The organism is Sphingobacterium sp. LZ11T8, assembly GCF_024261425.1.
Taxonomy (GTDB): domain Bacteria; phylum Bacteroidota; class Bacteroidia; order Sphingobacteriales; family Sphingobacteriaceae; genus Sphingobacterium.
The window spans coordinates 1-55,802 of record NZ_JANBZY010000012.1; the positions used below are offsets into that span (position 1 = coordinate 1).

At 38.6% G+C, this 55,802-nt stretch carries 44 protein-coding genes; 27 read left to right on the forward strand and 17 right to left on the reverse strand.

Annotated elements, in window-relative coordinates:
• Positions 1-457: 457 nt before the first annotated feature.
• Positions 458-3,136, forward strand: coding sequence for a c-type cytochrome (locus NLF99_RS19305; RefSeq protein ID WP_254530238.1), 2,679 nt, complete (start codon positions 458-460; stop codon positions 3,134-3,136).
• 65 nt (positions 3,137-3,201) lie between these two features.
• Here the strand turns inward: NLF99_RS19305 and NLF99_RS19310 are convergent, their stop codons facing one another.
• Positions 3,202-3,591, reverse strand: coding sequence for an SRPBCC domain-containing protein (locus NLF99_RS19310; RefSeq protein ID WP_185213257.1), 390 nt, complete (start codon positions 3,589-3,591; stop codon positions 3,202-3,204).
• 59 nt (positions 3,592-3,650) lie between these two features.
• On the opposite strand from NLF99_RS19310, the gene NLF99_RS19315 reads away from it, so the two are divergent.
• Positions 3,651-5,018, forward strand: coding sequence for an RNA methyltransferase (locus NLF99_RS19315; RefSeq protein WP_254530241.1), 1,368 nt, complete (start codon positions 3,651-3,653; stop codon positions 5,016-5,018).
• 1 nt (position 5,019) lies between these two features.
• Here the strand turns inward: NLF99_RS19315 and coaBC are convergent, their stop codons facing one another.
• The 3 genes from coaBC to NLF99_RS19330 are packed head-to-tail and all read right to left on the reverse strand — an operon-like array spanning position 5,020 to position 7,514.
• Entirely contained in the window at positions 5,020-6,222 is a 1,203-nt protein-coding gene (coaBC, locus tag NLF99_RS19320; RefSeq protein ID WP_254530243.1) for a bifunctional phosphopantothenoylcysteine decarboxylase/phosphopantothenate--cysteine ligase CoaBC, read from the reverse strand.
• 10 nt (positions 6,223-6,232) lie between these two features.
• A complete protein-coding gene (locus NLF99_RS19325) occupies positions 6,233-6,559 on the reverse strand; it encodes a DNA-directed RNA polymerase subunit omega (RefSeq protein ID WP_094257467.1) in 327 nt (108 codons plus the stop codon).
• Between the two features lie 28 nt (positions 6,560-6,587).
• Positions 6,588-7,514: an outer membrane protein assembly factor BamD gene (locus NLF99_RS19330; RefSeq protein WP_185213253.1), complete on the reverse strand. Its 927-nt coding sequence runs from the start codon at positions 7,512-7,514 to the stop codon at positions 6,588-6,590.
• A 264-nt stretch (positions 7,515-7,778) separates the two neighbouring features.
• On the opposite strand from NLF99_RS19330, the gene NLF99_RS19335 reads away from it, so the two are divergent.
• Both NLF99_RS19335 and NLF99_RS19340 read left to right on the forward strand, forming a co-directional pair.
• A complete protein-coding gene (locus NLF99_RS19335) occupies positions 7,779-8,054 on the forward strand; it encodes a NifU family protein (protein ID WP_093099647.1) in 276 nt (91 codons plus the stop codon).
• Between the two features lie 71 nt (positions 8,055-8,125).
• Complete coding sequence (locus NLF99_RS19340) at positions 8,126-8,782, forward strand: carboxypeptidase-like regulatory domain-containing protein (protein WP_254530245.1); 657 nt, start codon at positions 8,126-8,128, stop codon at positions 8,780-8,782.
• On the opposite strand, the gene NLF99_RS19345 is transcribed toward NLF99_RS19340, so the two are convergent.
• From NLF99_RS19345 to polA, 11 genes are all read right to left on the reverse strand, one after another.
• On the reverse strand, positions 8,779-10,008 hold the full coding sequence (locus tag NLF99_RS19345) for an ABC transporter permease (protein WP_185213251.1): 1,230 nt from the start codon (positions 10,006-10,008) through the stop codon (positions 8,779-8,781). The two genes, NLF99_RS19340 and NLF99_RS19345, sit on opposite strands and share 4 nt — an antisense overlap.
• Positions 10,009-10,012: 4 nt before the next feature.
• Positions 10,013-10,654, reverse strand: coding sequence for an MBL fold metallo-hydrolase (locus NLF99_RS19350; protein WP_185218436.1), 642 nt, complete (start codon positions 10,652-10,654; stop codon positions 10,013-10,015).
• Positions 10,655-10,694: 40 nt separating this feature from the next.
• Positions 10,695-11,438, reverse strand: a complete 744-nt coding sequence (locus NLF99_RS19355; RefSeq protein WP_254530247.1) for a shikimate dehydrogenase — start codon at positions 11,436-11,438, stop codon at positions 10,695-10,697.
• Complete coding sequence (locus tag NLF99_RS19360; protein WP_185218438.1) at positions 11,435-12,844, reverse strand: tetratricopeptide repeat protein; 1,410 nt, start codon at positions 12,842-12,844, stop codon at positions 11,435-11,437. Before NLF99_RS19360 ends, NLF99_RS19355 begins: the two co-directional genes overlap by 4 nt.
• A 226-nt stretch (positions 12,845-13,070) precedes the next feature.
• Positions 13,071-14,450: an OmpA family protein gene (locus NLF99_RS19365; RefSeq protein ID WP_254530249.1), complete on the reverse strand. Its 1,380-nt coding sequence runs from the start codon at positions 14,448-14,450 to the stop codon at positions 13,071-13,073.
• Between the two features lie 243 nt (positions 14,451-14,693).
• The gene (locus NLF99_RS19370; protein WP_094257458.1) at positions 14,694-15,707 is read right to left on the reverse strand and encodes an inorganic phosphate transporter; all 1,014 of its coding nucleotides are present in this window, start codon (positions 15,705-15,707) and stop codon (positions 14,694-14,696) included.
• Between the two features lie 34 nt (positions 15,708-15,741).
• Entirely contained in the window at positions 15,742-16,389 is a 648-nt protein-coding gene (locus tag NLF99_RS19375) for a DUF47 domain-containing protein (RefSeq protein ID WP_094257457.1), read from the reverse strand.
• A 74-nt stretch (positions 16,390-16,463) separates the two neighbouring features.
• Entirely contained in the window at positions 16,464-17,279 is an 816-nt protein-coding gene (locus tag NLF99_RS19380; protein WP_308214550.1) for an ATP-binding protein, read from the reverse strand.
• A gap of 248 nt (positions 17,280-17,527) precedes the next feature.
• Positions 17,528-18,181 carry a phosphatidylserine decarboxylase family protein gene (locus NLF99_RS19385; protein ID WP_185213245.1) on the reverse strand — a complete coding sequence of 218 codons (654 nt, stop codon included), beginning with the start codon at positions 18,179-18,181 and terminating at the stop codon, positions 17,528-17,530.
• A 42-nt stretch (positions 18,182-18,223) separates the two neighbouring features.
• Positions 18,224-19,321: a toxin-antitoxin system YwqK family antitoxin gene (locus NLF99_RS19390; RefSeq protein WP_185213244.1), complete on the reverse strand. Its 1,098-nt coding sequence runs from the start codon at positions 19,319-19,321 to the stop codon at positions 18,224-18,226.
• A gap of 5 nt (positions 19,322-19,326) precedes the next feature.
• Complete coding sequence (gene polA / locus NLF99_RS19395) at positions 19,327-22,134, reverse strand: DNA polymerase I (RefSeq protein ID WP_254530252.1); 2,808 nt, start codon at positions 22,132-22,134, stop codon at positions 19,327-19,329.
• Between the two features lie 119 nt (positions 22,135-22,253).
• Between polA and rsgA the strand changes: the two genes are divergently transcribed.
• From rsgA to NLF99_RS19420, 5 genes are all read left to right on the forward strand, one after another.
• On the forward strand, positions 22,254-23,174 hold the full coding sequence (gene rsgA, locus NLF99_RS19400) for a ribosome small subunit-dependent GTPase A (RefSeq protein WP_254530254.1): 921 nt from the start codon (positions 22,254-22,256) through the stop codon (positions 23,172-23,174).
• 157 nt (positions 23,175-23,331) lie between these two features.
• The gene (locus tag NLF99_RS19405; protein WP_254530256.1) at positions 23,332-25,137 is read left to right on the forward strand and encodes a hypothetical protein; all 1,806 of its coding nucleotides are present in this window, start codon (positions 23,332-23,334) and stop codon (positions 25,135-25,137) included.
• A 64-nt stretch (positions 25,138-25,201) separates the two neighbouring features.
• Positions 25,202-26,986 carry a TrkH family potassium uptake protein gene (locus tag NLF99_RS19410; RefSeq protein WP_254530259.1) on the forward strand — a complete coding sequence of 595 codons (1,785 nt, stop codon included), beginning with the start codon at positions 25,202-25,204 and terminating at the stop codon, positions 26,984-26,986.
• Positions 26,987-26,991: 5 nt separating this feature from the next.
• On the forward strand, positions 26,992-27,678 hold the full coding sequence (locus tag NLF99_RS19415; protein WP_185213240.1) for a TrkA family potassium uptake protein: 687 nt from the start codon (positions 26,992-26,994) through the stop codon (positions 27,676-27,678).
• A 172-nt stretch (positions 27,679-27,850) separates the two neighbouring features.
• Entirely contained in the window at positions 27,851-30,322 is a 2,472-nt protein-coding gene (locus NLF99_RS19420; protein WP_254530261.1) for a YfhO family protein, read from the forward strand.
• Between the two features lie 141 nt (positions 30,323-30,463).
• Here NLF99_RS19420 and NLF99_RS19425 read toward each other — a convergent pair whose 3' ends face one another.
• Positions 30,464-31,072, reverse strand: a complete 609-nt coding sequence (locus tag NLF99_RS19425; protein WP_254530263.1) for a ribonuclease HII — start codon at positions 31,070-31,072, stop codon at positions 30,464-30,466.
• A gap of 292 nt (positions 31,073-31,364) precedes the next feature.
• On the opposite strand from NLF99_RS19425, the gene NLF99_RS19430 reads away from it, so the two are divergent.
• From NLF99_RS19430 to NLF99_RS19470, 9 genes are all read left to right on the forward strand, one after another.
• A complete protein-coding gene (locus NLF99_RS19430; RefSeq protein ID WP_185213237.1) occupies positions 31,365-32,096 on the forward strand; it encodes a hypothetical protein in 732 nt (243 codons plus the stop codon).
• 18 nt (positions 32,097-32,114) lie between these two features.
• Positions 32,115-34,955: an outer membrane beta-barrel protein gene (locus NLF99_RS19435; protein WP_254530265.1), complete on the forward strand. Its 2,841-nt coding sequence runs from the start codon at positions 32,115-32,117 to the stop codon at positions 34,953-34,955.
• 243 nt (positions 34,956-35,198) lie between these two features.
• A complete protein-coding gene (locus tag NLF99_RS19440) occupies positions 35,199-36,428 on the forward strand; it encodes a pitrilysin family protein (protein WP_254530267.1) in 1,230 nt (409 codons plus the stop codon).
• A 30-nt stretch (positions 36,429-36,458) separates the two neighbouring features.
• Positions 36,459-37,349 carry an ACP S-malonyltransferase gene (gene fabD, locus NLF99_RS19445; protein WP_185213234.1) on the forward strand — a complete coding sequence of 297 codons (891 nt, stop codon included), beginning with the start codon at positions 36,459-36,461 and terminating at the stop codon, positions 37,347-37,349.
• 326 nt (positions 37,350-37,675) lie between these two features.
• Positions 37,676-38,263 (forward strand): RNA polymerase sigma factor, encoded by a 588-nt coding sequence (locus tag NLF99_RS19450; RefSeq protein ID WP_254530269.1) that lies wholly within the window; start codon positions 37,676-37,678, stop codon positions 38,261-38,263.
• 58 nt (positions 38,264-38,321) lie between these two features.
• Positions 38,322-39,431 (forward strand): FecR family protein, encoded by a 1,110-nt coding sequence (locus tag NLF99_RS19455; protein WP_254530271.1) that lies wholly within the window; start codon positions 38,322-38,324, stop codon positions 39,429-39,431.
• A gap of 238 nt (positions 39,432-39,669) precedes the next feature.
• Positions 39,670-43,053, forward strand: a complete 3,384-nt coding sequence (locus NLF99_RS19460; protein ID WP_254530273.1) for a TonB-dependent receptor — start codon at positions 39,670-39,672, stop codon at positions 43,051-43,053.
• A 22-nt stretch (positions 43,054-43,075) separates the two neighbouring features.
• Positions 43,076-44,743: a RagB/SusD family nutrient uptake outer membrane protein gene (locus NLF99_RS19465; protein WP_254530275.1), complete on the forward strand. Its 1,668-nt coding sequence runs from the start codon at positions 43,076-43,078 to the stop codon at positions 44,741-44,743.
• A complete protein-coding gene (locus NLF99_RS19470) occupies positions 44,734-46,092 on the forward strand; it encodes an alpha-L-fucosidase (protein ID WP_254530277.1) in 1,359 nt (452 codons plus the stop codon). The genes NLF99_RS19465 and NLF99_RS19470 overlap by 10 nt, the downstream gene beginning before the upstream one ends.
• A 173-nt stretch (positions 46,093-46,265) precedes the next feature.
• On the opposite strand, the gene metK is transcribed toward NLF99_RS19470, so the two are convergent.
• The gene (metK, locus tag NLF99_RS19475) at positions 46,266-47,519 is read right to left on the reverse strand and encodes a methionine adenosyltransferase (RefSeq protein WP_254530279.1); all 1,254 of its coding nucleotides are present in this window, start codon (positions 47,517-47,519) and stop codon (positions 46,266-46,268) included.
• A gap of 224 nt (positions 47,520-47,743) precedes the next feature.
• Between metK and NLF99_RS19480 the strand changes: the two genes are divergently transcribed.
• From NLF99_RS19480 to NLF99_RS19520, 9 genes are all read left to right on the forward strand, one after another.
• Positions 47,744-48,619, forward strand: coding sequence for a diacylglycerol kinase family protein (locus tag NLF99_RS19480; RefSeq protein ID WP_185213228.1), 876 nt, complete (start codon positions 47,744-47,746; stop codon positions 48,617-48,619).
• Positions 48,620-48,621: 2 nt separating this feature from the next.
• Entirely contained in the window at positions 48,622-48,972 is a 351-nt protein-coding gene (locus tag NLF99_RS19485; RefSeq protein WP_185218451.1) for a translation initiation factor, read from the forward strand.
• A gap of 416 nt (positions 48,973-49,388) precedes the next feature.
• Positions 49,389-50,219: a MotA/TolQ/ExbB proton channel family protein gene (locus NLF99_RS19490; protein ID WP_093099604.1), complete on the forward strand. Its 831-nt coding sequence runs from the start codon at positions 49,389-49,391 to the stop codon at positions 50,217-50,219.
• 99 nt (positions 50,220-50,318) lie between these two features.
• Positions 50,319-50,975 carry a biopolymer transporter ExbD gene (locus NLF99_RS19495; protein ID WP_093099602.1) on the forward strand — a complete coding sequence of 219 codons (657 nt, stop codon included), beginning with the start codon at positions 50,319-50,321 and terminating at the stop codon, positions 50,973-50,975.
• A 9-nt stretch (positions 50,976-50,984) separates the two neighbouring features.
• A complete protein-coding gene (locus tag NLF99_RS19500) occupies positions 50,985-51,542 on the forward strand; it encodes a biopolymer transporter ExbD (RefSeq protein WP_185213226.1) in 558 nt (185 codons plus the stop codon).
• A gap of 23 nt (positions 51,543-51,565) precedes the next feature.
• The gene (locus tag NLF99_RS19505) at positions 51,566-52,447 is read left to right on the forward strand and encodes an energy transducer TonB (RefSeq protein ID WP_185213225.1); all 882 of its coding nucleotides are present in this window, start codon (positions 51,566-51,568) and stop codon (positions 52,445-52,447) included.
• Positions 52,448-52,453: 6 nt separating this feature from the next.
• Entirely contained in the window at positions 52,454-52,690 is a 237-nt protein-coding gene (locus NLF99_RS19510; RefSeq protein WP_093099596.1) for a hypothetical protein, read from the forward strand.
• 35 nt (positions 52,691-52,725) lie between these two features.
• Positions 52,726-53,682, forward strand: coding sequence for a PstS family phosphate ABC transporter substrate-binding protein (locus NLF99_RS19515; protein ID WP_254530281.1), 957 nt, complete (start codon positions 52,726-52,728; stop codon positions 53,680-53,682).
• A 27-nt stretch (positions 53,683-53,709) separates the two neighbouring features.
• Positions 53,710-55,458: a tetratricopeptide repeat protein gene (locus NLF99_RS19520; RefSeq protein WP_254530283.1), complete on the forward strand. Its 1,749-nt coding sequence runs from the start codon at positions 53,710-53,712 to the stop codon at positions 55,456-55,458.
• Positions 55,459-55,802 lie beyond the last annotated feature (344 nt).

The window sequence follows — 55,802 nt, forward strand, 5'->3', positions numbered from 1 at the left end:
CAGACAGCGGGCTTTCTGTTTTTAGGGGCAATTGGTAATAAGGTATGCCGGTAGGGACGCGGATCCGTTCCGTCGCCATATTGTCCATCCTGCTCCTGGAATATCCTCCCATCCCATTAATCCTGGTTCTTCCCGATGATCTTGGCCCATCCTCTCATCCATTTAATCCTGGTTCAAACCCAACCCATCCTTTCCATCCCACCCTTTTCCAAACAATATCAAGCAACAGATAGTTAAAATCGAATTAGTTCATTTGAAATATTATTCGCATTTTTATTCTAGTATAATTTTAACCAAATGTGAATTGTGAAATAGAAAAAAGCTTATTTAAGCTCTAGTGCCAGTTAACTTTATTAAAATCTTACTTAAACCAGCGTATTAATGGGATCTTGTTTTCCGGGATTGGGAACCAAACCGGTTATTCGCTATTCCAATCAATCTATATTTATCATCGAGAATGAAAAGAACATTTAATTTATTTTTTCTCCTTCCATTAATGTTGGGGTTCCCCAATTTTAATGAGAACTCAGAACTATCTCAAACTAAAAACAATTTCACTAATCAGTACGGTATCCGAATGGGACAGGATACTTTAAAAACCATGTCTGGTGCTCCATCCGATCTGATCATGACCGAATTTACCGGTCCAGATCTTACACCTTCGCCTGCCTGCCTAGCAGTTGCCCCTACTGGAGAAGTCTATGTAGGTGTGGATATGATCGGATCTCTGGGTAAGGATATGGGCAAAGGCTTTATCCGTCGATTTGTGGATTCGGATAATAACGGCAGCATGGATAAGCATACAGATTTCGCCCGCGTGGATAACCCAAGGGGAATCTTTGTCCTAGGCGATCAAGTATTTGTCCTGCACACGACATTTGATTCCAAATCAGGGATTGCAACAGGTATGGACCTTGTGGTATTTGAAGACAAGGATAAAGATGGTGTTGCAGATGGAGACCCTAAGGTATTGATCAATGGCTTAAGTAATGCCAAGTATATTCAAGAACGTGGTACGGACCATGCAACAAATGGGATTAGAATGGGAATCGATGGCTGGATCTATATCGCAGTTGGAGATTTTGGGTTCCATAATGCTACGGGTGCAGATGGCAAGAAATTGACCAATCTAGGCGGTGGTGTTTTGAGGGTCCGTCCTGATGGTACCGAAATGGAACTATATACACATGGCCTGCGCAATATTTATGATGTTGCAATCGATCCATTTATGAATATCTTCACCAGGGATAATACCAATGATGGTGGGGGCTGGGATATCCGTTTTTCCCATCAGATCCAATCTGGTGAATATGGTTATCCTTTATTGTTCCAAAACTTTACAGAAGAGATCATTCCGGCATTGGCCATGTTGGGTGGTGGTTCAGGAACAGGATCCTTATACATGGATGAGGATACTTGGCCAGAAAAATATAATAAGGTGCCAATGATGGCAGATTGGGGAAGGAACTTCCTTTATATGCATCATGTGACTCCGGATGGCCCTAGCTTCAAACAGAAAGAAGAAGAATTCATCAAGTTGCCACAGATTACGGATGTGGATGTAGATGGTTCAGGTAGATTATACCTATCTGCATGGGATGGTGCGGGCTATTCAGGTAATCCTGATAAAGGTTATATCGTTCGTGTTGTACCTCAAGGTTGGACTTACAAAGCCTTTCCAGAAATCAAGAATGCTTCTGTAGCTGAATTGAAGGAACTGTTGAAGTCTGGAAGTTCTACGATTAGGTTATATGCTTCCCAAGAATTGGTAGCAAGAGCATCTGATGAAGCTGCTACTGCAGCATTGGAGACTGCTCAAGACAAGAATTTGCCATTGAGCAGCCGAGTGGCTGGTATTTATACTTATGCACAGGTAGCTAAAGGAAAAGGCGTTACAGCTTTGCTAGACCTTGCTAAGGAAGCAACCGTTAGGGAATTTGCATACCGTGCCTTGACAGACCGTTTGTCTACAGTGGACCAAGTGCCTACAGATCCTTTTGTTGAAGGGTTGAAAGATCCATCGGTTAGGGTTCAGGCCGTTTCTGCTGTTTCATTAGGTAGATTGGGTCGACCAGAAGTGGCCAATTCATTGCTACAAGTGGCTGTACCAGCATCGTTCATTGCTCCTGCAAAAGGAAAGGAAGGTCCTCATGATGTTCCTAACTCAGCAATTATTCTCCCTCATTTGGCCGTAAAAGCATTGGTTCGCTTGAATGCCGTAAATCCTGCCGTAGGATTTTTGAGCACAGAGAGTCCTGATCTGGCATTATGGGCATTGCGCTATATGCATGATCCAAGAGCCGTAGAAGGATTGATCGCTGCATATGGAAAAACAAAGGATCAAAAATTAAAGGATAAAATCCTGGTTACCCTTGCCAGGTTGTATAAAAAAGAAGCGGATTATGATGCTTCTTGGTGGTGGGGAACCCGTCCGGATTCGCATGGTCCATATTATAAAGCCGTTGATTGGGCATCATCACCGGTTATCGAAAAATTCCTGGTTGCTGAGGGAGCAAAAAGCAGTAGTTCCAAAAAACAGTATTTTGCTGACCTAAATGAAAAATTCAGGATGGAGATTGCTGCATTTGATATTGTAGAACCTAAGGCAATTGCTGAAAAACAGCCTACAGAGAAGAAAGTTGACCTAGAGAAAATCAAGAACCAAAAAGGACAGGTAGGTAAAACTTCTATCGAAGAGGTAATGATAGCACTACGTAAAGTAAAGGGAGATCCTACGAAAGGTAAAGCTTTGTTTAACAAACAAGGTTGCCATGCTTGTCACAGTGTCAATAAAGGCGAGGCTATGAAGGGACCATTTATGGGACAGATCGGTGGTATCATGAACCGTGAGCAGATTGCCGAATCGATCTTGAGACCTAATGCATCAATTTCCCAAGGATTCTCCACTGTCTTGGTAACGACTAAGGACAAGAAGAATTTCATGGGTTTTGTGACCCAGGAGACTGCAAGCAAGCTTGTACTGAGAGATATTGCCGGGAATGTGAATACCATCAACAAAAGCAATGTGGCAAGTAGAAAAGAAATGCCGAATTCTATGATGCCGGCCGGTTTGGCAAATTCATTGACTTTGGAAGAGTTTGCATCGCTGGTATCTTTCTTAGAAAAACAGAAATAAAAGCTTAATAAATAACAAAATAAAAGCCATGTCAAAGGACATGGCTTTTATTTTTTTGAAGGGTCTTAATCTTCTTCTTCGTCATAAAATTCCATCAATGATGAAATATAGGGATCATCCCATCCATCGACGATATCATCATAGGCCTCGTCAGGAATGTTGCTTTGCCTTACTTCTAATGAAGTACCCTTTTTATGTTCATGGAGTTTCAGGGTCACGATGGAAGGTTCTTCCTGCTCTCCGAAATACCATTCCTGGACAATTTTGCTGAACGGTTCCAATTCCAGGAACTTTCCTTGAATGGCTCCATCCCACATGGAGAATTCTCCATTGGGCACTGGGTCGATTTCTACAAGGTCGCCAGTCCATAATCTGATGGTTATTTCAGTCGTCAATGCTCTGTAAAGTTCCTCAGGTGTAGCAGGTATGATATAATATTTTTTAAATTCTTTCATTCTAAATATTAAAGGAAAAAAATAATTCCTGTAAATTTACATAGATTTATTAGCATAATATGAGTAATATTCTCCCGAATTCCTTAATAAAAAGATTAGGTATAAATCCATTTTTTGACGAAGACGCCTTTAAAGCCGCACATGAAAGCGGGGAAAAACTCACCTCCATACGCTTAAATCCTAAAAAACCCACAGAATTAGACTTTGAACTTGCCGACCGGATCCCCTGGTGTGAAAATGGGTATTATCTGAATGAACGTCCAAAATTTACCTTGGACCCCTTATTTCATGCGGGCTGTTATTATGTGCAGGAAGCATCATCTATGTTTGTCAGTCATATCTTGAAGGAACTAAAACTTCGGGAAAGGGACATCAAGGCCTTAGATCTATGTGCAGCACCAGGAGGGAAATCTACCTTGGTCAATGATCAGATCAGTCCCAATAGCTTATTGGTAGCAAATGAAATCATAAAGAGTAGATCCGTCATCCTACAGGAAAACCTGATACGTTGGGGGTTCCCAAATGTTGTGGTGACCAATAACGATCCTTCAGCTTTCAGAAGGTTGCCAGGGTTCTTCGATCTAATGCTGGTGGATGCCCCTTGTTCGGGTTCAGGCATGTTTCGAAAAGATGAAGATAGTATTGATGAATGGTCAGAAGCGAATGTAAAGCTCTGCAGGGAGAGGCAACAAAGGATTTTATCTGAAGTTGTATCTTGTTTGAGCAGCAATGGCTATTTACTGTATTCTACCTGTTCTTATTCTTCTGAGGAAAATGAAGATATTTTGGATTGGCTGATCGAAGAATATAACCTTGCTAGCATAGAAGTTCCGGTTGATCCTGATTGGGGAATAGAACTGACCAAATCTGAAAAACATAAGGCCACTGGCTATCGTTTTTATCCGCATAAAACTAAGGGAGAAGGATTTTTCATTGGCATCCTGCAAGTAAAGCATATCCAGCCTACATTCTCGACCAAGAAGATGAAAATGGAGAAATCTCCAGTTCCTAAAGACTGCCTAGTTGGATGGATTGAAAATGACAAGGACTTTTCCACATTAATGCACAATGAAAATGTCCACATTTTTCCGAAAGACTTGGAAGCCAGCTTAAAGGCTTTACAACAGGTCCTTTACCTCAAAAATGCAGGAACAATGGTAGGAAAGTGGATAGGAAAGGAGCTTGTTCCATCCCATGATCTGGCATTGAGTGTTTTTAGAGATAAAAATCTGTCTTCAGTGGAGCTCTCTTTATTAGATGCTCAGGATTTCCTAAGAAAGGAACAGTTGGACATTGAATTGTTCAATGGGGTGAAAAAAGGCTGGTGCTTGATTAATTATGAGGGGGTTTCTTTAGGCTGGGTAAAGGTTTTGGGAAATCGTATCAATAATTACTACCCAAGGGAAGTTAGGATAGCAAATCTATAACTTATAGATTTTGATGGGCTAAGATCAAAGCACAAATATCCTTTGCCACTTCCTCCTTGCTTTTTAGATCAAATGAAAGTATCTCTTCTTTTTTATTGATGACCGTGATTTTATTGGTGTCGTGTGCAAAACCGGCACCCTTATCCTGCATGGAATTGAGTACTATAAAATCTAGGTTTTTTCTCTTCAGCTTGCCAATTGCATTTTCCAACTCATTGTTTGTCTCTAGTGCAAATCCAACCAGCGTCTGCTTTTCTGTCTTTTTTGCTCCAAGGCTAGCTAAGATATCCGTTGTTTTTTTAAGGGATATGCTGAAGTCTTCGGCTTTTTTCTTGATTTTCTGATCGGCAACTTCGGTAGGGGTATAGTCCGCAACGGCTGCGCTCATGACCGTGATGTCGGCTTGATCAAAGTATTTGCTGCATGCATCAAACATCTCTGCTGCAGACTGAATATTGACCCTTTTTACGCCCTCTGGCGTGCTCAAAGCTGTTGGACCACTGACTAGGGTCACTTCAGCGCCAAGGCTGCTGAGTTCCTTCGCAATGGCATAACCCATCTTTCCGCTGGAATGATTGCCAATGAAACGAACTGGATCGATAGCTTCATAGGTTGGTCCTGCTGAAACCAGGGCTTTCTTTCCAGAAAGCGGTTTATCGGATTCGAAATAGTCTTGGATAAACTGGAAGATTTCTTCCGGTTCTGCCAGTCTACCTTCACCTACCAGTCCGCTGGCCAGATCTCCTTTTCCCGGAGGGATGATCACATTTCCGTAGGATTGGAGCAGATGGATGTTGTTTTTGACAGATGGGTGTATCCACATGTCCAAATCCATTGCCGGAGCTAAGAAAACCTTGCTTTTTGCAGAAAGATAGACTGCTTGAAGAAGATTGTCGCAGATACCTTGGGCACATTTTGCCAAAGTATTTGCAGTAGCTGGAGCAATTAAAATGAGGTCTGCCGATTCGGCAATATGGACATGGTTATTCCATTCCCCTGTTTTTTGGTCGTAATATTCAACGAAAACGGGGTTATTGGAAAGGGTAGAAAGAGTAAGTGGAGTAATGAATTGAGTAGCTTCCTGGGTCATGATAACCTGAACGGAGGCTTCTGCTTTTCTCAGTAATCTTACCAATGTTGCAATCTTATAAGCGGCGATGCTGCCGCTTATACCAATTACAATATGTTTGTCTCTTAAAGACATGGTAAATAGCTTACTCTTGTTCTTTAGATGGGTTTCTGAAATATACTTTCTCGTGTAAAAACTCGTCGATAGCTACTAAAGTTGGTTTTGGCAATCTTTCGTAGTGCTTAGAGATTTCAATTTGCTCACGGTTTTCAAACACTTCCTCTAAATTATCATTGCTGCTAGCAAACTCTGACAATTTTTGGTTTAACTCCTCTTTCATATCTACAGCGATTTGATTAGCACGCTTGCTGATAACAACGATAGATTCGTAAAGGTTATCAGTAGTTTGGTCTAACTCTCTTAAATCGCGAGTTACTGTTGAATTTGGAACGGTATTTTTATTCTGATTCATATATAAATAAAAATGGATGTACTAAAGATTATTGTTGATTGTTATTCTCGGTCTCGATTGGAACACCATTTGGTGTTGCAATACCTAAGTCTTCTTCACGTTGTTTCCTCATTTTTTCGTCATTAGCCATGATCTTCAGGGCAGAGGCAATCTTTCTGTCCGCACTTCCGCGAAGGCCGTTCAACTCATTGTTGTACTTGCTCTCAGGGTAATGCTCCATAAAGCTGTCGTAATAATCAATCATCTGATTGAATCTTTCCTCTTGACGGTGAGGGTAGGAGTTATCGGCAAAAAGATATTGTGATTTTACCAATAGATATTCGATATCTTCTGCGTGCTTGGTGTCTGGATATATTTTTAATACATTTTCCAATGCGATCACAGCTGCACGGTAATCATCTGGCAATCCCATATTGAAATACAATTTGGCATTGTCAAAAGCTTTCTTCTCTAATTTGTCACGAAGGTTTTGGATCAAATCACCAGCCTCTTTTGCTCGTTCCGACTCAGGGTACAGGTTCACAAAGAGTTGAAGTTGGTCAATCGCCTTACGTGTATTGTCTTGATCTAAATTTGATCGTGGAGAATCTAAATAATAACAGTATGCAGACATAAACCGACATTCCTCAGCTCTAGGGCTGTTTGGATAATTATCTGCAAAGTTTTTAAAGTGAAATCTTGCTGAGATATAATCTTTAAGACGATAGGCAGCAAAAGCAGTGTAATAGTTTAGATCTTCAGCATCAGCTGTGCCACGGTATTTGGCCAACAGATCTTGAAATAAGGTCAAAGCTTTAGAGTACTTCTCTTTTTCGTAGTACTTTACAGCTTCTTGATACTTCATTTGTACGTTATTGCTTGCGCGTAGTTTTTCGAATTTACTCTTACAACTACCCAAGCCCAATAAAAGAAACAAGCCGACAATTAGGCTAAATACATGATTCTTTAAAAACATCCCACAAAGATACGTGAATTAATACTAATTTTCAATTATTTAATGATACGCGAAAATACTTGATTTCAATAAGGTAATTCTTGGATGAACCTGGTTTTAACAATCTTTAACTTAAAGTGCCTCATTTTGCTGAGATTGAAGGTCTTGAGGCTAATATTAGGGTTTTTTGTTAAGTCAAATGAATGTTGAATTAGCATCGGGCATGTCACAAATAATTAAAATAATAACTATATTTACGTTTAATATATTTTATCAGGATTTAAAATGACCTTATTTGAAAGAGTAGAGCAAGCATTGGATTCCATCAGACCTTATTTACAGACTGATGGGGGTAACGTTTCTATTGAAGAAATTACGCCAGACAACGTTGTGAAGCTTAAATTGTTGGGGACTTGCGCAAATTGTTCAATGAGTATCATGACTTTTAAAGCAGGTTTAGAACAAGCGATTAAAAAGGCCGTTCCGGAGATTGTTGCTGTGGAAGCAATCAATATCACGGATATGGATGATCCCAATGCGATAAACCCCAACCAATTGTAATAAAAATATTAGATGCTGTTAACACTATTTAACAGCGTCTTACGTATGATTTTCCCTAGTTTTGTTGCTACATGAAATTCCTACAGAAATATATCTTGCTTGCTGTACTATTGGCAGTTGGTTTGAGCCTCCAAGCTCAGAACAATAAAATAGTACAGGTCTCTGGGTATATTTTAGCGGAGGAGACGGATATTGCAGTTCCTTATGTGACTATTCGAAATGAAAGTTATGGGAATGAGACATATTCAGCCAACCATGAAGGTTACTTCTCCTTTGTCGGACATACCGGTGACGAGATTGTCTTTTCTTCTATTGGTTACCGCTCCGTGAGGATTACCATTCCTAATGTCGATGGTGATAAATATACCGTCAAGATCGAATTGACACCCACCGTAGAGGAATTACCGATGGTTACTGTTGGTCCTCCACTGCCATGGGCAAGTATTGAAGAGTTCAATATGGAATTCTTGGCCTTGAATATTGGTAGTGATGATGTAATGACTGCAAAAAGGAATCTATCTCCTCAAGCTTTGGCATCTCTTTCTAAGATTGTTCCTAGGAGTGCTGAAGAAATCCAAACGTTTAATAACTTTCAGCGACATATCAATATGTCGAATAAAGCCATCAACCAAAATATGGCAAACCCACTGTTGAATCCTTTTGCTTGGGGTTCATTGATCAACCAGATCAAGCGTGGAGATTTTAGTAGACAGCGACTGAAGTATTAATTGGACTCTAGCGCTCCGCGCTTATTGATGCCTCTTATGTTTAACCTGGAGGCCATATAAGAAACCAAAGTGGAAACCGCCATTACCGTAATAAAGATCAGCACCAAATCCATATAACGAATGTCTACAGGGTAGGCGTCGAACAATGAGCCTTCGCTGGTTGTGACAAATCCGAAATGATCTTGCAATAAACAGAAAACCAATCCTAAGAAAGCGCCAGTGACACTTCCGATCAATGCAATGAGGATGCCTTGGTAATAAAAGATGTTTTGGATGAGGTTATTGCTCGCCCCTAAACTATTCAATACCACCATATCCTGTTTCTTGTCGATCACCAACATGGTCAGGGAACCAATAATATTAAATATTGCAATGATTCCGATGATCGTCACGATAAAGAAAACGATCCATTTTTCTGATCGTACGGTTTTGTAAAGGGTAGGGTTCTGCTGTTCCCGGTTCTTTACCTGAAAATCCTTGCCTAATAGAGCTTGAATTTCCTTTTGTAAGCTTGTAGAATTGTCGTTTTTCCCATAGAGTTCAATTGCTGAGATGCCTTCATGCTCATTGAGTAAATCTTTTGCAAAATCTATGGGTACAATGATTAAATCTTCGAAGCCGGGTTGATAGCCGAGAATGGCATTTGGCTTTATTACGCGTGTCCTGATATCTTCCAATGGATTGATATTGTTTGGAGATGCTTTTTTGTCAGGAATATTGAGGAATATCTGATTTTCGTCTCCTTGCAGCGGAACTTGTAAGTTTGCCTGGACCGTGGTGCCAAGAATAGCGTAATTCGTGCTGTCTTCCTTGACTTCTAACCTGCCTTCCAATAACATGTCTTCATTGGCGATTTGATGTAGGCTATTGGGTTCAATGCCCTTTAATCGCCCAATAAATTGCTGTTGGTTAAATTCAGCAAGGACCTTGTCTTCTAATACCTCGCTATATGAAGTGATTTCTGGTAATGCGCGAAGATTTTTAAAGGCTTCGCTATTGGTGGAAAACACCTTGCCTGAGGATGGTTCAATCCTATATTCTGGCGAAAAAGTGCTGTACTGTGAAAGAATAAAGCGTTCCAATCCATTGTAAAAGGATAAAACTATCACCAAAGCAGCTGTGCTCACCAATACCCCGATCATACTGATCGATGAAATGATATTGATCGCATTTACTGACTTTTTTGAAAAAAGATATCGTTTCGCAAAGAATATTGGGAGCTTCATTGTTCTAGGCTCTGATAAATGGATTAGTCTTTTTTTCTTCTCCAACAGTGGTAGTCGGTCCATGACCAGGATATACTACTGTTTCTTCAGGGAGTGTGTATATTTTGGTAGCAATACTGTTCAACAATTGCTGATGGTTGCCACCTGGAAGATCTGTGCGACCGATACTGCTCTTGAACAGAACATCGCCGCCTATCAAGAAGTTATGTTCTTTACTGTATAAACAAAGATGGGCAGGTGAATGACCAGGCGCTAAGATCAGGGATAATTCTTCATCGCCTATCTTTATGTTATCATCTTCTGTTAAGAATGTCTCAGGAATGGGCGATGGCTCATATCGGATACCCATTTGAGGAGCATAGTTTTGTACCTGTATCACTAAGGGTAATTCGCCCTCATGGAACTGTGGAATTAAATCATAGGTCTCAGATACAAATTTGTTGCCCAACACATGGTCGATATGACCGTGGGTATTGATAAGATGGATTGGTTTTAGACCATTGTTTTCAATATATTCTTTCAGATGGTTTTCTTCTTGATAATTGTGCATTCCAGGATCTATAATGATGCAGTTTTTGTTTTCATCATAGATTAGATAGGTGTTTTCCTGGTATGGATTGAATACAAATGTCTTGATATGTAGCATGTCCAAAAATAGGAAATATTTCTAAGCAATTGGGTTTTTCCTATTGATTCCAGATTTCCCAGTTTTTTTCTGCTTGCAAAACCAACATTTCATAACCATTTTTAATAGCTGCCCCTCTTTCTTTTCCTTTTTTTAGGAATAAGGTTTCTTCAGGGTTGTAAATAAGGTCATATAATAAATGTTCACTGCTGATTGCATGGTATGGCAAGGCTGGACACTCCTCGGTTTTTGGGAATGTTCCTAATGGTGTGCAATTTATTAATAATGGCGTGTTTTGGATTAATTCTTCCGTTAGGTCTTCATAGGAAAGGTTATCCTCTGTCTTAGCCCGACTAACGATCTTATACTCAATGCCTAGCTTTTTTAAAGAGTATGCAACGGCCTTTGTTGCTCCTCCATTTCCAAATATTAATGCTTTGCTATGGTTGGGTTTCAATAATGGCTCCAATGACTTTTCAAATCCATATGCATCTGTATTGAATCCTTTCAATTTAACACCATCTGTTTCATGTCGGATTTGTATGCAATTCACAGCGGCGATTTCCTTAGCTTCTTCTGAAAGTTCCGTTAAATATTGCATCACATCCTGTTTATAAGGAATAGTTACATTGACTCCGTAAAATTCAGGGTTATTCAGATAAAGGCTCGGAAATTCTTCGATTGTTGAAAGAGGGTATAAATCATAATCAATATTCTTTATACCCTCGTTTCTAAATTTTTCTAAATAATATTTTTTGGAAAATGAATGGCCAAGGGGATAGCCAATTAATCCTAATTGTTTCATCTTCCTTCTGTATATTTTTTAATTATGTCTACAATAACTTGATTTCCCTGTAATTGAGGCAAGTACTCAAATAATATATAATGCTTCTCTGGGTCTACATTTAAGGCAAGTTCCAAGAAACTCAAAGCCTCTGTATATTTCCCTGCTGCAAACATATAGGCAACCATTCGGTAATAAAGTGTAGCTTCATCAGGGTTACATTTGATGGCTTCTGAAATTACTTCAATAGCCTCTTCAAGTCTTGTTTGCTCAAATAAAAGCGATGAATAGTCCAACCATGCCTCAGCATCGGTTGGGTTTAATTCAACAACTTTTGAATAAGCTTCAATAGACTGATCAAATTGTTTCAATTTATATCGGGCATCCGCAATCGCAAACCAATAATCTGGATTTTCATCGTCGATTTCTAGGGCTTTTTTGTAAAAATGAAGGGATTCAAAATATCTTTCTTCAAAATCTAAAGTTACTCCAATGCCAAACCAAGCATCACTTTGATTGCTATCAAGCTTTACAGCTTTTTTATAGTACTGTCTAGCTTCATCCATCAACTCCAACTTTTCATAGCATTCCCCAATGGCACAATAAGTATCTGCATTAGGAGTTTCATGCTCGAATGTTTGTTTATAGACTTCAATTGCTTCTGAATAGCGATCTAAGTTTACCAGGGCATTCCCTTTATTGAAATAAGCAGATGAGAAATTCTCATTGATCAAGATAGCATAGTCATAAGCGTCAATTGCAGCTCCAAAATCACCCAATTTATGGTAAGCATTTCCTAAATTATACCATGCAGCATATGAATATGGGTCTGTATCGATGTATTGGTTATAGAATTGTATACTTTCTTGCTGTTGTTCCAATACATCATAGCAAAATGCTATTTCGTAAAGTGCATCTTGATTATCTTTATTTGCTTGAAGGGATTTCTTCAGATATGATATTGCCTTTTCGTAAGAACCCTGCATCTGATATAAACCAGCAATCTGGTAATAAACCTCATCTTTAGCATCACTTAGTTTTAATGCCTTAAAAAAGTTTTCTTCGGCTAGAGCATGTTCCTGGAGGGCAGATAGGATTGTACCCTTGATTAAATAGATATCACCTTCCGAAGGTTCTAATAATTCAGCCTTGTTTAAAGCCTCCAATGCAGGCTCATACTGTAAAGTTGATGCCAATAGCTGAGCTTTTTTAATTAAGAACAAGGTTTCGAATGGGTGTTGGGCAGATGCAAATTCTATTACTTGTAAAGCCTTTATTGGATCATTGTTAGTAATGTAATAGTCAATAATGCTTTCAAAAGCTTTTGCGTCAAAAAAGTACTGGTCTTCATTTCGAAGCATTTCCTCATAACGATCCACCGAAAATTTTTGTTCTTCCGGTGTTCCAAATTCAAAATCTTCTTCCATTATTCTCCTCTTTAAATTTTATTCGTACTCTCCAATTCCTAAATGAAAATACTATTTTTTGAACATCTGAATATGTAATTGTTTTCAACATATTCACATTTTAGACTGGGCTAGTCTGCAAAAGTAAAGTTAATAAAGTAATTACAATGTAAATACTTGTGTAAAACAACAAAAAAGCCAGCTGAAACAGCTGGCTTTTATTATTTCAAATTGTTATTTCTAACAATTATTTTTTGATCTCAACACGACGGTTTTGAACACGACCTTCTTCAGTATCGTTTGAAGCAACTGGGTTAGCTTCACCGTATCCTGTAGCGTTGATGCTTGATGCAGATACTCCAGCGTTAACTAAGTATTGTTTTACTGCATTTGCACGGTCTTTTGATAAGTTCATGTTGTAAGCTTCTGTACCTTCAGCAGATGCATAACCATCTAATGAAACAGAACCATTGCTGTCTTTCAATTCTTTAGCTAATTTATCTAAAGTAGAGTAAGATTCAGTTTTCAATACTGAGCTGTCAAATTCGAATTGAATTGGAGCGAAGTATCCTGAAGTAGTTCCGTCAGTTAATTGCTGAGGCTCAGGGAATTTGATTGGACATCCTGATCCGTCAACTACTGTACCTGCAGGAGTTCCTGGACATTTGTCAAATTTATCAGATACACCGTCACCATCAGAGTCTTTGCTTAATTGATCAACAGTACCTTCTAAAGTAGATACGCGTTGTTTCAATGCTTCAACTTCGTTACGTAATGAAGGGTCTTTCAACTCATCATATAATGTAGCAACTGGGTTAGTGAATGTTAAGCTTTCTTTATCACGAGAACCTAAAGTGAACTCTAAACCACCATATACGTTAGAGAATTTTTGTTTTCCGTCGTAACGAACTGGTCCGTATAATAAGTTGTCATCAGTGAAGTTCATTGTGTAACCTAAGTTCAAGGCAACAACTTCAGATAATTTAAATTTAACACCAACACCAACTGGGATAAATCCAGTTAAACGGTTGTCACGGTCTCCAGTAGACTCACGGTCACCAAAGATTTCTTGACCCCATTTACCTTCGTTGTTGTAAACTTCAGTACCTGTGAAATCGTTGTTAGCAAATTGAACTGGGTTGTGAGCCATAACACCTAAACCAACTTTAGCGTAGAAGTTAACAGCATTTTCTCTTCTCATGAAGTCGATAGTACCTAATTGGAATACACCATTTAAGCTAGCTGCCCAGTTAACTGAAGTCTCAGCAGATCTTGCACCGTTTGCAGTTTCTGGAGCAGTTACTAAGTCATGGTTGAAAGTTTTGATACGACCACGGTTTCCTTCTAATTCTAAACCGAATAAGTGAGAGAATTGTTTACGGATAGTTAAACCATAGTATTCACCAACTTTGTTTTGGAAATATCCAACGCGTTGTCCGAAACCGTTTTGGCCACCTAAAATAGTGTTAGGAGTAGTGATACCACCTTGAACACCAATTGACCAAGTTCTGTATTGTGATCTACCACCAAATACAGTTGGGGTTTGTGCTTGAGCAGTTTCTGCGAAACCTAAAGCGGCTACTAAAGAAGCTGCAACAGCTGTTTTTTTAATTGTAGAATAGTTCATACTCTTTTTTTTAAGGTTATTAAAATTTTTAATTGTTTCTAGTTGTAAAAATCAATTTAACATAACTTAACAATAACAATGCCAAAAAATGTTAATTTGTAAAAAGCCCTTTTTTTATGTTACCTACAGGTCCTTTTGCCGCGTAAAAATACTTATTAACATTAAATAACACAAATTTTTTATCAAAACTTTATTAATTGTCAATAAATTCGAGCATAATAACAGATGCCTGTATGATATTTACTACAAAATATAATGAATTATTGCTAGGGTTAACCCACCTAACAACGCACTTACAGGTATAGTTAAAATCCAAGCCCATAATAAACTTATGGTAACTCCCCATCGAACGGCGGAAACTCTTTTTACTATTCCAACACCGATAATTGAACCAGTGATCGTGTGAGTCGTTGAAACCGGAATACCAAAGTGCTCTGTAATCCCCAAGGTGATAGCACCCGCTGTTTCTGCACTTACTCCTTCTAATGGAGTAACCTTTGTGATTTTAGTACCCATTGTTTTTACGATTTTCCATCCTCCACTCATCGTTCCTGCTGCAATTGCAAAATAACAAGCCAATGGCACCCATTCAGGCATTTCTTCAAAACTTCCAATTACCCCTTGTGCAATCAATGCTGTTGCAATAATACCCATAACCTTTTGGGCATCGTTACCACCATGAGCAAAACTCAATCCTGCTGATGAAACTAACTGAAGGATTTTGAACCATTTCTCGGCTACAGCTGGTCTTGCTTTTTTGCAGATGTTGATAATTATTAAAGTAATGATAATGGAGATGGTCATACCAACCAATGGAGCCAAGACAATAAATGATACAATCTTTAAGGTTGCACTTAAATTAATAGCTTCCATGGGATTTGCTCCTAAGAATAAAGCATATGCCATTCCTGATCCCGCAAATCCACCAATCAAAGTGTGACTTGAGCTTGAAGGAATTCCATAATACCAGGTAAAAAGGTTCCATGCAATTGCGGCTACAAGGCCAGCAAAGATAACCTCTAGGGTGATGTATTCTTCTATGACCGTTTTGGCAATGGTATTAGCGACTTTATGGTCAGTAAAAACAAAATAAGCGACGAAGTTAAATAAAGCGGCCCATAGTACTGCCATAAATGGAGTCAATACTTTGGTCGAAACGATAGTCGCAATGGAATTGGCTGCATCATGGAAACCATTGATGTAGTCAAACGCAATAGCCAGAACGATTACGACAATTAATAATGTGGTTATACCCATAATTTAATATTGTTGTGAATTCTTATTTAATAAATTAAGCGTTCTTCACAAGAATACTTTCTAATACATTGGCAACATCCTCACATTTATCAGTTGCATCTTCCATCGCTGATAAAACTTCTTTATTCTTGATCAGGTTGATTGCATCTTTTTCATACTCAAACAGCTCGGCAACTGCTTTGTCAAAAATATAGTCTGCCTTATTTTCGACGCTGTTGATGCGTACACATGAATCGGTAATATTTCTGATGTTTTTTAAATCTTTTAGCTCAAATAAAGCTTTTGCAACATGTTCAGTTGCTTCAAGAATTAAGCTTGAAATTTCTTTCATAGCCTCGCTTGGTTCTGTAACCTTATAAAGCTCCATTCTATTGGAAGCTCCATGAATAAAATCAGCAACATCATCTAATGAACTAGCTAAGGCATGGATATCCTCCCTATCAAATGGAGTGATAAAGTTCTTGCCTAATTCTAAATGGATTTGATGTGTAAGATTATCTCCTTTGTGCTCAAGATCCTCCAATAATTTGGAGTTATCTTTTCTAAGCTGAAGATCTGTAGTATGAACGCTTTCTTTTAGAAGCTTAGCCATGTCAATTAAGTTTGATCCGGCTTGTTCAAATAATGGGAAAAATTTCTTGTCCTTCGGGACAAAGTATTGAAAAATGCTATTTAAAGACATAACTCGTATTTTAAGTAGCGCAAAATTATGCACTTAATGTTAAGTTAATGTTAAGTTTTGATAAATCGCTTAAATTAAGCTTTCTCAAGGGTAAATGAAAAGGTAGTACCTATACCTTCCGTACTTCTAACATGCACATTTTGCTGATGCGCTTCTATGATATGTTTAACGATTGCAAGTCCTAATCCTGATCCTCCGATATCCCGAGATCTACTTTTATCCGTCCTGAAAAATCGCTCAAATACTCTTGGTAGATTTTTTTCTTCAATGCCTTGACCATTATCAGTAATTTCAATCAGTACCTGGTCTATTAATAAGTGAACCTTGATATTTGTTTTACCTCCCTTGGATCCATATTTAATAGAATTATCAATTAAGTTGATTAAAACTTGTTGAATTTTCTTTCTATCCGCCTTTACATTAATTGGATTATTGCCTTTAGGGTTAAAAACAAGGGTTATATTATTTTCTTTGGCTTTATATTCCAAATCATCGATGGTCTCTTTAATAAGTGCAATGAGGTCAAATTTTTCCTTTACAATTGAGATCTCGCCAGATTCCAGTTTTGCTATTTCATCCAAATCATGGATCAGATAGCTCAAGCGATCTAAATTTCGAGAGGCTTTATTCAGAAAATTAACTGCCATTTCTGGATTGTCCTCAATCATACCGTCTTGAAGGGTCTCAATATATCCCTGAATCGCAAATAATGGGGTTTTGAATTCATGGGAAATATTAGAAAGAAATTCTTTTCGAAATTTTTCTTGAGCTTTTAATTGGTTAATCTCTATGGTTTTTTGTTTGGCCCAGTCCCTTACTTCTTTTTCTGCATCTCCAATCGGATCTTCAGATTTATGGTCCCCTAAAGCGTCTTTCAGTTCTTTGCCCAACTTCAGGTTGTGGATCAATTTGTATACAGATTTTATTCTTTCGTATACAAATTTTTGAAAAACATAGTTTAATAAGCTGAATGAAAGGACAAAACTCAGGATCAGGATAAAGGTGAAAGTAGGTAAGTCCCTCTCATAATAGTAGTTCATTCCTGATAGTGTCAAGGAAAAAACAAAACTAATGACAAGGATTAGGGTGCGAAAATTCATGTTTTACCTAATTAAAGGTGATCTCTCATTGTTTGAGATTAAAAACGGGCAATAATTGATTTACCTCCCGTAACCTTATCCCCAATGTTTACATTGATTTTTGAATCCAATGGCAAAAACAAATCCACCCTTGATCCAAATTTAATAAATCCAAATTCTTCACCTTGTTTCACCTCTTGGCCTTCTTTCACATACCAAACGATCCTTCTAGCCATTGCTCCAGCTATTTGACGGAACAATACTTCTACTCCAGATTCGGTCTTTACAACTACGGTTGTTCTTTCATTATCAGTAGAGGATTTTGGATGCCATGCTACCAAGAATTTCCCAGGATGATATTTGAAAAAGGATACAATTCCAGATACAGGATTTCGATTGACGTGGACATTGATAGGAGACATAAAAATCGAAACTTGAATCCTACGGTCCTTCAAATATTCAGTTTCTTCTGTTTCTTCAATCACTACAACCTTACCATCAGCAGGACATAGTACAATCCCATCATCGATTGTTATGGTTTTGTTTGGACTCCTAAAAAATTGGACAATCGTAATCAACAGAAATGCAGAAACAATATATATGATCCATTTCACAACACTACCGGCATCATAATAATGCGCAATGGCATTTATTATAAAAATAAATAATACTACTAATGCTAAACTGGTATAGCCTTCCTTGTGAAATTTCATAAATAAATATTTGTGCAAATATAATTATTCTCTATTAATGTCCTATTGTTCATTCTTTCTAGCAATGTTCAAGCTATGGAATTGTATCTTTCCAGATTCGTCCGATGATACTTTTCCCTTTACAGTAATCTCATCCTGAATGTATTCCCCATTTACAAACGAGGGAATATATCGCTCTACGGAATTTAATACCAACTTAAATGGTCTGCTTATCTCCTCAGGAACATCATCTATGATCTCTAATTTTGATGGGTTTCCATCCTTGCTTACCTGAACTTTATATTCGAAATTATCCTCAATAGGTGCTCTCAATTCAAAAGAATGAAAAGGTTGGGTGAGATAATCAGTTAAATAGCTGTTATAACCCGCGATTTCATCGTAATTACAGCCCTTGGAAATGAATTTTTCTGCCCTAAAGAAATTTTCAACCGGTAGAACGCTGAAAATAGGAGATGAATACTCAGTTTCATTGATTATATCATACCCGGATTTGAAAACCCCTCTATAGTAGACTTCCTCAGCAACTAAATCAGCTAATTTGTCAGCCGTATAATAAATTTGCCAAATTCCGTCTGGCACACCGTCTTTTAATTTTCCTTTATGTTTTACAAATGGATAGCCATAGGGATTATAACCTTGGAAAGGAACATTGAAATCAAACCTGCCATTTCCTCCTTCTACAACCTTCCGCCCCCGGGTATCATTGAACTCCATGATTTTCACATAGTCAGGAGAAAATTCTACAACCATCATTAATGCTCCATCCGGATAATAGTAGTTCCAATTGCCTTGAGGTCTATCATTCACAAATGTGGCTTCCCATTTAATGGATCGATTGGGGTGATAGGATTTGAAATAGCCAGTTTTTTTTCCATCGACATAAGAACCTTCAAGTATCGGCCTGCCTTCTAAATCAAAATCGGTAAATGAACCGATATATTTACTGCTTGCAGGATCAAAACTCGCTACACGCTCAATGCTCTTAAATTCACAGTCTCTATCAACTAAATAATAATTGTTATCAAAATAAAAACGGACGAGGTTTTCTCCAGATTTTTCAAAAAAAATAGGGCTTCGGTCCTGAGCGAAGCTGTCCAAGAAAATTACAATAAAGAATAAAATACTACTCAGTATCTTCATTTTGTTTAATGTGCTTCTAACCAATTTCTTCCTTCACCAATCTCTATTTCAATTGGAACTTGCATCTCAATAGCGTTTTTCATCCTATTTTCAATGATGGATTTAAATTCATTGATTTCATGATTGGGAACATCGAATACAAGCTCATCATGTACCTGCATGATCATCTTGCCTTCCAATCCTCTTTCTGCAATATCTTTTTGGATATTTATCATGGCTATTTTAATCAAATCTGCTGCAGAACCCTGTATTGGAGCATTGATGGCATTTCGCTCTGCGAATCCTCTAACGGTCATATTTGCAGAATTGATATCCCTTAGATAACGCCTTCTTTTCAATATAGTTTCCACATATCCATTTTCCTTTGCAAATTCAATTACTTCGCCCATATATTTTCGAATACCTGTATATTGAGTGAAGTACTGGTCAATGATTTCTGCAGCTTCTTTGCGACTGATTCCCAAATTTTGTGACAGACCAAATGCAGATTGTCCATAAATAATCCCAAAGTTTACAGCCTTAGCATTTCTCCTCATATCAGAATTAACTTCCTCCAATGACACCGAATAAACGCGAGCAGCAGTTGCCTTGTGAATGTCTAATCCTTGTTTAAAGGCCTCCAACATATTAACATCTTGACTTAATTCCGCCATAATCCTTAGCTCAATCTGAGAATAATCGGCAGAAAGCAATGTCCAGTCTTCATTTCGGCTGATAAAGGCTTTTCTCACTTCCCTTCCTCTTTCCGTACGGATTGGGATATTCTGTAAGTTTGGATTTGTAGAACTCAATCTTCCAGTGGCAGCCACAGCCTGATTGTAGGAAGTATGTATTAATCCTGTATTGGGATTGATCAGATTTGGAAGGGCATCAACATAAGTGGATTTCAACTTCTGAAGCTGTCTAAAATCTAAAATATCCTGTACGATGTCAGATTTGTTTGCCAAAGCCAAAAGAACGTCTTCACCGGTTTTGTATTGACCTGTTTTTGTTTTTTTAGCTTTCGGATCTAGTTGAAGTTTGTCAAATAGAACTTCTCCAAGTTGTTTTGGAGAGGCGATATTAAAGGTAACACCTGCTTTTTCATAAATCTGTTGCTCTAATACCTTTACATCTTTTTCTATTTCTTTTGAAAACTGCTTCAAGGTATCTACATCCACTTTTACTCCATTTCTTTCCACATCTGCCAACACTTTTAATAATGGAAATTCAACCTTTTGAGCTAAATCTATAGTGGAAGTTTCCTCAAGAAGAGGAGCAAGCTTGTTTTTTAATTGTAAGGTAATGTCAGCATCTTCAGAAGCATACTGTTTCACCAGCTCGACATCAACATCCCGCATATTTCCCTGATTTTTCCCTTTACCCCCGATTAAATCGGTAATAGAAACTGGAGTATAGTTTAAATAAGTCTCTGAAAGGTAATCCATGTTATGGCGAGTGTCAGGATCAATGAGGTAATGGGCAAGCATAGTGTCAAAAAACTCACCTTTAACATCAATATCATATCTGGATAGAAGAAGGATGTCATATTTTAGATTTTGACCAATTTTCTTAATGCCTTCATTTTCAAATATCTCTTTGAAAATATTCACTGTTTTTTGCGCTTCATCTTGATCTGCACTAACTGGTATATAATAACCTTCAAAAGCCTTGGTACTAAATGAAATTCCAACCAATTCCGCTTGTAGAGCATCCAAACCGGTTGTTTCCGTATCAAAACAGAAGGATGCCTCTTTGGCTAATTGCAGTGCAAGTTCTTTTTGTTTTTCTTCGCTGTCAACAAGTATATATTGGTGTGCAGTATTTTGAATGTTTGTAAAAACTGGGTTTTCGACAACTTCCGCAGGTTGATTGCTCTTTGATCCTTCTAAGTTTGCATCATTATGGACTGCAAAAAGATCCATTTGCCCAGCTTTTGGTGCCGAATTTTCAACCATGCTGAAATCCTCTCCAAAAACTCTTTTTCCTAAAGTCCGGAACTCCAATTCAACAAACAAAGGCTCTAACAGATCTTTATTAGGTTTCTCTAATTCCAATGCTTTTTCGTCCAATTCTACAGGAACATCCAGTAAAATGGTAGCAAGCTTTTTAGAAATCAATCCCTGTTCCGAAAAGTTTTCTACATTTTCTTTCAGTTTGCCTTTCAGTTTATCTGTGTTTTGGATCAGGCTTTCGATAGATCCAAATTCTTGGATTAATTTTTTAGCGGTTTTCTCTCCAATCCCCGGAATCCCTGGAATGTTGTCAACAGCATCACCCCATAAACCTAAAATATCGATGACTTCATGGACATTGTTTATTTCCCATTTCTCCAAAATTTCAGGAACACCTAAAGTTTCAGCGCCATTACCCATACGGGCAGGTTTATAGATGAAAATATTGTCCGATACCAATTGGCCAAAATCCTTGTCAGGAGTCATGCAATAGACCTTAAAATCCTTCTTTTCACCCTTTTTCGCTAAAGTCCCAATGATGTCGTCGGCCTCAAAACCATCCATGGTAATGATTGGGATATTGAACCCTTCGATCAAGCGATATATATAAGGAATGGAAGCGGCAAGATCCTCGGGCATTTTTTCCCGTTGAGCCTTGTATGCCTCAAACTCTAAATGTCTATTGGTTGGTGCTGCAGTATCGAATACAACAGCAATATGACTAGGTTTCTGATTATTTAAAACATCGAGCAAAGTATTGGTGAAACCCATAATTGCCCCTGTGTTCAGTCCGTATGATGTAATGCGAGGTGTTTTACTTAGTGCGAAGTATGCACGGTAAATTAATGCCATCCCGTCTAAAAGAAATAACTTTTTCAAATTCTTCGTTTTTTTACCTGTATAACAAAGTTAACAAATTCAAATAGACGCAAAGATTAATTATTTTTTTCCATTTTTGCGGGAATTGCTTGTATTTTTAAATAACATGGAAAATTGATATGCGCGGACTTGTAACAAAATCTACCGGTAGTTGGTACCAAGTTTTGGATGATGATGGAAAAAGATATGAATGTCGGATAAAAGGAATATTCAGAACCCAAGGTATTAAAACAACTAACCCCATTGCTGTGGGGGATAGGGTGGAGTTTGAAATTGAGCATGGCCAACAAAGCGCAGTTATCACTAAACTTGAACCGAGGAAAAACTATATCATTCGTAGATCAGTAAACCTTTCCAAACAAACTCAAATTATTGGTGCAAATCTAGATCTAGCACTCTTGGTGGTTACTTTGGCCTCGCCACCTACATCTACTGGCTTTATCGATAGATTTCTGGTAACAGCCGAAGCTTATGGGATTCCAGCGGCACTTGTATTCAACAAATTGGACCTTTTTTCTGAAGAGGGCCTTGAGATCTTGGCAGAATACATGGCCATTTATGAAAACTTGGGTTACCCATGTTATACCGTATCCGCATTGGAAAAGGAAAATATAGAAGAACTGAATGAAGTTTTAAAAGACAAGATTACCCTCATTTCTGGTCACTCAGGCGTTGGAAAATCTACTTTGATCAATGCCATTATTCCAGGAGCCGATCTTAAAACCGGTAATATTTCCGACTGGTCTGATAAAGGAAAGCATACAACTACCTTCGCAGAGATGATCGATCTTCCGTTCGGTGGGAAGCTTATCGATACTCCGGGGATTCGAGAATTGGGAATCGTGGATATCGAGCCCCAAGAACTTTCACATTATTTCCCTGAAATGCGAAACCTCCTTAATCAATGTAAATTCCATAATTGTAGACATATCAATGAGCCGGGATGTGCTGTTTTGGACGCATTGGAAAATGGTGAAATTGAACCCTCACGCTACGATAGCTATCTGAGTATCTACAATAACGAAAACAACAGGAATTAATTCCTTCAAAATTTTCCTGAAGATTTGTAGTTATTTTGTTCTTTTTCAGTTAGTTGATTTAATTCTATTTAAATATTTTCTCCAGTAAATAAACATATTGGCTATATTGTTGTTAGGAAATAACACAAGCTGGGGATAAACCGTTTTTTTGAATTTTATGAAACCTATTTGGAAATGGATTATTGGGATTATAGCCGTCTTAATTTTGGCTATTTTGGGAATTGGCTGGTATTATAGCCGAAATTGGAAACCTATTGTAGAAGAAAAACTCAAGGAAACAGTTTCTAAAGCTACAAATGGTCTTTATTCATTGAAATATGATGATTTGGACCTCAATGTGGCTCTCGGAAATGTCACCTTAAAAAATGCAGAATTGATTCCTGATTCTGCTATCTATCGGAAAATGGTACTCACTAAAGAGGCGCCTAATAGCCGCTATCATATCAAACTTTCAGCCTTAAAGGTCCGCAGATTCAATATCTGGGATGTAATCAAGAACAGGAAGCTGTATATCAAGGAAATCAATTTTGATTCCCCTGATATACATATGATTTCCGAACGTCATGCCTATAATGACACCATTCAGCCTAAACAGCCCAAAACGCTATATGATAATATCAAAGATGTTTTTAGTTCAATAAATGTTCGGGATATAAACATTGATAATGTAAGATTTAAGTTCTCGAAAATTGAAGAAGGCAAATCCAGCGATATCGTCTTGGATAGCATAGGCATCAAGGTGCATGATATTTTGGTAGATCAGGCTTCTATACATGATACGACCCGCCTTTTTTACACCAAGATGGTCGAGGTTGAAGTGCCCAAGTTTGAATATGAACTCTCCAACGGCATATACAAGGCCAAATTTGATCATTTGATCATGAATACTCAGGATCAAAATGTATTGTTGACCAAAGTTGAGTATGCTCCAAAAATGAGCAAGGCAGCATATTTTAAGACCAGAAATGAAAACATAACCATGGCGGTCATGAAGTTTGACACCCTTCGTTTCGAAAAATTAGACTTCAAGGAACTGATTGACAACCAGCAGACCATTGCGCAACATGTACAGATTAAAAACGGATCCGTTTCCTTATATAATGATAAGAGGTATCCTAAAAAGAGTATCTCCAAGATAGGGAAATCACCTCAGCAGCAATTAATGAAAGTTAAGCAGCTCATTAGGATTGATACCGTATTTGTAGATAATGTAGACGTACTTTATGGTGAACATTCTGCGAAATACAATAAAGAAGGTGTAATTACCTTTAATCATGCCAAAGGAACATTGACAAATGTCACCAATGACAGTACGTTGTTGGCGAAAAATAAATTTATGCGGGCGGATCTGCAGGCAAGGATCATGAACGCCGGTCTGTTAAAAATCCAGTTTGGCTTTGACATGCTGAGTAAAGATGGCTATCATACCTATAAAGGTTCTTTAGGTAGAATGCAAGCTCCAGCTTTCAATAAAATCTTGACTCCTCTGCTAAATGCTGAAATAGCCTCAGGAAATATTAGAAGCATCAGTTTTAATTATCAGGCCAACGACTATAGAAATTGGGGAGATTTTAGATTTGATTATGACCATCTAAAACTAAACCTGATGAACGCAATCGACCCAGGCATGAGTAAAACCAAGAAAGGGGTATTATCTTTTGTGGTCAACAACATCCTGATCAATGACAGTAATCCTGATGCCAATGAAAAATACCATATTGGCAAGGTAAATTATAAGCGTGTTCCAGAACATACTTTTTTCAAAACGTTATGGCAGAGTCTTCTGGATGGGATCAAACAATGTGCGGGAATCAGCAAAGAGCGAGAGGCAAAACTGATGGGAGCCGCTGAAAAAGGTAAAGATGTCGTTGATGAAACCAAGGGTGTAGTCAAGCGAACAGGCAATTTCATCAAAGGATTGTTTAAAAAGAAAGATAAAGAAAAAGAAGAAAAGAAAAATTAGTTTCACGTGAAAGCTTTTTTTATGAGCCGTTCATTAATGAAGATATTGCTATGTTTGTAACTTGATGGATTCGATATTTAGCTTCCTAAAATATATATTTCGTTATAAAAAGAAAACCGTAGATCAGATTGTTTTTTATGTCAGTTTGATCAGTGCTGTAACCATGGTTGTGCATGTAGGTTACATTACGGATCCGGAGGTTGCAGTAATTACCGAGGATGCAGTTGTAGCTCTATATTATGGTCTTTTTCTTTTTGAGATCATTCGAACTGCCTCATCAATACTCGTAGCACGGCGAATTAATGTGTCGCACTATACAGGGGTATTGGTCAGTGCCTATTTCCTGTTAATAACGATTTCGAGGATTACAGGTGGTTTCTTATCTACTTTTGCAAAAGACGAATGGTTATATCTTGGGATTGCCATTATATTCCTCTCAGAACTTTCGAAAAACAGCCTTTTCTTTGATAATTTCTACTTCAATCCGACCATATTATTTGTCATCAGTTTCTTGGGATTGATTATTCTAGGTGCGTTTCTGTTGATGCTGCCTCGTACGACACTGGAAGCGCCATTAAGTTTTGTCGACGCTTTTTTTATGGCCACAAGCGCCGTCTGTATCACAGGGCTTTCCACAACGGATATTTCGACCAATTTTTCTCTTTTTGGGCAATCCGTCATTATGGCCTTGATCCAAGTAGGTGGATTAGGGATCATGACCTTTACGGGATTCTTTGGGTATTTCTTTTCAGGAGGTTTTTCCTTCAAAAATCAATTGATGTTCGGAGAGATCTTAGGCGAAAACAAACTGAATTCTGTAATCTCCACTCTACTGACCATCATCTTTATCACTCTTCTTTTCGAACTGATCGGTGCCATTATGATTTTTGCCTCATTAGAAGCTAAATATTTTGACTCGGTTGGAGAGATGATTTTCTTTTCTTGCTTTCATGCCATTTCAGGATTCTGTAATGCAGGTTTTACCATTATTAAAGATGGGGTAACCAGCGATGAATACCGGTTCAACTATAATTTTCAATTGGCGGTAGCATCCATGTTTATTTTAGGAGGTTTCGGTTTTGGAACCATATTTAACCTATATACTTGGGTTCAGGAAAAAGTGAAATCTATGGTCCGTAGATTGATACAGAAGAAAAGTTATCGATATAAACCGCAGGTTTTTTCATTCAATTCCAGGTTTATTGTAGTCTGTAATGTCACAGTTATTCTTTTGGCTACACTTTCTTTCTTTATTCTGGAACAAAATCATAGTCTGATGGCGGATAAATCCTCTTTTGGAAAATGGGTAACTTCCATTTTCATGGCGAACTCTACCCGCTCAGCTGGATTTAATAGTGTGGACTTAAACTTTATCAATATTCCCACATTGATCATGTTTGTGACCTTGATGTGGATTGGAGTTTCACCAGGATCAACAGGGGGTGGAGTAAAAGTAACGACCATTGCCATCGCCTTGATGAATATTGTGGCGCTTGCCAAAGGGAAAGAATCCATCGAAATCAATAAACGCAAAATTGCATCTGAATCAGTGAATAAAGCCTTTGCCATTATTCTGCTATCCGTTCTGACCATTACCTTAAGCTTTATCTTATTGAATTTTTCAGATCCAAATCAACAGATGATTCCTTTGTTGTTTGAATCCGTTTCTGCATATACAACCTGTGGTTTATCCCTTGGAATAACCTCTTCCTTAACGGCGACGAGTAAGATTATTTTAATGTTTACCATGTTTGTAGGAAGGGTAGGAATGCTAACCTTATTGGTTGCATTTATTAAAAACACAAAGAACAAAAGTTATATTTATCCAACTGAAAAAGTATTGTTTTAAGAGATATGAAGTATATAGTATTAGGATTAGGGCATTTTGGGAGATCTTTGGCAATCCACCTTACCGAGCTAGGACATGAAGTAATCGCGGCTGATAAAAACATGAGCATTGTTGAACAGACCAAAGACCGCATTACCCATACCGTATGTCTGGACAGTACCGACCGTGATGCGGTCAGTTCATTGCCCTTAAGGGAAAGTAATGCCGTTATTGTAGCGATCGGTGAGGAAGAAGGTGCAAGTTTGATGACAGTGGCTCTTCTAAAACAACTGAAAGTAAAACGGATTATTGGTCGGGTAGTTTCAGATTTACAAAAGACTGTACTGGAAGCCATGAACATTGATGAATATATTATGCCGGAAGAAGAGGCCGCAGAGCGTTTAGCGATGCGTTTGGATAATATTGATATTGTTGACTCCTTTAAGATATCTGAAAAATACAGTATTATCGAAACAAAAGTTCCTAGCAAATACGTGGGAATGACCTTAAAAGATGCCGATCTGACCAATAAATACAAGGTTATTGTCCTGACGACTGTTCATGTAGAAAATGAAACCACTAAGGATGGTTCCACTCGGGTGAACAAAGAGGCTTCAGGGATTGCAAAATCCGATACCGTATTAATGGAAAACGACCTTCTGGTCCTATTTGGTGAACTGGCAAATATTAAAGATTTGATTCAGAAAGGTTAAAATAAACTTTTAACTAAATCCTTGCTCCAGACAAAATTAATCAATCGAAGAAGCCAAATAATCCTATAGGCTTCTTTTGTTTTATTTCAACTTTCTGATATCTCTTATCTCAAATCTCAACTCTATTCTATATTTTTGGAGCTATATCATTAATAATCCTATTAATTACTAGATGAAAACTTGGTTTAAGGAAAATCAGAATCACTTAATCATTATAGGCATCTTCTTGCTTCTAGTGGTGTTTTATTTTACGCCAGTATGGCAAGGCAAAACCTTACTACAAAGTGACGTGATGCAAGCTCGTGGTAGTCAGAAAGAAATTTTTGATTATAGAGAAAAAGACGGTACGACTCCATTATGGACTAATTCAATGTTCGGAGGGATGCCAACCTACCAAATTTGGTATGATCATGCCAATAATATCACCACCCACATCGGACCTGCTATTCGAGCTATATTTCCTCCGCCAGCGGATGTCTTGCTCATGTTCCTCCTAGGTGGATATTTCCTCTTCGCTGTATTGCGAATGAAGCCTTGGGTCGCGGCCATTGGTGCCGTCGCACTCGCGTTTTCATCCTATAATATGATATATGTCGAAGCTGGGCACATCAATAAGGCCTATGCTATCGCTTATTTCGCGCCTATTATCGGTTCGGTTATCCTCTGCTATCGCGGCAGCAAGTTTTGGGGACCTAGTCTACTGGCCCTATTCTTGGCACTTGAACTCAGGGCAAACCACATCCAGATGACCTATTACCTTTTCCTTGCCTTATTGGTATTGGTTGGGTTTGAGTTATATTACGCTATCCGTGACAAAAAATTGAACAATTTCTTAAAAGCTACAGGTTTGCAGCTGATCGGGGTTGTTGTCGCAGTTTTGGTCAATGCATCGGTGTTGTTCCCAACTTATGAATATAGCAAGGAAACCATCCGCGGAAAAGCGAACATCAGCAAAACAGATGATTCTGGTAAATCTGCCGCAGGTCTAGATAAGGAATATGCCTATGCGTGGAGCCAAGGTATTGGTGAAAATATTACCTTTTTGATACCAAATGCCTATGGTGGCCGTTCTGGAGGAACATTAACCCCAGAATCCAATACCATTAAAACCTTACAGAAAATTGGTGCATCCAAAGAAGAAGCTCTGCAGTATGCAAATAGACTTTTCCCTACTTATTGGGGTGAAAAACAATTTACCTCTGGACCTTGGTATTTTGGTGCAGGCATAATTTTCTTATTTGTCCTAGCGCTATTCGTGGTAAAAGACCGATTAAAATGGTGGATTTTAGCAGCAACCTTGCTGACTATTTTGCTTTCGTTTGGTCGTCACTTGCCATTTATATCCGATCTATTCTTTGACTACTTCCCAATGTACAACAAATTCCGGGCTGTAGAATCAATTTTGGTTATCCCTTCGGTATTGATCCCACTTCTTGCAATCATGGGATTGAACGAGATTATTACTCGTGGAAATGAAATCAAAGATCTAGATAAAAAAGTATTATATTCTGGTGGAGCCGTTGCTTTGCTGTGTCTGCTTATTGCAGTTATGCCTAGTTTGCTTTCTCTACGTATTTCAAACCATCAGGATTATGTTGCCTCATTGCAACAATATATTCAAGACCCAAGTTTAGCTAGTGAATTGGCCAATTCATTGTTGAAGGACCGTGCTGATATGGCTTCAAATGATGCTTGGCGTTCTTTCTTTATTGTGGTGTTGACATTCGCCTTTGTATGGTTTTTCGTTAAGAAAAAACTTAATGCGGGAATCTTGATTGCTGCGGTAGCCGTTATTACCCTAGTAGATCTTTGGTCAGTAGATAAAAGGTATTTAAACACAGAATCTTTTGTAGACAAGAGTATCTATGAAAAACCGATCCCTGAAAGAGAAGTTGATCAATTGATACATTTGGACAAAGACCTTTCTTATAGAGTATTTGATCTGACGACAAGTCCGTTCAATGATGCCAGTGCTTCTTACTTCCACAAGAGCATCGGTGGATACCATGCTGCCAAATTGATGCGCTTCCAAGAATTATTGGAACATCAATTCAATGGCAACTTTAATGAAGATGTGTTGGACATGTTGAATGTACGATATGTCATCACAAAAGATCAAAGCAACAATTCAGATAGGATCCAACGCAGAAGCTCTGCATTAGGAAATGCCTGGTTTGTGAACAATGTTAAATTTGTCAACAGCAACCAAGCTGAGATGGATGCCTTGGGTACCTTTGATCCGAAAAAAGAGGCCATTGTAAACGAAGGATTGAAAGGCCAATTAGGGGACAAATCCATTGGTCAGCCAAATAACGCTGAAATTAAATTGACATCTTACCATCCTGATACCTTGAAATATGAATATTCGGCAGGGAACAATGTCTTTGCAGTATTCTCTGAGATCTATTATGACAAAGGCTGGAAAGCTTACGTTGATGGCGAAGAAGTGCCTATCATCAGAACTGATTACCTATTGAGAGGTTTATCCCTACCAGGCGGTAACCACAAAGTAGAATTTGTTTTTTCACCAAATTCTATGCGAATCAGCAATATCATTTCACTGATTGCATCCATTACCCTTGTTTTAGGTCTAGGATTCGCAATTTGGTTATCTATCAAACATAGAAAAGAAAAAGCCAAATAAAACGGCTTAAGCGTATAAAAAAAGGAGATTCTTTATTAGAGAATCTCCTTTTTTTGCTTTTATCTTAGAATGCTCAGCCAGCGTGTTAAGTCTTACTCTGCGGAGTCTTGGTGTTCCCATAGCAAAGGGAAAATATATCCCCTAAAACAAGGTCAACTGCGGATCAGTGACCCTAAAGGTTTTTCTATGGTGAGGGGTCAACCCCAACTTTAAGACCGCTTGCCTATGTTTTATGGTCGGGTAGCCTTTATTCTGCATCCAATCATAATCTGGATAATCAACAGCAATGTTTTCCATGTACTCATCGCGATAGGTCTTTGCCAAGATCGAAGCTGCCGCAATGGAGAGGTACTTGCCATCACCCTTTATTATACAGGAATGAGGCACATTGGGATAAGGAATAAATTTATTGCCATCAATGATCAGGAAACCTGGTTTCACAGCAAGCATATCTAAAGCCTTGTGCATCGCCAAATAAGAGGCTTTATGGATATTGATCTTATCAATCTCTTCAGCCGAAACACTCGCAACGGCATAAGCCAAGGCTTCCTGCTCAATAATTGGCCTTAATTCCATGCGTTTCTTCTCCGAGAGCTTCTTGGAATCATTCAATACGGGATTACAATAATCCGCCGGAAATACCACAGCCGCTGCAAATACAGGCCCTGCCAAACAACCTCGGCCAGCCTCATCACATCCCGCTTCAATAAAGTCCCGCTGAAAAGTTGAAAGTAAAGTAATTGAATTCATGCTGTAAAGGTAGTATTTAGTAGTTAGTATTTAGTATTTAGATAGGTCCGTCTACAATAGATCACTTATTTATTAGATAAGAAACACTTGTCAAAATCATTGAAAATCTGGCCGAAGCCAGAGTCTAAATACTAAATACTTTATACTAAATACTACCCCAAAGAAATGTAACAACTCCGTGATTAACCTCGTTTTACACTAATTTACACTTCTTGTGTTTTTCTTTGCTATGTATTCGGGAATATAAATTTTTTTCTTATACTGCTGGTAAATACAAGATTACTTGAATTGTATGAAAAGGAATATCATTATTGCCATTCTAATCTTTGCTAGTTCAAACTTGTTGGCGCAGAAGAAAAAAGACCGATATGCTATTTTACCCACTTTCCAAGTCCAGGTCGACGGAGACCTCAAGGAATGGGAAAATCAGCTATCTGTAATAGGTCAAGATTCCAGCTGGAGCTTTGCTGTTACAAACGACGCTAACTATCTGTACACCGCAGTTCAAATCAAGAACCTTGCCTTGCAACAGGAAGCAGCTCGAAATGGTATCATCGTGAATATCAACCCTGAAGGAAAAAAGAAAGATGGGGCCATTTTAATCTTTCCGATTCCAGACAGCGAGTCAGTCAGAGCAATGGTAAACGATGAAAACCTCCCGAATATGAATGTTCGCGAAGAGTTGATCAAGCGAAGCAGGGGGTATGGCGTGAAGGGTTTTGCTCGGATTGTAGATGGTAGGCTGTCATTCGAAAACACGTATGGCGTGCTGGCACTAGCAAAATTGATGGACAATGATGTTTTGGTTTATGAATCAAAAATTCCGATTCAATCAATTGGTATCAAGGATCTTAAAGATCCAGTTGCTATCCAAATCATGATTAACAATAGATTTACCATATTACAGAAAACTATCAAAAGCAGACCTGACCCCAGGGGATCGATGTACGGTCGATACAGCCCAACGGTTAAAAGTCCGTATAAGACCAAGATAGATGCTTGGATCTTAGGGACGCTGAACTAGAATTAGTTTAATTGATATATGGATAGATTATTGAAAGCCTTGATATGCTTATGCTTCATGGCAATGGGAATTACCGTATACGGTCAATCTGGCCGTGTCGTATCTGGGATGCTTCGGGATACCGAATCAAGACCCATATCAGGAGCGTCAGTGCGGTTGATAACGGCATCTGACACCATAGCAACTAGCTCTACCAATGCTGGTTTCTATACCTTTGAAAATGTTAAAGCCACCAAATTTAAGATCAGGGTAAGCAGCCTAGGCTTCTCACCTTTTGAAAAGGAAGTGGACTTTCCTGAAGGGCAAAAGGAAATCCAAATCCCTAGCTTTGAATTGGCCGTCAATGAAAACCAGATCGAAGAGGTGGTGATCCAAGGCGTACTGACTGTTCAGGTAAAGGGGGATACCGTAGAATACTCTACCAAAGACCTCAAACTCCGCGAAGGATCAGTTGCTGAAGACGCCCTTAAGAAATTACAGGGGGTTGAAGTCGACAAAGACGGAAACGTAACGGCCCAAGGTGAAACTGTAACCAAAGTCAGGATCAACGGGAAAGACTTTTTCGGTGGAGACGTCAAAACCGCTACCCAAAACCTTCCGGCCAATATTATCGAAAAAATTCAGGTTGTAGATGACTATGGTGACATGGCCAATGTGACCGGAAATAAATCTGGTGAATCGGAAAAGATCATCAATATCCAAATTGACCCTAAATATAATAAAGGCTTTATGACAACCCTTCGTGCCGGGTACGGTTCTGAAGATCGATACCAAGCAACAGGTATGTGGATGGGGATGACCGATAAAACTCAAGTCTCAATCTTGGGTAACCTAAACAACGTGAATGCGTCCCTGTTTGACTTCCGTACCATTGGCGGTGGTGCAAGGATGCGTCAAGGTGGTGGTGGCCGACCGGGCGGTGGCGGTGGAATGTTTGGCGGCGCATCGGGTCTAACTGATGTTGGATCCATCGGGGTCAATATCCGTCATGACTTCTCTGAAACGCTTAAAGTATATGGTAGCTACTCTTTTGGTCGGGATGATAATACAACATTGACGAATAGTTTGACAAACTATATCATGGGTGCTGATGGTGGTAACCTGGAGCAAAGTTCTGACTCCACTGCAAATAATATTGTTTCAAGCCATCGCTTTGAAGCTAATTTAGAATGGAATATCTCAGACAAGGATTATATAAAATTAACACCTCAGGTAGGGTTTTCTGGAACTACTTCAAACTCAAATTCTGTTAGTAACTGGTTTGATTTCCAAGAAAATACGGAAACCCGGGATAATAGGGTAGAAAGTGGAAGCTTGGATGCACCTAGGTTTGGTATCAGTGGTCTTTATAATAGAAAATTAAATGATAGGGGAAGGAATTTCTTCATGAACTTCAATTATGACAATGCCGCTACTACCCAGGATTACCAAGGCGTATTGGATCGCTTAATACAAGATCCTAACAACGCCAATACCAGCATGGCTGAAATCTATGAACAAACTATCCGTGAAGTCAACAACAAAAGTTGGAATGCAGGGGCTAGTGTATCATATCTAGAACCAGTATCCCAACATGGAAAGATTGAAATCCAGTACGATTTCAATAAAAACAATTATAACAATAAACAGAATCAGGATGCCTTTGATGAAGAAGGTGATGCATTACCTAATTTAGATGATCGTATCCTTAATTATCACTACGATCAAGATTATTCTTTTACCACACATAGAATTGGAGCAAATTATGCTTTTGAAAACGATAAGGTAAAATACTCCATTGGTGCTGCGGTTCTGCCGTCACTATTAAAAGGTACGGCCTCCAGCGATGCAGATAATGCAATTATCGATCGTTCAAACCTGAACTGGATGCCTATTGCAAGATTTGAATATAAGTTCTCTAGACAAAAGAACCTGAGCATCAATTATAATGGGTCTTCGACAGAACCTAATATCAATCAGATTCTTCCTTATGCGGTCGGAAACTCTTCTACCAACATCGTTTATGGTAACCCGAACCTGAATCCTGAATTCAGACATAGGATGATGTTGAGGTTCCGTGGAGGCGATTTCCAAAAAGGGAACACTTTCTTTGCGATGGTTAATGGTAACTTGACTTCAGATAAGATCGTATCTTTCGTAAAACGCGAAAACAATCCTACAGGTGGTTTGATTTCCGAAACTAGGTACCTGAATGAAGAAGATCCGGTATATAACCTAAACTCATTTTACCACTTCGGAAAATCGCTGAAGGAAAAAACCTACAACTTGATGTTGATGGGAGGGGTGAGCTATAACAAGAACATTTCCTATACCGCTAGGGAATTGAGTGCGACCGAAGGGATGAAGAATATTTCCAACAACTGGGTATTTATGCAAGGATTGATGTTCAGATACAATCCATCTGAAAACTTTGAATTGAACCCAGGAGTAAGATACTCGTATAACTACACGAGAAACTCACTTGGTGATTTTAACAATAACGTTTCTTCTTGGACACCTACCTTGATAGGATCGGTGAACATCACGCCTACTACCATATTTGGTGCTGACCTTTCCAAGTCATTCAATAGTGGATATGGACCATTGACAAATGCCAATCCATTTATCATCAATTCTTACATCGAACAAAGACTTTTGAAGGGCCAACGCGGAACCATCCGTTTCCAAGCATTCGACTTACTGAATGAGCAAACCAACCTTTCAAGGACCGTTCAAGAAAACATGACCATCGACAGGCAAACAAACCGCCTAGGTCGTTACTTCATGCTTACATTCACATTCAAGCTTCAAAAATTCTCCGGAGTAGCACCAACCGACAACGACGGCATGCCTCCAGGAATGAGAAGACCTAGGATGTAGTAAAATAGATTTGAGTATTGAGATATAAGAATTGAGAAAAGGACTCAAAATCATGTCTGAAGATTATTTCTAACATATAAGGTCAGGGATTTTCCCTGACCTTTTTTTGAATAAGGAATTTAAACTTCCTTGATTATTAATATATAATGATTTTTCATTCTGCTTTGCCGCTTTATCGTCCTCTCATATCTCACATCTCACATCTCAATACTATTCCATACCTTTGTCATTCAATTTTTCTATATGGATCATAAGATATTCCAACTTGACAACGGGTTGCGAGTTTTGTTTCAGCCTCATTCCTCTTCCATAACGCATATTTGTTTGATTGTGGATGTCGGATCTAGGCATGAGGAGTTTGGTAAGTTTGGAACGGCTCATTTTATTGAACACCTGTTATTCAAGCGTACGGAACGTAGGAGCACCAATCAGATCTTAAACCGATTGGAGTCTGTTGGGGGCGACTTAAACGCATATACGACCAAGGAATATACTTGTATACATGCCTCTTTTTTAAATCCTTATCTCGAGAGGGCATTGGACCTATTCGAAGACATCCTATTTCACTCCGTATTTCCGGAGGAGGAGATGGATAAGGAGAAAGAAGTCATCTTGGATGAGATGGCATCCTATCTCGATAGTCCTGAGGAGTCCATTATGGATGATTTTGAAGATCAAGTCTTCAAGGACACTGGACTAGGCCACAATATCCTCGGACTTGAAGAGGACTTAAAGGCTATTCAACAAGACGATATCAAGCGATTCATTGACCAACATTATGACACTTCCAAGATTGTAATTGCCATTTCAGGTAATTACTCGGATAAAAAGGTGCTCAAGATAGCCAATAAATGCTTTGGCAATCCAAATAATCACCAATGGATTCATGCAGCTGAAGATATGCGAAAGCCCGAAGTTGCTTTGATCGAAAAAGAAAGACCCATCAATCAAGCCCATGTAGTATTAGGTGGACCAGCTTTTGGAATCCATGATGACAGAAAAACTGGCCTCTTGCTATTGAACAATCTATTAGGGGGCTATGGGATGTCCAATATCCTGAACCTCAATATCCGTGAAAAATACGGGATTGCTTATACCATTGAATCCAACTACAGTCTTTATTCAGACACTGGCTTGTTCAGTATCTATTTCGGTACGGATGCTGAAAAAGTAGACAAGACCTTAAAGTTGATTTATAAGGAATTGACTAAATTAAAGGAACAGGCATTGAGTGCACAGGCACTAGAAAAGGCGAAGAATAAATTTAAGGGGCAGATTGCACTCGCAGAAGAAAATAGGATGAGCCTATTGATCGCAGAAGCAAAAAACATCTTAGATTATGATCGTGTTGTTGGCCTACCTGAAGTATTTGAAAAAATTGATTTGGTAAGCTCCAAAGAGATTTTAGATATAGCAAATGAGGTTTTCAGTAAAGAAAATCTTTCATCTCTTTCTTTTCTACCTGAAGATTAAGTATATTTTTGTTGAATTAAACTAATGCATATGAAAACAGCATATATTTTTCCTGGCCAAGGCGCACAATTTGTGGGCATGGGTAAGGACTTATACGACTCAAACGAAGATTCAAAGGCTTTATTCGAAAAAGCCAATGAAATTTTAGGCTTCCGTATCACCGACATCATGTTCAATGGAACTGAAGAGGATCTGAAACAAACTAAAGTAACCCAACCAGCTATCTTTTTGCATTCTGTGATTTTAGCTAAGGCCTTGGGCGATAGCTTTCAGCCAGCAATGGTTGCAGGACACTCCTTAGGTGAATTCTCTGCATTGGTTTCTGCAGGAGCACTATCTTTTGAAGATGGATTGAAATTGGTTTCTAAGCGTGCTAATGCAATGCAAAAAGCAACAGAATTGGAACCGGGAACCATGGCTGCTATCTTAGGTTTGGACGATGTAATTGTAGAAGAGGTTTGTGAACAAGTTGATGATATCGTCGTTGCAGCAAATTATAACTGTCCAGGACAATTGGTTATTTCAGGATCTGTTTCTGGTGTTGACAAGGCTTGCGAAAAACTATTGGAAGCAGGTGCTAAACGTGCTTTAAAGTTAAACGTAGGTGGTGCATTCCACTCGCCATTGATGGAAGCAGCAAAACAGGAATTGGAAGCTGCTATCTTGGATGTTGAAATCCAAGTTCCGGTTTGTCCTATTTATCAAAACTACGATGCATTGCCTTACCAAGATCCTACAGCAATTAAAGATAACCTGATTGCTCAATTGACTGGTGCAGTACGTTGGACACAATCTGTAGAGACCATGTTAGCAGATGGTGCTGAAAGTTTTGTAGAGGTTGGACCAGGTACGGTGCTTCAGGGGTTGGTTAAGAAAGTTAATCGTCAGATCCCAACTTCTTCAGCATCTATCGCTGAGTAAAATAAAAAATTAATTATTATTAAATAGGAAGATATAAGCCCTGCAATTTGCAGGGCTTATTTTGTTAATACTAATTTCTATGGACATTTTCCTTTGTAAATAGGTGCAATGCTAATGAATGAAATTGCCATTGTGATGAGTTTGTCGATATTATTTGAATGGATTTTAGTAGGAATAGTGATTTTTTTAGGTAAATTCATGTTGAATTAACACCTATAACTCAGAAATAGAACTAATTTCCTGTAATATCATTTGTCTTATATTCATTGGACCATTAAATAGAATTTTTTGGAGAATGGAGGGTTCCTTTTTAGAGAACGATTTTTATGCAAAATGTCCAAAATATTAATGATTTATTTCTTCTTCAGAAATTGAAAGATGGAGATAATATTGCTTTTCAAGAGCTTTACAACAAGTATTTTGGCACATTATATTTGCATGTCTATCAAAAATTGAAAGATCGAGAAGTCGCAAAAGACATAGTCCATGATTTATTTATAAGTATTTGGCAAAAACGGGCTGACCTTTCCATTAATGGCCAAGTTTCTTCCTATATGTATGCGGCAATTAGAAATAGAGTTATTGACTATATTTCTAAAGAAAAATCTAAGTTAAAATATTTAGAAAGCCTCACTGAGCCTAGTCAACAAATATCCTCAGAAACTGATTATTTATTGCGTGAAAAACTACTTGCTGAACAAATCGAAAGTGTTCTGGATAGGTTATCCCCTAGGGTTAAGGAAGTTTTTGAATTAAGTAGAAAGGAATATTTAAGTCATAAAGAAATAGCCAATAAGCTAAATATTTCTGAACACAGTGTTAGAGGATATATTAAACTAGCACTGAGATTGTTGAAAATGAAGTTTGGGAGCATTCTTTACCTGATGTTGATTTTCTTTTGTAAATATTTATAATTATTACCCCCCCAATACACCTTTCATTCGTCATATAAGTAATCAAGGATAAACTTCAATGGCGAATCATAAAGATTCTATAAAAAAGGAACTATTAGATAAATATATATCTGGTAATTGTACTGAGTTTGAAAAAGCTCAAGTTGAGGATTGGTATCTAAATATTAATACAGATGGCAAAGACCTCTCTGACGCGGAAATAATTGATGACCTAATCGAAATCCAAGGAAAACTTAATTTAATCACTAAAAAGAAGGATAAAAAGGGGACTTACCTCTTGTTAGCTGCTGCATCTATAATTGTTGCTTTGTGTTTTGTCTTTCTATGGAATAATAAAATAGTTCCTCAAAAAAACCGAACTCAATATGTCGTTACTAAAGGTGAAAATGTTATGCCTGGATCAAAGAAGGCATATCTATCTTTAGATGGGCAGGCTTCAATTCCATTGGACGAGGACAATAACGGTATAGTTTCATCAAATTCTTCCATTCATTATGCAGATGGTACTAAAATAAGTGAATTAAATGTTGCCCAATCTGTCACTATATCTACACCTGCTGCCGGTCAATTTCAGGTTACACTTCCTGATGGTACCAAAGTTTGGTTGAATGCACTTTCTTCTATCAGTTTTCCATCCGTATTTGATAAAAGTGAGCGAAAAGTAAGCATCAAGGGTGAAGTCTATTTTGATGTTTTTAGAGATGAAAAGAAACCCTTTACTGTAAATGCAGACAGGCAAATCATTGAAGTATTAGGGACAAGTTTTAACATTAATTCTTATGAGGACAATGATAATACCTATACAACGCTTATCTCGGGTAGTCTAGCCGTGAAAAATCCTAGCCTAGACAATAAAGTTATTTTGAAGCCGGGACAACAAGCCGTTTCTAATATAAACTCGCTTCCTAAGGTGAGTTCTGTCAATGTCGAAGAGATTTACTCTTGGAAGGATGGGATGTATATATTGAATAATGAACCCCTAAATGAATTTGCAAAAAAAATAGAAAGATGGTATGATGTCAAAGTTGACATGGGTAAGCATGGATCAAAACGTCTTTCAGCAATAATTCCAAGGAATGCAATCTTATCGGAGGTTCTGGCAGCAATTGAATTGAAGACAGGTATTAAGTTTTATGTTGAAGAAAGGAGGGTTATGGTAAAATCTTAAATCTAAGGCGCTCACTATAAATGGGATGTAAGATCTTGCGAAAGGCTATATTCTTACTTTTTAACCTAATTCATATAATAACCTTAAACCTACAATACTGTAAAATCTCATTTTCCATGTATTGTTTATGAAAATACTTATGATCAATATTAATATTGGGTATTTTATTAAGTACCTACATTTCTCGAAGACTTATTTTACAATAAAGTTAACCGTACTGATTTTTCTGAGTTCAATCATGCTTTCATTAGGAAACATTAGAGCACAACAGGTTAGCTTAAATTATAATAATACTAATCTAAAAAGCATCTTGATTGACATTAGTAAGCAATCAAGTTATACATTTATCTACGATGAAAAGGACTTAGATGTAAATTCTGTTTTTTCAGTTAATGTTAAGAACAAAAGCATTTCTGAGGCTTTAAACGTCTTGTTCAATGGCAAAGCCATAAAGTATCAAATTAAAGGAAGATCAATTGCCTTAACAAGTAATACCGAATTTGAGCGTACTAAGCCAGAAGTAAAAGAAATTGACCAAACACGTGTTGTTTCTGGGAAAGTCATGAACGAAAGTGGTGAAAATCTTTCCGCAGTCAGTGTGTTGGTTAAAGGTACTTCCCAAGGGACCAGTACCGATATAGATGGAAAGTTCGCTATAGAAGTTCCTTCTGAAAACTCCGTATTGGTATTCAGTTCCATGGGCTATCAGAGTCAAGAAGTTTCAACCCAAGGGAAAAATCAACTTTCAGTGGTTCTAAAAACGGTGAGCAGTGATCTGGAAGAAGTTGTAGTCGTTGGATTTGGATCTCAAAGGAAGGAAAATTTAACGGGAGCAGTAAGTACGGTAAGTGCTAAAAAATTGGAAGATCGACCAATTGCAAATCTCGGACAGGGTTTGCAGGGATTAGTTCCAAATCTAAATATTTCGTCTGCTAATGGAAAACCAGGCACAGGTTCCTCATTCAATATCAGAGGGACAGGGTCCATAAACAGTGGCACGGCAACCCCTCTGATCCTTGTTGATGGTGTACAAAGGGATCCGAATTCAATTGACCCATCCGATGTTGAGAATGTTACCGTCCTAAAGGATGCCGCAGCTGCCGCAATTTATGGGGGTAGGGCCGCATATGGGGTGATATTGATCCAAACCAAAAATCCTAAAAGTCAAAAACCACAAATAAGCTATTCAGGAGAGTATACCATGTCTAGGCCGACAAAAATGGCAGAGTATATTAATTCCGTTGATTATATCAGAATGCATAGGGAAGCCAATAGAAATGGTCAGGATGGAGGAACAACCGCTACAGAAGCTTTTACAGTTGAAGATTCAATCCGGGCCGAGGCATATTTCAATGACCCTGCAAATAATTTACCTGTTTATGTAGATCCCGGAAACCCTGCAAAATACAGATACGTTGGGAACACCGATTGGATAAAAGAACAGTATCCAGGTTTTGAGCCCATGCAAAGGCATAATTTATCCTTGCAAGGAGGACAGGGTTCAACATCTGTTATTGCTTCGCTAGGTTATCTTGGTCAGAAAGGCCTTTTTAAGGAGGCTGGTCAAAAATATGAACGCTTGAATCCTTCCTTGAAAGTTAATTCTGATATTACAGATTGGCTTACAATAACTGGGAATTTTGCCTTGACACACATCTCTGATAAAGAAGCAGCGGGAGTGGTTACAGGCGGGACATCTAGTGGATGGATTTCTGGAGATTTAAGACCGATAATGCCTATCAGGCATCCTGATGGAAATTTCGCTGGACAAGGTAGTTTTACCAATCCATTTGCTGTGGCTGCAAATAATGGAAAAAGGAAAAGATATTCCAATGACTTATGGTTAACGGGAGGGGTGAAAATTAAACCAATAAAAAATGTCTCCATTGTGGCCGACTATACTTGGAACGCCTACAATAATTTTAATCAAAGTCATCAAATTCCATTTAAGGAATATGGTGTAAATGGGATATTATTAGGGACGTTTCCATGGACTAGCCCATCTTCCGTTTCTGAAACCACAGACAATCACAATTATTTTGCATTGAATGCTTTTGCTACTTATGAAAACACCTTTGCTGAAAAGCATTATTTTAAGGCCATGCTTGGGGTTAACCAAGAAAGTAACCATTATAAAAGACTAGGTGTTTTTGCGAATAATTTAGTAGATCCTACAAAACCTGCTATAAATCTAAATAATGATCCTAGACCAAGCATCACTGGTGCTGAAAACGAATGGGCTCTATTTGGAACGGTATTTAGGCTGAACTATATTTTTAACAGTAAATATTTGCTAGAAATAAATGGCAGATATGATGGTTCGTCCAGATTCTCATCAAAAACCCGATATGTTTTCACCCCTTCGATTTCTGCAGGTTGGAGAATTTCGGAAGAAGGTTTTATGGAAGGGATAAGGGATGTTGTGAATGATCTAAAACTTAGAGGATCCTATGGTGAATTACCAAATCAAGGATTCGATCAAAATCAGCTTTATTCCGCAGCGAATTTCTATCCATATATTCCAACAATGCCAATCAATAATAGTCTGAGCTATATTTTTGGCAATCAAACCGGAGTTGGCGTATTGGCCCCAGGATTAGTTAGGAATGACTTTACTTGGGAAAAGTCTGCAACAACAAACTTCGGGCTGGACTTTACATTTCTAAACAATCGTTTATCAGGATCTTTTGATGTATATGAAAGAAGAACTAGGGATATGCTAGTTGGAGGTGTTCCGCTACCCGCTGTTTTAGGAACTGCGTCTCCAAACCAAAATGCTGGGACTTTAATTACCAAAGGTTGGGAACTAAGTATAGGATGGAACGATCAAATTAATGAAGACCTTTCTTATGATCTCTTATTGTCTTTCGCTGACAACCATTCTAAGCTTACAAAATACCCACTTAACACGAGTCAAATTTTCAGCAATTGGTATGAAGGCAAATTAGATGGAGAAATTTGGGGTTTTGAAACTCAAGGCTTTTTTACAAGTCAACAGGAAATAGATTCGGCCCCTAACCAGAGTCAAATTTGGGGAGGTGCTTGGAGACCTGGAGATATTAGATATGCAGACCTAAATAATGATGGGAAGATTGACTTTGGCAATAATACGGTTTCCAATCCTGGTGATAGGAGGATAATCGGTAATTCTACTCCTCGTTATTCATTTGGATTGAATTTAGGGGTAAATTATAAAAGCTTTGATTTCACTGCTTTCCTACAGGGTATCGGCAAGCGAGATGCTTGGATAAGCAATAGTGCATTTTGGGGATTTACCAGTGAATGGAATGTTCCTTTTATATATGCCACCGATTACTGGACTCCTGAGAATCAAGATGCTTTTTTCCCAAGGCTTCGTTTTGGAAATGGAGGAAACTCACAGACTCAAACCGGTTACCTACAGGACGCCTCTTATCTGAGGGTGAAACAATTGACGATAGGATATACTCTTCCTCAAGTTTGGGCTAATAAGGTAAAACTTAGCCGAGTAAGAGCTTATTTATCAGGTCAAAATCTATTTACTTTCACCAAACTTTTCGATGCGTTTGATCCTGAAGTTTTCAATTTCCAAGACGCACCTCAAACTAGGTCATTTGCGTTTGGACTACAATTAGGATTTTAATTTTTGCTAAAGTACTTTGAATATGAAAACTATAATAAGAATTATATTAATAAGTCAAGTGGTTTTGCTTTTCTCATGCAAAAAAGACACTTATTTAGATAGGTTTCCGCTTTCTTCAATTTCGGAACCCACGTTTTTTAAGAATGAAAATGATCTGATGCTTTATGCAAATCAGTTTTATCCTTCACTACCTGCTCAAAATTTTATCCAGGACAATCAGTCTGATGATAAGGTGCCAAGTAGTATCAATAACTTTTTAGCTGGTCAATATGTGGTTCCTACAGCGGATGCTTCTTACAATTGGACGAATATCAGGAACGTAAATTATTTTTTACAGCGATATATGAATGCTGAAGCTTCACAAGCTGTCAAAAATCAATATGCAGGTGAGGTCAGGTTTTTTAGAGCCTTATTTTATTGGGGATTAACAAAAAGATATGGCGATGTGGCATGGTACAGTAAAGATTTGACGGAAGACAGCCCTGAACTATATGCCCCAAGAACATCCCGTAATATTGTCATGGATTCTATTTTAGCTGACCTAAATTTTGCAGTAGAAAATATTCCTGCAGATAATGTTTCAGCTGGAAGAATTCATAAATATGCAGCAGCGGCCTTAAAAGCTAGAATATGTTTATGGGAAGGCACAAGGAGGAAATATTTTAATGTTGAAGGAAGTGAGAAATATTTGCAGGAAGCCTTGAAGGCAACAGATCTGATTATGGATTCAAAGAAATTCTCACTCTTCACAACAGGAAATCCTAAGACGGATTATTATAATCTGTTCATCCAACAAGAATTAAATAGTAATCCAGAGTCTATTTTAGGACGCCGGTTTTTACAAAGTATATTGATGAATGGAATCAGTAGGACTTTAGGTGAATCTGGGACAGGATATAGTAAAGATTTTGTTCAGAATTACCTTTGTATAGATGGATTACCTACGGCTTTGAGCCCTCAATATAAAGGTGAGGATACCCCTGAAAATGAATTTGCAAATAGAGATCCGAGAGCACAACAGACTATTGCTACCAAAGGGTTTGTACTTTTGCAAAATAGCGATGGTTCTAAAGATGTCATTGATCTTCCAAGAATTGGGACCAATACGGCTAATACGGGCTATCAGTTGATAAAAGGGAGAAGTTCCGATCCAGCAATGTGGCAAGCGAATCAATCGACTTTGGATTTCTTTATATTTCGATATGCAGAGATTTTGCTGATCTATGCGGAAGCAAAGGCGGAACTGGGCCTTGCCACACAGGCAGACATTGACAAAAGCATTAATCTATTGAGAAAAAGGGTCGGGATGGCTGATATGACCATATCAACCTTAAAGCGTGATCCTAATTCTTCATTTCCCGAAGTGTCTGTTTTAATCGATGAAATTAGAAGGGAAAGAAGGGTGGAATTGGCCGATGAAGGATTCAGGTTTGATGACCTATTAAGATGGAAGGCTGGTAAACGAATTGAAAAGCCAGAAACAATACTGGGGATGAAGCTAACGCCCGAGCTGAAAGCAAAATATCCCGCTTCTCAAGTAAATGGGATAATTGTAAATCAAAATAATTATGTCCGTTTATATACCTCAATTGAAAAAAGGCTGTGGGATGATAAGATGTATCTTTTCCCGATACCACTAGAAGAAATCAGTTTAAATCCTAACTTAACCCAGAACCCGGGATGGAAATGATAATTAAGAAATATGCGATTTGTCTGTTTTTCCTTTGTTTTGGAGGGACCTGTTTGGCTCAACAAAAGGAAGTAAAGCCTTCTTCCGCCCAAGTTGATTGGGCGGAAGCAGAAATTGGAGCGATGTTCCATTTTGATGTGGTGAATTATGTGCCCGATTATAACTGGAGAAAATGGGGTTCACATCCTCCTGCATCCATATTTAATCCCAGTAAATTGGATACTGATCAATGGATCAGGGCAGCCAAGGCCGCAGGAGCAAAATATGCTGTCCTGGTTGCAAAGCATGGCTCTGGATTTAGTCTGTGGCCTACAAAAGCACATGACTATAATATTAGTAATTCTCCCTGGAAGAATGGAAAGGGAGACCTAGTCCTTGATTTCATCAATTCCTGTAAGAAATATGGCCTCAAGCCAGGGATCTATGCTAGTGCCTCTGCAAACGGTTATTTACATGTGGATAATCCCGGTAAAGTCCAGGAAGGATCGCCCATAACCCAAGAAGAGTATAATAAGGTTGTTGAGACTCAATTAACGGAATTGTGGACTAATTATGGAAAACTTTTTGAAATTTGGTTCGATGGTGGAGTTTTACCCGTAAATGAAGGCGGGCCAGATCTAGCACCCTTATTGAAAAGGTTGCAGCCTGATGCGGTGGTATTTCAGGGCCCCAATGACGCGAATAATTTGATTCGTTGGATCGGGAATGAAGAGGGACGAGCTCCTTACCCGAACTGGAGTCGATCTGATTTTACAACCTCTGCGACAGGGACTATTGTCATTGATGGTCTGAGCGGGAGTCCTAATGGTAAAATTTGGTGCCCTGGAGAAGCTGATTTTCCACTTAGAACAGGATGGCAAGGAGGGTGGTTTTGGAAAGAATCAGGACAAGATATGCTATCTTTAGAGCAATTGGTCAGTTCCTATTATACTAGCGTAGGAAGAAACTCCAATATGTTGTTAGGGATCGTAGTTGATACGAGTGGTTTAGTGCCGAAGGAAGATTTTCAAAGGCTTGAAGAGTTTGGGCATGAATTGCTAAAGATTTCCTCAAACCCTATTAAATCTCAGAAAAATCTTGTTGGCAATTCAGTCACTCTTGACCTTAAACAACCAAAAGATATTAATCAGATCATTATTCAAGAGAATATTCGGAACGGTGAAAAAATTAGGAAGTATAAAGTTGAAGCATGGATCGGAAATAAATGGGTCGAGATTTGTTCTGGGGAATCAATAGGGAACAAAAGAATCCAAAAATTTGATGATATTTATACATCAAAAGTTAGATTAACCATAGTTGATTCTGAAGGATCTCCTGAAATTAAGGCTTTTTCGATTTTTAAAGTCTGAGACTGATCTAGATGTTTGATTGATTCACCAAAATTTCTCGATTTTATTCTGACCTTATTCGAGACACATTCCGAATTTTCCGAATGTGTCTCGAATAAGGTCAAAGCAAGGTCCGGAGCATTGCACAAAAAAACGCTTGAAATTTTCAAGCGTTTTTATTTATGTTTTTGATCTTAAAGACCAAATGCTTTTTTCACTGGCTCGACAAAATCTAGCTTTTCCCAAGTGAAAAGATCCACTTCCAAAGTTTTGGTTTCGCCATTCGAGTTTTCGAAAGTTTTGCTTACCGTTTTTGGTGTTCTTCCCATGTGGCCATATGCTGCGGTTTCAGCGTAGATTGGGTTACGAAGGCCTAAGCGTGTTTCAATGCCGTAAGGAGTCATGTCGAACAGCTCAGCAATGATCTTGGCGATTTCTCCATCAGTTTTGTTCACCTTGTTGGTTCCGTAGGTATTCACATAGATACCCATAGGATCTTTTACACCGATAGCGTAAGAGATCTGTACCAGGATTTCGTCAGCAACACCCGCTGCCACCAAGTTTTTGGCAATATGGCGAGTGGCATAAGCTGCAGAACGGTCCACTTTGGATGGGTCTTTTCCAGAGAAAGCACCGCCACCGTGCGCACCTTTACCGCCGTAAGTATCGACGATGATCTTTCTACCTGTCAAACCGGTGTCGCCATGAGGTCCACCGATTACGAATTTACCGGTAGGGTTGATGTGGTATTTGATTTTATCTGTGAATAGCGCCTGTAGTTCAGGTTTCAATTGAGCCTTTACACGAGGAACCAAGATGTTTTCAATATCAGATTGGATTTTCGCCTGCATTTCTTTTTCAGAAGCGAAGTCATCATGTTGGGTTGAGATCACGATGGTGTCGATGCGAACCGGTTTATGGTTGTCATCATATTCCAAGGTTACCTGTGATTTAGCATCAGGGCGAAGGTATTGGATTTCGTTGTTCTCGCGTCTTAGAGCTGCAAGTTCATATAAAAGACGGTGGGAAAGGTCCAATGCCAGGGGCATATAGTTTTCAGTTTCGTTATTGGCGTAACCGAACATAATACCTTGGTCACCAGCGCCTTGTTCTTGTTTTGTGATACGATCTACCCCTTGGTTGATGTCGGCGGATTGTTCGTGAATTGCCGAAAGAACTCCACAGGAATTCGCTTCGAACATATACTCGGATTTAGTATATCCGATTTTTTCTATAACCTGGCGAGTGATCTTTTGAACGTCCAAGTAGATTTTGGACTTCACTTCACCTGCTAAAACCACCTGTCCAGTAGTAACTAAGGTTTCAATAGCTACGCGGGCATCTTCATCCCAAGCGAGGAAGTTGTCGATTAAAGCGTCCGAAATTTGGTCTGCGACTTTGTCAGGATGTCCTTCAGATACCGATTCGGAGGTAAATAAATATGCCATAAAAATAATAAACGTTTGAAGGGAATAGCAGGCAGTATGTGAAAAATCATTTGTCCCGAATGGTTTTAGCACTTTTTTACTGTGGTTGCAATCTCCCATTTACATTATGATAATGCTAAATGCAAATCAGTCCACATTTTGTGTGGCACAAAGCTACGATACTTTGCAATATTTAAAAAGTATTTCATCCAAATTATTATCTTTAGCGGAATTAAATGACGTAAATGAGAAAGAAGCGCATACTGTTTGTAATCAATCCAGTATCTGGTGGGAAGAAGAAAACAACGTTTAATAAACAGGTACTCGAAGTACTGGATTTAAACAGGTTTGACCCGACGTTTAAGATTACCAATCACGCTAATCACGCCTATGAACTTGCTAAATCTGCGATAGATGAGCAGTACGATGCCGTCATTGCCGTAGGTGGCGATGGCACGATCAATGAAATAGGGACGGCCTTGGTGGGCAGTGATATTCCATTGGGCATTGTCCCTGAGGGTTCTGGGAATGGATTGGCGCTTTATTTAGGTATTCCGATGAATGAGTCGGCAGCTTTGCGCAGGATCAATCGGTTTGAATCGGTCGACATCGATTGTGGAAAGATCGGGGAACGTTGTTTCTTCAATATTGCGGGTATCGGTTTTGATGCTTCAGTAAGTGATCGCTTTGCTTCGGAAACATTTAGGGGGCCGGTTGGATACCTTCGCACGATAATTAACGTTATTAGTAAGTATAAGCCTAAGAAATACACATTGAACATTGATGGTAAGGTCTATGAACGGGAGGCCTTTATGATATCGGTTGCGAATTCACCGCAATATGGCAATAACGCCTACATTGCGCCGAATGCATCCATCAATGATGGGGTATTGGATGTATGTATTGTGCATAAATTTCCGTTATATACATTACCGATGATGATCTTCCATCTCTTCAACAAGACTGCGGACCAATCCGAGTATGTAGAAATAATACCAGGGAAGAAGATCTGTATCGAGCAGGAGGGAAAGGCACCATTGCATTTGGATGGAGAGCCGATGGATTTAGGAAACAAGATTGATATAGAAGTGCAGGGCAATGCCCTCAAGATTATTTGTTAGTTATGGCAAAACAGAAGAAGCAAAGATTCGAAGGGATCGTTTATTCGACCTCTGACGATTATGAATATACCGATTCGGATGGGATGGAGGAAGTGGACACCCTTCCCAATGAGAAGCAGAAACTGAAGGTCGGCTTGGACAAGAAACAGCGGAAGGGGAAGGTTGTGACCATCGTGACGGGATTTATAGGGACTGGTTCAGATTTGGATGATTTAGCCCGTAAATTGAAGCAGCGATGTGGCGTAGGGGGGAGTGCCAAGGATGGTGAAATATTGATACAAGGTGATTTTAAAGAAAAAATTATACAATATTTAAGTTCGGAGAAGTATCAAGTTAAATCCTTTGGTGGTTAAACATGGAATTGTCCTGTAAACGTTTAAAAAACAAAGAAATAATGGGGATTTGGTTAAAAATAGGGGGTGCAAAGGCGGGCGGTATTGTAAGTAAATACTCACTTATTTTTAACATTTAACGATTTGATAATTTGCAATTCAAAAAAAAAATGGTTTTCATTGTAAAAAATATGGAATATTCAACCGTTATGTGATACGACAAAAGAAGCATTGATTTGAGAGCTGCTGAAGAACGTCAATGAGTAGGTAACACAGCCTAAAAGTTAAATAATCAGATATCTTCAAATTAATTTTGTTTTTAACAGAAAATGCTATATTTGTTTTGAATTAATGTAAAATAACGGCATTTAGCTTGCATTAAATTGAATTTAACTTAATAATTAAACAACAGTAAAAAATCTAAAAATTAGTAAAAAATGGCAAACGCACCAAAAACTACAACCCCAGCTAAACAAGAGAGTGGCAATGCGGGTAATCTATTTGCAAGTTTAGCAATTATCATTTGTCTAGTAATTGGTTTCTTGGTTTACAAGTTTGTGATGGGTGATCCTTCAAACTTTATCGATGAGAATCCAGCGAACCAACCAAAACCAGGTAACTACTACGGTATGGTTTACCATGCAGGTTACGTAGTACCAGTTCTTCTAGGTTTATTCTTAATGGTATGGGTGTTTTCAATCGAGCGTCTTATCGTTATTGGTAAAGCATCTGGAACAGGAAACGTAGGTAACTTCGTAAGAAAAGTACAAGGATTATTGAGATCAGGTAACATTGATTCAGCTATCCAAGAGTGTGACAAGCAAAAAGGTTCCGTAGCGAACGTAATCAAAGCTGGTCTTTTAAAATATAAAGATGTTGAAGCACATCCAGGATTAGATACAGAGAAATCGGTATTAGCAATCCAAAAAGAAATTGAAGAGGCTACTACCTTAGAAATGCCAATGTTAGAGAAGAACTTAACCGTTATCGCAACATTAGTTTCTATTGGTACATTGACAGGTCTATTAGGTACAGTAACAGGTATGATTAAAGCGTTCTCGGCTTTAGCTACAGGTGGTGCACCAGATTCAGCAAAATTAGCGAACGGTATTTCTGAGGCCTTGATCAACACGGCAACAGGTATCGGTACATCTACAATCGCGATTATTTTCTACAACATCTTAACTTCTAAGATCGATACGTTAACATATTCTATTGACGAGGCTGGTTTCTCAATCGTACAAACATACGCTGCAAACCACAAATAAGAAGATTCGAAAAAAAGTTGAATTTATTTTATGCAATGTTCAACGGTTTCGCATCATTATTAAAAAGAAATAGAGTGTTCACATTAAAGAAGTAAAGAAATGGGAAAAGCAAAAGTAAAAAGAGCCAGCACATCGATCGACATGACGGCGATGTGTGACGTGTCTTTCTTGCTTCTTACATTCTTCGTTTTGACAGCAACTGCACGTCAGCCAGAAGTAATGCCCGTAGACACCCCTGCATCCACTACGTTGGATAAATTACCGGACGATAACTTAGCAGTTATCACCGTAGGTAACCAAGGGAAAGTATTTTTTGGAGAGAAGAACCCTGAGGTTCGCGTAAAAACTCTTAAGAATATGTCGGCAAAATATGGTGTTGCGTTCTCAGAACAAGATTATGAGAAGTTTAAAGGACTAGATGAGTTTGGAGTACCTTTCAAGCAATTGCGTGCCCTACTTTCATTACCAAATGACAAACGTACTTTAGAGGTTCAACCAGGTATCCCCGTGGATAGCACCGAAGAACTTTCAAACGAGTTGTATCATTGGGTTCAACAGGCTCGCTTGGCAACGGTAGAATTCAACCGTGACCAAGAGACCAAAGTGAAGAACTGGTCAGATCCAGGAGCGATGAAAGTAGCGATCAAAGCAGATGCGGAAGAGAAGTACGCGGTAATGAATTTGATTATTGAAACACTGAGAAACCAAAAACAAAACAAATTCTTCTTTGTTACCGGTTTACGTCAGGAAAAATAATAAGAGAAAATGGCAGAATTAAATCAAGACTCCGGCGGCGGCAAAAAAGGCGGCAAAGTTAGGTCGAAGAAAAATGGAGGTCGTGTAGATTTAACCGCGATGGTGGATCTAGCATTCCTTCTGATTACTTTCTTCATGCTAACAACTTCCTTGAACAAGCCACAAGCCATGGATGTTAACATGCCTGATAAGAATAAGGACAAGAATGAGTTGAACCCTGAGATTGAAATCGCAGATAACCGTTCGATCACCTTATTGCTAGGATCAGATAACAAGATCGCTTGGTATTATGGACAATTAGCAAACCCAATCTCGGCACCCGCTGTAGTAGACTATAGCAAAGAAGGAATCAGAAAGATCGTCCTTGAGAAGAAAGCTCAGGTTCCGCAGGTGTCAGGAGGAAAAGACCTAATCGTCGTAATCCGTCCAAGTGACAGATCAGTACAACGTAACCTCGTTGATATACTAGATGAAATGAAAATCACTGATGTTAAACGTTTCATGATTTCGAAAATCAAACCTGAAGAAGTTGAGGTTTTGAAAACAAACGGAATCTATAACGAATAATTCATCAGACAAAAAGGAAAAAAATGATCGGTTCAAAATTAGATTTATTTAAGAAAGAATGGCTAGATGTCGTTTTCGAGAATAGAAATAAAGAGTACGGAGCATATGCATTGCGTAAATACGCACCAAAAGCTACCAACATCGCTTTATTCTCAGTTTCGGCAGTAGTCCTTGCTTTCACGGCTGTAAAAGCCTTCGATATAAAGCTTTTTCCTGAGAAACCTGTTGAGGAAGTAGTAGAAGTTACTCCAGTTACTTTAGAGGATTTAGAGATCCCTGAACCACCTGAAGAAGAGGAACCACTACCTCAAGAGGAAGAGCCACCTCAGCGTATCGCGGAGGAACCACCGGCGGAAGACCTAATCCGTTTCCCAGAGCCTAAGGTTGTTGATGCGAGACAAGTAAAAGAAGAGGTTGTTTCTCAAGAAGAGATTAAAGAGAAAAACGCTACTCCAGCACGTATTACCCTGAAAGGTACCCCAGGTGCATCAGGTGTTCCTACTGGAGAGTTCGGTCCGAAGAAAGTGGAAGGTGCTATCACGGGTAGTACAAAAGGAGTTGAGGACGGAGACGCTAACAAAGTCTATGACTTTGAGGCAGTTGAGGTTCCAGCATCTTACCCAGGTGGTATCAACGCATTCCGTCAATTCGTGTCGAGCACCCTTCAATATCCACAAGCTGCTATCGATGCAGGTGTGAAAGGTACAGTAGAGTTGTCATTCGTGATCGACAAAACAGGTGCTTTGACAGATATTAAAGTGGTAAAAGACGTTTCTTACGGTACAGGTCAAGCAGCGATCACTGCATTGAAGAAATCAAAGAAATGGCAACCAGCTATCCAAAACGGTCGTCCGGTTCCAGTTCGTTATTCATTGCCAATTCGCTTAGACTTGTCGCAAATGTAATTCGATATGTCGAATCATTCAACAAGAAATAATTTTAGACAGAAATCGCCCACACAGCGATTTCTGTCCATTTTAGGACTATTCATGTTCCTCTTTTATTTTGTGTTGGGATTGTTGATCATCTTTTGGAGCGGATTTCCAATTGAGATCGATCCAACCTATAAAAAGATCTTCGGGATACTCCTAATCGTCTATTCATTTATGCGTTTTGCCCGACTTTGGCAAAATAATTTCAGGAATTAATTAATCCTTGAGGCATTAAATCATTCTAAGATAATATGAAGGGTAGATTATGGTATGTACTGGCGATGCTTCTGATTGTAGCTTCAGCGATTTCCTGTTCACAAAATAGAAATAAAGGACAGGAAAGTGCAGACAGCACGACAGCAGGCGCTGGCACTTCAAAAGATGATATATTGACAGGTGAACTTTCGGTCATTGTTGATGAAGCAGTCCTTCCAATCATGCTGGAACAGGTAGAGGTTTTCAAGACATCCTATGTCAATGCGAACATCAAACTGATTCCATTGCCAGAACGCGAAGCGATCAATGCTTTAATTAAAGGCGAGGCGGATATTGCGATTTTGAGCAGGTTATTGAACAAGGAAGAAAATGCGGGTTTCAGCAGTCGAAAAATTAGCCCGAGGACATTTCCGGCCTTCTATGATGGGGTGGTTTTTTTCAATAATTTGAGCGCTAGAGATACTTCAATCGATATTCCGACGTTAACATCTTTATTGAAGGGTGATTCCAATACGGGAAAACGTTTGGTTTTTGACAATGTGAATTCAAGTACTCTTCGACGCGTGAAAGAATTTGTAAAATTGGATAAAGTCTCAGGGCAATCAGTAAAAGGTATGAAGACCTCCAAGGAGGTTGTAGAAGAGGTATTAACGGATGCAAATAGCATCGGTGTAATGTCCTATGGTCAATATTTAGATTGCGTTTCACAATTTGGAGAAGAAAATAAAATTCGTATCTTAAGCCTTCAAAGTTTGAAAGACGGGAAAAACCTTGGTTTTTTCAAGCCTTCTCAGACCACGTTTGCTACCGATGAATATGCGTTGAAGACAGAGTTTCACGTGTTGAATTATCAACCAAATTTGGGATTGGGAATTGGATTTTCTGCTTTCTTGACAGGAGACCGTGGGCAGCGGATTGTTCTGAAATATGGACTCTTGCCGGTCACGATGCCAGGTCGAGAAATCATCATTCGAGAAGACAACATAAATTAGTTTATAACAAAGAGTAAATAACAGATTATGACAAACAGCAAATTATTTTTAAGCCTTTTAGTTGCGGGAGCTGTTGCTACAGGAACAACACAAGCTCAAAGTATCAAAGATGCAAAGGCTGCAATTCAAGCTGAACAATATGACAAAGCTAAAGCTATGTTGCAAAATTTAGTTCAGAAAAAGGCAAAAGATGGTGAAAACTATTTTTACTTAGGTCAAATTCACTTGATCAACGATAAGGTCGATTCGGCACAGATCGTTTTCCAAGAAGGTGTAACAAACGCTCCTAAGGAAAAATTGAATACTGTAGGTTTAGGTATCGTAGACCTTGAAAAAGGAAATGTGAGTGCTGCTGAAACAAAATTCTCAGAAGCTTCACAAGGCATAGGCAAAAAAGAGTATGAAATCCCTTACTTTATCGGTAGAGCGTACATTGATGCACCAAAACCAGATTACAAGAAAGCGGTTGAATACTTGACTAAAGCGAAAGAAATGAATGCTAAGGATGCATTAATTCCTACAGCATTAGGTGACGCTTACGCTGGTTTACGTGAAAGTAGCCCTGCATTCGTAGCTTACCGTGACGCTTTGGCAATCGATGGAAACCTATTGGCTCCAAAAATTGGTCAAGCAATCATTTCAAGAAGAGCGCAAGCTTATGACGTAGTATTAGAGCAATTGACTACATTGGCAGGTGAAAACCCTGAATATGGTCCAATCTACCGTGAGTTGGCAGAGACTTATTACTTGTCATCTATCAAAGCACCAGAAGAGCAATACCGTGAAATCAACCAAAAAGCAGTTGAAAACTACAAAAAATACTTGTCATTGACAGGTGACGCTTCAACAGACGCTAAAGTACGTTACGCTGACTTCTTGGTTTATTCTGGTAACTACGATGAATTGAAGACAGTAGCTCAAGAATTATCAACTGTGGAAGGTGTTGATGCCAAAGTATACCGTTACTTAGGATACATCTCCTTCTTGCAAGATAAAGATTATCCAAAATCATTGGAGTATATGACTACTTTATTCAGCAAAGTTGATACTGCACGTTTGATCGGTCGTGACTACTTGTACGCTGGTTTGGCAAATTTAGTAGCAGGTGATGCTGCAAAAGGTGCTGAATTATTGAAAGTAGCTGAAACAAAACAAACAGAAGATGAGAACTATGATGAAGAAATCTCAGAAACTGCTTTTGAATATTTCAAAAACGGTGAGAACGAAATCGCATCTAAGATCTTTGCGATCCCAGCTAGCAATGACAGTTCAGATTACTTCTTCGATTCAAACTTCTACTTAGGGCAAATTGAGTACGGTATCGGTTCTAAATTGGTAACCGTTCCTGAAGGTACTGAATTGACTCCTGAAGAAGTTACTGCTAAGATGAATGAGGCTAGACCACATTTAGAGGCTGCAGTTAAATCGTTGGGTACAGTAGCTGCTTCAACTAAGAAAGAAGTTGTTGACAAATACAAAATCCCTGCGTTATATTACAAAGGATTAACTGAATTAGCTTTGGATAACGTAATGTACGATCCAGAAAACGCTAAAGGTCTATTCGTTGATTCATTCACTCAATTGCTATCTGCTATCACAGCATCTGGCAAAGCTGAAGAAGAAGCGAACAAAACTTACGCTGCTGATGCTAATAACTATATCGGTTACTTCGCATACCTAAAAGGTGACACAGCTAAAGCTAAACAACATTTTGGTGAAACATTGAAGTTGAAACCAGATGATGCTTTCGCAACTCAAATGATGGGTGCTTTGTAAGCGTATAGATCATAAAACATAAAAAAGGCCGCAAAATGCGGCCTTTTTTATGTTTTATGAGATTTGAGTATTGAGATGGGAGATATGAGACCGGAGGGGGTGTGAACCAGGATGAAAGGGATTCGAGGATAGACCAAGATTTTGGGAGGAACCAGGATGCTAAGGATGAGAGGATGGACCAAGATTGCAACAATATTGGGTAGAATGGCGTCAAATTTTGTAGGCCTTATGTTTGTATCTAGGACGTGCTAATACAAAGAGATAGCATAAGATTATTTGTTTATATTTTTATATAACCAAAATAACAACATAAATCCTAATCTTATGCTACGACAAAATACGGA

Excerpts from the sequence above, each read along its gene's own strand:
- NLF99_RS19410 (WP_254530259.1), top strand. The coding sequence starts at position 25,202 with ATGGATTCGATATTTAGCTTCCTAAAATATATATTTCGTTATAAAAAG.
- NLF99_RS19345 (WP_185213251.1), bottom strand. The coding sequence starts at position 10,008 with ATGAAGCTCCCAATATTCTTTGCGAAACGATATCTTTTTTCAAAAAAG.
- NLF99_RS19325 (WP_094257467.1), bottom strand. The coding sequence starts at position 6,559 with ATGAATCAGAATAAAAATACCGTTCCAAATTCAACAGTAACTCGCGAT.
- NLF99_RS19450 (WP_254530269.1), top strand. The coding sequence starts at position 37,676 with ATGCAAAATGTCCAAAATATTAATGATTTATTTCTTCTTCAGAAATTG.
- NLF99_RS19390 (WP_185213244.1), bottom strand. The coding sequence starts at position 19,321 with ATGAAGATACTGAGTAGTATTTTATTCTTTATTGTAATTTTCTTGGAC.
- NLF99_RS19430 (WP_185213237.1), top strand. The coding sequence starts at position 31,365 with ATGAAAAGGAATATCATTATTGCCATTCTAATCTTTGCTAGTTCAAAC.
- NLF99_RS19460 (WP_254530273.1), top strand. The coding sequence starts at position 39,670 with ATGCTTTCATTAGGAAACATTAGAGCACAACAGGTTAGCTTAAATTAT.
- NLF99_RS19480 (WP_185213228.1), top strand. The coding sequence starts at position 47,744 with ATGAGAAAGAAGCGCATACTGTTTGTAATCAATCCAGTATCTGGTGGG.
- NLF99_RS19485 (WP_185218451.1), top strand. The coding sequence starts at position 48,622 with ATGGCAAAACAGAAGAAGCAAAGATTCGAAGGGATCGTTTATTCGACC.
- NLF99_RS19470 (WP_254530277.1), top strand. The coding sequence starts at position 44,734 with ATGGAAATGATAATTAAGAAATATGCGATTTGTCTGTTTTTCCTTTGT.
- NLF99_RS19505 (WP_185213225.1), top strand. The coding sequence starts at position 51,566 with ATGATCGGTTCAAAATTAGATTTATTTAAGAAAGAATGGCTAGATGTC.
- NLF99_RS19500 (WP_185213226.1), top strand. The coding sequence starts at position 50,985 with ATGGCAGAATTAAATCAAGACTCCGGCGGCGGCAAAAAAGGCGGCAAA.
- NLF99_RS19405 (WP_254530256.1), top strand. The coding sequence starts at position 23,332 with ATGAAACCTATTTGGAAATGGATTATTGGGATTATAGCCGTCTTAATT.
- NLF99_RS19465 (WP_254530275.1), top strand. The coding sequence starts at position 43,076 with ATGAAAACTATAATAAGAATTATATTAATAAGTCAAGTGGTTTTGCTT.
- NLF99_RS19515 (WP_254530281.1), top strand. The coding sequence starts at position 52,726 with ATGAAGGGTAGATTATGGTATGTACTGGCGATGCTTCTGATTGTAGCT.
- NLF99_RS19375 (WP_094257457.1), bottom strand. The coding sequence starts at position 16,389 with ATGTCTTTAAATAGCATTTTTCAATACTTTGTCCCGAAGGACAAGAAA.
- NLF99_RS19365 (WP_254530249.1), bottom strand. The coding sequence starts at position 14,450 with ATGAACTATTCTACAATTAAAAAAACAGCTGTTGCAGCTTCTTTAGTA.
- NLF99_RS19435 (WP_254530265.1), top strand. The coding sequence starts at position 32,115 with ATGGATAGATTATTGAAAGCCTTGATATGCTTATGCTTCATGGCAATG.
- NLF99_RS19335 (WP_093099647.1), top strand. The coding sequence starts at position 7,779 with ATGACCTTATTTGAAAGAGTAGAGCAAGCATTGGATTCCATCAGACCT.
- NLF99_RS19305 (WP_254530238.1), top strand. The coding sequence starts at position 458 with ATGAAAAGAACATTTAATTTATTTTTTCTCCTTCCATTAATGTTGGGG.
- NLF99_RS19360 (WP_185218438.1), bottom strand. The coding sequence starts at position 12,844 with ATGGAAGAAGATTTTGAATTTGGAACACCGGAAGAACAAAAATTTTCG.
- NLF99_RS19315 (WP_254530241.1), top strand. The coding sequence starts at position 3,651 with ATGAGTAATATTCTCCCGAATTCCTTAATAAAAAGATTAGGTATAAAT.
- NLF99_RS19415 (WP_185213240.1), top strand. The coding sequence starts at position 26,992 with ATGAAGTATATAGTATTAGGATTAGGGCATTTTGGGAGATCTTTGGCA.
- NLF99_RS19330 (WP_185213253.1), bottom strand. The coding sequence starts at position 7,514 with ATGTTTTTAAAGAATCATGTATTTAGCCTAATTGTCGGCTTGTTTCTT.
- fabD (WP_185213234.1), top strand. The coding sequence starts at position 36,459 with ATGAAAACAGCATATATTTTTCCTGGCCAAGGCGCACAATTTGTGGGC.
- NLF99_RS19420 (WP_254530261.1), top strand. The coding sequence starts at position 27,851 with ATGAAAACTTGGTTTAAGGAAAATCAGAATCACTTAATCATTATAGGC.
- NLF99_RS19510 (WP_093099596.1), top strand. The coding sequence starts at position 52,454 with ATGTCGAATCATTCAACAAGAAATAATTTTAGACAGAAATCGCCCACA.
- rsgA (WP_254530254.1), top strand. The coding sequence starts at position 22,254 with ATGCGCGGACTTGTAACAAAATCTACCGGTAGTTGGTACCAAGTTTTG.
- NLF99_RS19310 (WP_185213257.1), bottom strand. The coding sequence starts at position 3,591 with ATGAAAGAATTTAAAAAATATTATATCATACCTGCTACACCTGAGGAA.
- NLF99_RS19370 (WP_094257458.1), bottom strand. The coding sequence starts at position 15,707 with ATGGGTATAACCACATTATTAATTGTCGTAATCGTTCTGGCTATTGCG.
- NLF99_RS19495 (WP_093099602.1), top strand. The coding sequence starts at position 50,319 with ATGGGAAAAGCAAAAGTAAAAAGAGCCAGCACATCGATCGACATGACG.
- NLF99_RS19385 (WP_185213245.1), bottom strand. The coding sequence starts at position 18,181 with ATGAAATTTCACAAGGAAGGCTATACCAGTTTAGCATTAGTAGTATTA.
- NLF99_RS19350 (WP_185218436.1), bottom strand. The coding sequence starts at position 10,654 with ATGCTACATATCAAGACATTTGTATTCAATCCATACCAGGAAAACACC.
- coaBC (WP_254530243.1), bottom strand. The coding sequence starts at position 6,222 with ATGTCTTTAAGAGACAAACATATTGTAATTGGTATAAGCGGCAGCATC.
- NLF99_RS19440 (WP_254530267.1), top strand. The coding sequence starts at position 35,199 with ATGGATCATAAGATATTCCAACTTGACAACGGGTTGCGAGTTTTGTTT.
- NLF99_RS19340 (WP_254530245.1), top strand. The coding sequence starts at position 8,126 with ATGAAATTCCTACAGAAATATATCTTGCTTGCTGTACTATTGGCAGTT.
- NLF99_RS19520 (WP_254530283.1), top strand. The coding sequence starts at position 53,710 with ATGACAAACAGCAAATTATTTTTAAGCCTTTTAGTTGCGGGAGCTGTT.
- metK (WP_254530279.1), bottom strand. The coding sequence starts at position 47,519 with ATGGCATATTTATTTACCTCCGAATCGGTATCTGAAGGACATCCTGAC.
- NLF99_RS19455 (WP_254530271.1), top strand. The coding sequence starts at position 38,322 with ATGGCGAATCATAAAGATTCTATAAAAAAGGAACTATTAGATAAATAT.
- NLF99_RS19490 (WP_093099604.1), top strand. The coding sequence starts at position 49,389 with ATGGCAAACGCACCAAAAACTACAACCCCAGCTAAACAAGAGAGTGGC.
- NLF99_RS19355 (WP_254530247.1), bottom strand. The coding sequence starts at position 11,438 with ATGAAACAATTAGGATTAATTGGCTATCCCCTTGGCCATTCATTTTCC.
- NLF99_RS19425 (WP_254530263.1), bottom strand. The coding sequence starts at position 31,072 with ATGAATTCAATTACTTTACTTTCAACTTTTCAGCGGGACTTTATTGAA.